Origin of the sequence: Wolbachia endosymbiont (group A) of Bibio marci (assembly GCF_947251645.1) — a bacterium.
Taxonomy (GTDB): Bacteria; Pseudomonadota; Alphaproteobacteria; order Rickettsiales; family Anaplasmataceae; genus Wolbachia.
The window spans coordinates 1267709-1325379 of sequence record NZ_OX366364.1; the positions used below are offsets into that span (position 1 = coordinate 1267709).

58 protein-coding genes, 2 tRNA genes and 5 pseudogenes (2 of these 65 running past the window's edge) are annotated in these 57671 nt (G+C 34.9%); 36 read left to right on the plus strand and 29 right to left on the minus strand.

Going from position 1 to position 57671, the window contains the following annotated elements:
* The 4 genes in view from nusA to ubiA are tightly spaced (at most 9 nt apart) and all read left to right on the plus strand, a layout consistent with a single transcriptional unit that may run on beyond the window.
* Nucleotides 1-1383, plus strand: the 3' portion of a protein-coding gene (nusA, locus tag OPR48_RS06780; protein WP_265025969.1) for a transcription termination factor NusA. The gene continues 180 nt to the left of window position 1, outside the view; the window shows 1383 of its 1563 coding nt (coding positions 181-1563); the start codon falls outside the window, past its left edge; its stop codon occupies nt 1381-1383.
* A gap of 9 nt (nt 1384-1392) precedes the next feature.
* Nucleotides 1393-3717, plus strand: coding sequence for a translation initiation factor IF-2 (infB, locus tag OPR48_RS06785; RefSeq protein ID WP_265025970.1), 2325 nt, complete (start codon nt 1393-1395; stop codon nt 3715-3717).
* A gap of 9 nt (nt 3718-3726) precedes the next feature.
* Nucleotides 3727-4134, plus strand: a complete 408-nt coding sequence (locus tag OPR48_RS06790) for a ribosome-binding factor A (protein ID WP_265025971.1) — start codon at nt 3727-3729, stop codon at nt 4132-4134.
* A gap of 3 nt (nt 4135-4137) precedes the next feature.
* On the plus strand, nt 4138-4995 hold the full coding sequence (gene ubiA, locus OPR48_RS06795; protein WP_265025972.1) for a 4-hydroxybenzoate octaprenyltransferase: 858 nt from the start codon (nt 4138-4140) through the stop codon (nt 4993-4995).
* Between the two features lie 598 nt (nt 4996-5593).
* Here the strand turns inward: ubiA and OPR48_RS07545 are convergent.
* Nucleotides 5594-5674 (minus strand): annotated as a pseudogene (locus OPR48_RS07545) (WPE palindromic element domain-containing protein); the annotation flags it as partial.
* 85 nt (nt 5675-5759) lie between these two features.
* Between OPR48_RS07545 and OPR48_RS06810 the strand changes: the two are divergent.
* Nucleotides 5760-6716, plus strand: a complete 957-nt coding sequence (locus tag OPR48_RS06810) for an IS5 family transposase (RefSeq protein ID WP_265025974.1) — start codon at nt 5760-5762, stop codon at nt 6714-6716.
* An 89-nt stretch (nt 6717-6805) separates the two neighbouring features.
* On the opposite strand, the gene murJ is transcribed toward OPR48_RS06810, so the two are convergent.
* Complete coding sequence (murJ, locus tag OPR48_RS06815) at nt 6806-8305, minus strand: murein biosynthesis integral membrane protein MurJ (RefSeq protein ID WP_265025975.1); 1500 nt, start codon at nt 8303-8305, stop codon at nt 6806-6808.
* A gap of 150 nt (nt 8306-8455) precedes the next feature.
* Here murJ and OPR48_RS06820 point away from each other — a divergent pair.
* The 7 genes from OPR48_RS06820 to OPR48_RS06850 all read left to right on the plus strand — a co-directional run bounded on the left by OPR48_RS06820 (nt 8456) and on the right by OPR48_RS06850 (nt 15161).
* Nucleotides 8456-8531: transfer RNA gene (locus tag OPR48_RS06820), tRNA-His, on the plus strand.
* 66 nt (nt 8532-8597) lie between these two features.
* Entirely contained in the window at nt 8598-9050 is a 453-nt protein-coding gene (locus OPR48_RS06825) for a hypothetical protein (protein ID WP_265025976.1), read from the plus strand.
* Nucleotides 9051-9160: 110 nt separating this feature from the next.
* Complete coding sequence (gene mnmG / locus OPR48_RS06830) at nt 9161-11095, plus strand: tRNA uridine-5-carboxymethylaminomethyl(34) synthesis enzyme MnmG (protein WP_265025977.1); 1935 nt, start codon at nt 9161-9163, stop codon at nt 11093-11095.
* Nucleotides 11096-11103: 8 nt separating this feature from the next.
* The gene (locus tag OPR48_RS06835; protein WP_265025978.1) at nt 11104-12924 is read left to right on the plus strand and encodes an aminopeptidase P family protein; all 1821 of its coding nucleotides are present in this window, start codon (nt 11104-11106) and stop codon (nt 12922-12924) included.
* A gap of 119 nt (nt 12925-13043) precedes the next feature.
* Complete coding sequence (locus tag OPR48_RS06840; RefSeq protein ID WP_265025979.1) at nt 13044-13409, plus strand: hypothetical protein; 366 nt, start codon at nt 13044-13046, stop codon at nt 13407-13409.
* A gap of 286 nt (nt 13410-13695) precedes the next feature.
* A complete protein-coding gene (locus OPR48_RS06845; protein WP_320109940.1) occupies nt 13696-14340 on the plus strand; it encodes an alpha/beta hydrolase in 645 nt (214 codons plus the stop codon).
* A gap of 5 nt (nt 14341-14345) precedes the next feature.
* A complete protein-coding gene (locus OPR48_RS06850) occupies nt 14346-15161 on the plus strand; it encodes an SDR family oxidoreductase (RefSeq protein WP_265025981.1) in 816 nt (271 codons plus the stop codon).
* 9 nt (nt 15162-15170) lie between these two features.
* On the opposite strand, the gene OPR48_RS06855 is transcribed toward OPR48_RS06850, so the two are convergent.
* From OPR48_RS06855 to OPR48_RS06880, 6 genes are all read right to left on the minus strand, one after another.
* Nucleotides 15171-16544 carry a hypothetical protein gene (locus OPR48_RS06855; protein WP_265025982.1) on the minus strand — a complete coding sequence of 458 codons (1374 nt, stop codon included), beginning with the start codon at nt 16542-16544 and terminating at the stop codon, nt 15171-15173.
* A gap of 120 nt (nt 16545-16664) precedes the next feature.
* Entirely contained in the window at nt 16665-20039 is a 3375-nt protein-coding gene (carB, locus tag OPR48_RS06860) for a carbamoyl-phosphate synthase large subunit (RefSeq protein WP_265025983.1), read from the minus strand.
* Nucleotides 20040-20204: 165 nt separating this feature from the next.
* Complete coding sequence (locus OPR48_RS06865) at nt 20205-20366, minus strand: hypothetical protein (RefSeq protein WP_265025984.1); 162 nt, start codon at nt 20364-20366, stop codon at nt 20205-20207.
* Nucleotides 20363-21319 (minus strand): IS5 family transposase, encoded by a 957-nt coding sequence (locus tag OPR48_RS06870; protein ID WP_265025985.1) that lies wholly within the window; start codon nt 21317-21319, stop codon nt 20363-20365. The genes OPR48_RS06865 and OPR48_RS06870 overlap by 4 nt, the downstream gene beginning before the upstream one ends.
* Nucleotides 21304-21426: a hypothetical protein gene (locus tag OPR48_RS06875; RefSeq protein ID WP_265025986.1), complete on the minus strand. Its 123-nt coding sequence runs from the start codon at nt 21424-21426 to the stop codon at nt 21304-21306. The genes OPR48_RS06870 and OPR48_RS06875 overlap by 16 nt, the downstream gene beginning before the upstream one ends.
* Nucleotides 21427-21458: 32 nt before the next feature.
* Nucleotides 21459-22415 carry an IS5 family transposase gene (locus OPR48_RS06880; protein WP_264735368.1) on the minus strand — a complete coding sequence of 319 codons (957 nt, stop codon included), beginning with the start codon at nt 22413-22415 and terminating at the stop codon, nt 21459-21461.
* A 152-nt stretch (nt 22416-22567) separates the two neighbouring features.
* Here OPR48_RS06880 and OPR48_RS06885 point away from each other — a divergent pair, with 152 nt between their 5' ends.
* Nucleotides 22568-22690 carry a hypothetical protein gene (locus tag OPR48_RS06885; RefSeq protein ID WP_265025987.1) on the plus strand — a complete coding sequence of 41 codons (123 nt, stop codon included), beginning with the start codon at nt 22568-22570 and terminating at the stop codon, nt 22688-22690.
* 142 nt (nt 22691-22832) lie between these two features.
* On the opposite strand, the gene OPR48_RS06890 is transcribed toward OPR48_RS06885, so the two are convergent.
* Nucleotides 22833-23012, minus strand: a complete 180-nt coding sequence (locus OPR48_RS06890) for a hypothetical protein (protein ID WP_265025988.1) — start codon at nt 23010-23012, stop codon at nt 22833-22835.
* A gap of 340 nt (nt 23013-23352) precedes the next feature.
* Here OPR48_RS06890 and OPR48_RS06895 point away from each other — a divergent pair, with 340 nt between their 5' ends.
* On the plus strand, nt 23353-23712 hold the full coding sequence (locus tag OPR48_RS06895; RefSeq protein WP_265025989.1) for a TrbC/VirB2 family protein: 360 nt from the start codon (nt 23353-23355) through the stop codon (nt 23710-23712).
* A gap of 5 nt (nt 23713-23717) precedes the next feature.
* On the opposite strand, the gene OPR48_RS06900 is transcribed toward OPR48_RS06895, so the two are convergent.
* Entirely contained in the window at nt 23718-24716 is a 999-nt protein-coding gene (locus OPR48_RS06900) for a pyruvate dehydrogenase complex E1 component subunit beta (protein WP_265025990.1), read from the minus strand.
* 248 nt (nt 24717-24964) lie between these two features.
* Here OPR48_RS06900 and OPR48_RS06905 point away from each other — a divergent pair, with 248 nt between their 5' ends.
* Nucleotides 24965-25087 carry a hypothetical protein gene (locus OPR48_RS06905; RefSeq protein WP_265025991.1) on the plus strand — a complete coding sequence of 41 codons (123 nt, stop codon included), beginning with the start codon at nt 24965-24967 and terminating at the stop codon, nt 25085-25087.
* 160 nt (nt 25088-25247) lie between these two features.
* Here the strand turns inward: OPR48_RS06905 and OPR48_RS07395 are convergent, their stop codons facing one another.
* The 3 genes from OPR48_RS07395 to OPR48_RS06910 form a co-directional block, all read right to left on the minus strand.
* Entirely contained in the window at nt 25248-25409 is a 162-nt protein-coding gene (locus tag OPR48_RS07395; protein ID WP_341818659.1) for a transposase DNA-binding-containing protein, read from the minus strand.
* A 40-nt stretch (nt 25410-25449) separates the two neighbouring features.
* A complete protein-coding gene (locus OPR48_RS07400) occupies nt 25450-25614 on the minus strand; it encodes a transposase (RefSeq protein ID WP_406830923.1) in 165 nt (54 codons plus the stop codon).
* 271 nt (nt 25615-25885) lie between these two features.
* A complete protein-coding gene (locus OPR48_RS06910) occupies nt 25886-26092 on the minus strand; it encodes a hypothetical protein (RefSeq protein ID WP_265025992.1) in 207 nt (68 codons plus the stop codon).
* 127 nt (nt 26093-26219) lie between these two features.
* Between OPR48_RS06910 and OPR48_RS06915 the strand changes: the two genes are divergently transcribed.
* Complete coding sequence (locus tag OPR48_RS06915; protein ID WP_265025994.1) at nt 26220-27191, plus strand: IS110 family RNA-guided transposase; 972 nt, start codon at nt 26220-26222, stop codon at nt 27189-27191.
* A 168-nt stretch (nt 27192-27359) separates the two neighbouring features.
* Here the strand turns inward: OPR48_RS06915 and OPR48_RS06920 are convergent, their stop codons facing one another.
* Entirely contained in the window at nt 27360-27527 is a 168-nt protein-coding gene (locus OPR48_RS06920) for a transposase (protein ID WP_265025995.1), read from the minus strand.
* A gap of 231 nt (nt 27528-27758) precedes the next feature.
* Here OPR48_RS06920 and cutA point away from each other — a divergent pair, with 231 nt between their 5' ends.
* From cutA to OPR48_RS06935, 3 genes are all read left to right on the plus strand, one after another.
* Entirely contained in the window at nt 27759-28094 is a 336-nt protein-coding gene (cutA, locus tag OPR48_RS06925; protein ID WP_265025996.1) for a divalent-cation tolerance protein CutA, read from the plus strand.
* Nucleotides 28085-28159, plus strand: a tRNA-Gln gene (locus OPR48_RS06930). Before cutA ends, OPR48_RS06930 begins: the two co-directional genes overlap by 10 nt.
* An 18-nt stretch (nt 28160-28177) precedes the next feature.
* A complete protein-coding gene (locus OPR48_RS06935) occupies nt 28178-28762 on the plus strand; it encodes a hypothetical protein (protein WP_265025997.1) in 585 nt (194 codons plus the stop codon).
* 15 nt (nt 28763-28777) lie between these two features.
* Here OPR48_RS06935 and OPR48_RS06940 read toward each other — a convergent pair whose 3' ends face one another.
* The 5 genes from OPR48_RS06940 to ispF form a co-directional block, all read right to left on the minus strand.
* Nucleotides 28778-29065, minus strand: coding sequence for a hypothetical protein (locus OPR48_RS06940; RefSeq protein WP_265025998.1), 288 nt, complete (start codon nt 29063-29065; stop codon nt 28778-28780).
* Between the two features lie 472 nt (nt 29066-29537).
* The gene (locus OPR48_RS06945; protein WP_265025999.1) at nt 29538-29810 is read right to left on the minus strand and encodes a hypothetical protein; all 273 of its coding nucleotides are present in this window, start codon (nt 29808-29810) and stop codon (nt 29538-29540) included.
* Nucleotides 29807-30763, minus strand: coding sequence for an IS5 family transposase (locus OPR48_RS06950; RefSeq protein ID WP_265026000.1), 957 nt, complete (start codon nt 30761-30763; stop codon nt 29807-29809). Before OPR48_RS06950 ends, OPR48_RS06945 begins: the two co-directional genes overlap by 4 nt.
* Nucleotides 30748-30966, minus strand: coding sequence for a hypothetical protein (locus OPR48_RS06955; protein ID WP_265026001.1), 219 nt, complete (start codon nt 30964-30966; stop codon nt 30748-30750). Before OPR48_RS06955 ends, OPR48_RS06950 begins: the two co-directional genes overlap by 16 nt.
* Nucleotides 30967-31433: 467 nt before the next feature.
* Nucleotides 31434-32762 carry a 2-C-methyl-D-erythritol 2,4-cyclodiphosphate synthase gene (gene ispF / locus OPR48_RS06960; protein WP_265026002.1) on the minus strand — a complete coding sequence of 443 codons (1329 nt, stop codon included), beginning with the start codon at nt 32760-32762 and terminating at the stop codon, nt 31434-31436.
* Between the two features lie 86 nt (nt 32763-32848).
* Between ispF and OPR48_RS06965 the strand changes: the two genes are divergently transcribed.
* From OPR48_RS06965 to OPR48_RS06995, 7 genes are all read left to right on the plus strand, one after another.
* Complete coding sequence (locus tag OPR48_RS06965; protein WP_265026003.1) at nt 32849-33745, plus strand: PGAP1-like alpha/beta domain-containing protein; 897 nt, start codon at nt 32849-32851, stop codon at nt 33743-33745.
* 49 nt (nt 33746-33794) lie between these two features.
* Nucleotides 33795-34859 (plus strand): AI-2E family transporter, encoded by a 1065-nt coding sequence (locus tag OPR48_RS06970; RefSeq protein ID WP_265026004.1) that lies wholly within the window; start codon nt 33795-33797, stop codon nt 34857-34859.
* A 129-nt stretch (nt 34860-34988) separates the two neighbouring features.
* On the plus strand, nt 34989-35624 hold the full coding sequence (locus OPR48_RS06975; RefSeq protein ID WP_265026005.1) for a DnaA ATPase domain-containing protein: 636 nt from the start codon (nt 34989-34991) through the stop codon (nt 35622-35624).
* Between the two features lie 365 nt (nt 35625-35989).
* A complete protein-coding gene (locus OPR48_RS06980) occupies nt 35990-36976 on the plus strand; it encodes a tyrosine recombinase (protein ID WP_265026006.1) in 987 nt (328 codons plus the stop codon).
* A gap of 55 nt (nt 36977-37031) precedes the next feature.
* Entirely contained in the window at nt 37032-37757 is a 726-nt protein-coding gene (locus tag OPR48_RS06985; RefSeq protein ID WP_265026007.1) for a lysophospholipid acyltransferase family protein, read from the plus strand.
* A 51-nt stretch (nt 37758-37808) separates the two neighbouring features.
* A complete protein-coding gene (gene rpsT / locus OPR48_RS06990) occupies nt 37809-38078 on the plus strand; it encodes a 30S ribosomal protein S20 (protein WP_012673338.1) in 270 nt (89 codons plus the stop codon).
* A gap of 80 nt (nt 38079-38158) precedes the next feature.
* On the plus strand, nt 38159-39409 hold the full coding sequence (locus tag OPR48_RS06995) for a citrate synthase (protein ID WP_265026008.1): 1251 nt from the start codon (nt 38159-38161) through the stop codon (nt 39407-39409).
* Between the two features lie 16 nt (nt 39410-39425).
* Here OPR48_RS06995 and OPR48_RS07000 read toward each other — a convergent pair whose 3' ends face one another.
* The 3 genes and pseudogenes from OPR48_RS07000 to OPR48_RS07010 all read right to left on the minus strand — a co-directional run bounded on the left by OPR48_RS07000 (nt 39426) and on the right by OPR48_RS07010 (nt 40316).
* On the minus strand, nt 39426-39560 hold the full coding sequence (locus OPR48_RS07000; protein WP_265026009.1) for a hypothetical protein: 135 nt from the start codon (nt 39558-39560) through the stop codon (nt 39426-39428).
* 132 nt (nt 39561-39692) lie between these two features.
* Nucleotides 39693-40178, minus strand: a pseudogene (locus OPR48_RS07005) (IS5 family transposase); the annotation flags it as partial.
* A 3-nt stretch (nt 40179-40181) separates the two neighbouring features.
* The gene (locus OPR48_RS07010) at nt 40182-40316 is read right to left on the minus strand and encodes a hypothetical protein (protein WP_265026010.1); all 135 of its coding nucleotides are present in this window, start codon (nt 40314-40316) and stop codon (nt 40182-40184) included.
* 127 nt (nt 40317-40443) lie between these two features.
* Here OPR48_RS07010 and OPR48_RS07015 point away from each other — a divergent pair, with 127 nt between their 5' ends.
* Complete coding sequence (locus OPR48_RS07015; RefSeq protein WP_265025994.1) at nt 40444-41415, plus strand: IS110 family RNA-guided transposase; 972 nt, start codon at nt 40444-40446, stop codon at nt 41413-41415.
* Between the two features lie 174 nt (nt 41416-41589).
* On the opposite strand, the pseudogene OPR48_RS07020 reads toward OPR48_RS07015, so the two are convergent.
* A pseudogene (locus tag OPR48_RS07020) lies at nt 41590-41811 on the minus strand (transposase); the annotation flags it as partial.
* Nucleotides 41812-41934: 123 nt separating this feature from the next.
* On the opposite strand from OPR48_RS07020, the pseudogene OPR48_RS07025 reads away from it, so the two are divergent.
* From OPR48_RS07025 to OPR48_RS07040, 3 genes and pseudogenes are all read left to right on the plus strand, one after another.
* A pseudogene (locus OPR48_RS07025) lies at nt 41935-42555 on the plus strand (IS5 family transposase); the annotation flags it as partial.
* A gap of 442 nt (nt 42556-42997) precedes the next feature.
* On the plus strand, nt 42998-43213 hold the full coding sequence (locus tag OPR48_RS07035; protein ID WP_265026011.1) for a hypothetical protein: 216 nt from the start codon (nt 42998-43000) through the stop codon (nt 43211-43213).
* Nucleotides 43214-43356: 143 nt separating this feature from the next.
* Entirely contained in the window at nt 43357-44529 is a 1173-nt protein-coding gene (locus OPR48_RS07040; RefSeq protein ID WP_265026012.1) for an NADH-quinone oxidoreductase subunit D, read from the plus strand.
* An 18-nt stretch (nt 44530-44547) separates the two neighbouring features.
* On the opposite strand, the gene recJ is transcribed toward OPR48_RS07040, so the two are convergent.
* Nucleotides 44548-46287: a single-stranded-DNA-specific exonuclease RecJ gene (recJ, locus tag OPR48_RS07045; protein WP_265026013.1), complete on the minus strand. Its 1740-nt coding sequence runs from the start codon at nt 46285-46287 to the stop codon at nt 44548-44550.
* A gap of 646 nt (nt 46288-46933) precedes the next feature.
* Between recJ and OPR48_RS07050 the strand changes: the two genes are divergently transcribed.
* A complete protein-coding gene (locus OPR48_RS07050; RefSeq protein WP_265026014.1) occupies nt 46934-48181 on the plus strand; it encodes an IscS subfamily cysteine desulfurase in 1248 nt (415 codons plus the stop codon).
* Nucleotides 48182-48252: 71 nt separating this feature from the next.
* On the opposite strand, the gene OPR48_RS07055 is transcribed toward OPR48_RS07050, so the two are convergent.
* The 5 genes and pseudogenes from OPR48_RS07055 to OPR48_RS07075 form a co-directional block, all read right to left on the minus strand.
* On the minus strand, nt 48253-49029 hold the full coding sequence (locus tag OPR48_RS07055; RefSeq protein WP_265026015.1) for an Rpn family recombination-promoting nuclease/putative transposase: 777 nt from the start codon (nt 49027-49029) through the stop codon (nt 48253-48255).
* On the minus strand, nt 49026-49472 hold the full coding sequence (locus OPR48_RS07060; RefSeq protein WP_265026016.1) for a group II intron maturase-specific domain-containing protein: 447 nt from the start codon (nt 49470-49472) through the stop codon (nt 49026-49028). The genes OPR48_RS07055 and OPR48_RS07060 overlap by 4 nt, the downstream gene beginning before the upstream one ends.
* A pseudogene (locus tag OPR48_RS07065) lies at nt 49469-50255 on the minus strand (IS5 family transposase). The gene OPR48_RS07060 and the pseudogene OPR48_RS07065 overlap by 4 nt, the downstream one beginning before the upstream one ends.
* Before the next feature lie 175 nt (nt 50256-50430).
* Nucleotides 50431-51387 carry an IS5 family transposase gene (locus OPR48_RS07070; RefSeq protein ID WP_265025790.1) on the minus strand — a complete coding sequence of 319 codons (957 nt, stop codon included), beginning with the start codon at nt 51385-51387 and terminating at the stop codon, nt 50431-50433.
* A complete protein-coding gene (locus OPR48_RS07075) occupies nt 51372-51656 on the minus strand; it encodes a hypothetical protein (protein WP_265026017.1) in 285 nt (94 codons plus the stop codon). Before OPR48_RS07075 ends, OPR48_RS07070 begins: the two co-directional genes overlap by 16 nt.
* Nucleotides 51657-52208: 552 nt before the next feature.
* On the opposite strand from OPR48_RS07075, the gene OPR48_RS07080 reads away from it, so the two are divergent.
* The 5 genes from OPR48_RS07080 to OPR48_RS07100 form a co-directional block, all read left to right on the plus strand.
* Entirely contained in the window at nt 52209-52730 is a 522-nt protein-coding gene (locus OPR48_RS07080; protein ID WP_265026018.1) for a cytochrome b, read from the plus strand.
* A 5-nt stretch (nt 52731-52735) separates the two neighbouring features.
* Nucleotides 52736-53764, plus strand: a complete 1029-nt coding sequence (locus OPR48_RS07085; RefSeq protein ID WP_265026019.1) for an NAD(P)H-dependent flavin oxidoreductase — start codon at nt 52736-52738, stop codon at nt 53762-53764.
* 113 nt (nt 53765-53877) lie between these two features.
* Nucleotides 53878-55128: a hypothetical protein gene (locus OPR48_RS07090; RefSeq protein WP_265026020.1), complete on the plus strand. Its 1251-nt coding sequence runs from the start codon at nt 53878-53880 to the stop codon at nt 55126-55128.
* Nucleotides 55129-55229: 101 nt separating this feature from the next.
* Nucleotides 55230-55604, plus strand: coding sequence for a hypothetical protein (locus OPR48_RS07095; protein WP_265026661.1), 375 nt, complete (start codon nt 55230-55232; stop codon nt 55602-55604).
* A 44-nt stretch (nt 55605-55648) separates the two neighbouring features.
* A protein-coding gene (locus tag OPR48_RS07100; RefSeq protein WP_265026021.1) for a VirB4 family type IV secretion/conjugal transfer ATPase crosses the window boundary here: on the plus strand, nt 55649-57671 show its 5' portion. The gene runs 332 nt beyond the window's last position; the window shows 2023 of its 2355 coding nt (coding positions 1-2023); the start codon lies at nt 55649-55651; the stop codon falls past the right edge of the window.

Consider the following 57671-nt stretch of genomic DNA (forward strand, 5'->3'; position numbering starts at 1 on the left):
AAAAGTAAAATTGTAGTTAATATAGATAGAAATACAGGCAAAGTTACTTCATACAGAAAACTAAAAGTTATTGATGACGAATCAAATGAAGAAGAGAACACTGAGTATGAATCAATTACGCTTACACAAGCTAAATTAATAAAAGGAGATGCAAAAATTGGAGATACTGTTAGTGAATTGCTCTCTCTTAACACTGATCTTGCTTCAGCAAGAATTGCCCAGCAGAAGATTGCTCAAATAATTAAAGATGAAGAGTCAAAAAAGCAATATGAGGAATTTAAAGATAAGGCGGGAGAAATAAGGTATGGTATTGTTAAACAAGTAGAATATTCAGATCTTATTATAGACATAAATGGCACTAGGGCATACCTTCCTTTGCGAAATTTGACCGGTGGTGAATCATTTCGTGAAGGCGATAAGGTTAAAGCTTACATACAGACTGTTAAGCGCTCTGATGATGGACGTCAAATTATTCTTTCTAGGACTCATGAAGGCTTTTTAGAGGCATTATTAAATCAAGAAATACCAGAAATTGCTGACAGGTTAGTAACAATTAAAGGTATAGCTAGAGACGCCGGCTCAAGGTCTAAGGTCGCTGTTTTCTCTCCTGACAAGAACATTGATCCAGTAGGTGCTTGTGTTGGAGTTAAGGGAGATAGAATAAAAACTATTATACACGAATTAAATGGTGAAAAAATTGACGTTATAAATTACTCCTCAGATTTGGGTCAATTTGTTATTAAAGCCATTACTCCTGCAGAAGTATCGAAGGTTATTATTGATGAAAATGAAAATTGCATAGAGTTAATAGTTGCTGAAGATCAATTGAGTTTAGCTATAGGAAAAAAGGGCCAGAATGTAAGATTAGCTTCAGAGCTTGTTGGATGGAAAATTGAGATATTAAGCACTCAGCAAGAATCAGAAAGGCGAAGTAAAGAACTTAGTCAATGTTCAGCTTTATTTGCTGAAGCTTTAAACTTAGAAGAGATTATGGGTCAGCTATTGGTAACAGAAGGTTTTTCAAGCGTAGAAGATATATCCAGCGCTTCAATTAAAGAGCTTGCTTCAATAGAGGGCTTTAATGAAGATATTGCAAACGAACTTCATAATAGAGCAAACAAGTACCTGAAAACAGAAAATGATAGAAAAATAGAAGAGCTAAAAAGTTTAGGTATGGAAGATGATGTAATCAATTTAACTTTATCAATAGACAATAAAATTGCTCTTAGTAAACATGATATTAAGACTTTAGAGGACATAGCAGATTTATCAAGTTATGAGTTTTGCAGCATGCTCTCTTCCTCAGCTGATAGCAAAGAAAATCTAAAAGATACAGTAGATTCAATAATCATAGAAGCACGTAAAAAGCTTGGATTAATATAATAAAATAATATGAATAATGAAGATATCAGTAATAAAAAATTAACGCTCCAAGGCTTAAGCAAGCTTAAATTAGACCTCAATTTAAACTCTTCAGCTAGCCCAAGTACTGGAGCTACAGTAGTAAAAAAAAGAAGAAAAAAATCTCATGATGCAGAAGAACATAATTTATTTGACGAGAGTAAATTATGTTCTTTAACAGAGAAAGAACAAATTTTCCGCATTAATGCTGTGCAGAATGCTGCTTTGCTGAAAGAAAGAAATCAGAGAGAAGAAAAAGAGAAAACAGCAAAAGAAGACAGCAATAAAGAGATTGACGAGAAAAATGAAGCGGACGCTTTATCTAAAGAAATAAATAAGAAAGTTTTAAGTGATACTCACTTAGTTGAACTAAGAGAAGATAATATTGACTATGAGGGCGACGATAAAAAGTCTTCTAAAGTCAACAAAGATATATATTCTAAGCATTCTAAACTGGTAATTGCACAGGCAATAGATGAAAAAACTGAACAACCCCCTGTATTTAAGCAAAGATTTGGTATAAGAGGTAGAAAGTCAAAGTTTACTAAGGGTAAAAATATATCAAGAGAAGTTATTGTACTAGACAAAATAACTATCAGGGAGTTATCTATTCGTATGGCAGAAGATAGCAAGAGTGTGCTAAAAATGTTCAAAGAAGAAGTTGGTGAGAGTTATAGAGTAGATGATCTGGTGGATCCAGATATAGCATGTGAAATAGTGAAAAAATTTAATCATACGGCCAAACGAGTGAGCGATGCCAACAAAGAAAAGGATTTATTTTTTATAGAAGGCAGAGAAAGCCTGCTTAAAAAACTTAAACCACCAATCGTCACTTTTATGGGCCACGTGGATCATGGTAAAACCTCATTGCTCGATGCATTTCGTGAATCTAATGTTGCAGAAAGAGAGTCAGGTGGCATAACTCAACACATAGGTGCTTATCAAATAACGACAAAAGATAAGCAAAAAATTACTTTCATTGATACACCAGGACATGAAGCGTTCACTGCGATGCGTGCATGTGGTGCCAATATTACTAATATAGTTGTAATAGTAGTTGCAGCTGACGATGGAATCATGAAACAAACAGTTGAAGCAATAAATCATGCAAAAGCAGCAAATGTTTCTATTATAGTTGCTATTAATAAAATTGATAAATCTGAGCCTGGTGATGTAGAAAAAATAATTAATAGTTTGCCTCAATATGATCTCATTCCTGAAGAGCTTGGTGGTGATGTTATAATTGTGCCAGTATCAGCAAAAAAGAAAACTAATTTAGATAAACTAGAAGAGGCAATTTTGTTAATCGCTGAATTAATGAAGCTAGAAGCAATAGAAGATTGTCGAGCACTTGGATGGGTAATAGAATCCAAAATAGATAAAGCAAAAGGAATATCAGCTACGTTGATAGTTGAGGAAGGAACGTTAAAGGTTGGTGATATATTGGTAGTTGGTACAACATACAGTAAAGTACGTAGTATGGTTAATCACCTTGGTCAAAGAGAAAAAGCAGCGCTACCCTCCGCTCCAATTGAAATTACTGGTCTAAATGGTGTGCCAAATACTGGAGATAAATTTGTTGTTGTAAATTCTGAAAAGCAGGCGCGTGAAATTGTTGAATACAGGCTAGAGTTGATCAAGAAAAAGAAAGAAGATTTGGGCGACAATAATTTAGATATATTCAGTCGTAATGACAGTAAAACAGAAGAACTATCTGTAGTTTTAAAGTGCGATGTAACTGGTTCTATTGAAGCAATATCAAGTTCAATTGATAAACTCGGTAAAGACCAAGTGAAATTAAATATCCTACACAAAGCAGTAGGAGGGATAACAGATTCAGATGTGCTGCTTGCAGAAGCATCAAGTGCAGTAATTTTAGCTTTTAATGTAAAAGTGGACTCAAAAATAAGGGATTTGGCAAAACAAAAAGGTATAGAAATACATACTTATAACATAATATACGAGCTCATTGACGACATGAGAATGTATTTAACTAAAATGTTAAAGCCTATTACACGAGAGGTTCGTGTTGGTTCTGCATCTGTAAGGCAAATATTTAATGTACCTAAAGCTGGTAATATCATTGGATGTTATGTAAGTGATGGAGTCATAAAAAAAGATTCCTTAATTAAGGTAGTGCGTGGTGGCAAATTGGTGCATGAAGGAAAGTTAAAAGCACTACGTAGATTTAAAGATGATGTTAAAGAAGTAGGTGTAAACTTTGAATGCGGAGTATCACTAGAGGGTAATATCGATATTAAAGTTGGAGATATTTTGGAAGCTTATCAATTAGTGCAAGAAGAAAGGGTGTTATAGTAGCTGGATATGAAAAAGGAAATTAGAAACCTAAAAATAGCATCGGTATTGCATAGAGCAATATCAAGAGTCCTAATGGAAGGTAAGGTGTTCAATAAAAATGTAGCAGTATCTGACGTAAAATTAAGTAAAGATTTGAAAAAAGCAGATGTATATATTGTGTTATCTTTATTGAATATCCAAGTAGCTGACTACTTAGATCCAGAAAAAAGTACGTGGTCACACACTGGAGATCCTTCTGAGAATAACTGTGATATTAACACTGTTGTTAATGAAATGAACCAATCTGCATGGTCAATACGTAAATCTATATTGTGTTATGTTGATTTGCGATTTATACCTGAGTTAGTTTTCAAGCCTGATTTAGCGTTCGATAATTTTGTCAATGTAAGCAAAATATTACATAATCACACTTAATTAATGCATTTCAATCGTTACTTTTCATTAATGAGATTGCACAGTTTAACAGGTTTGTGGCTTGTGCTATTTCCCAGTTTGAGCGGTATTCTTTTAGCCTCAACTTCTCTATCGTATCAGGCTCTTTTTCTCCTTGTTTTGTTTACTATAGGTGCATTTTTAATGAGACCTGCAGGGTGCATAATCAATGACATTTTCGATAGAGAAATAGATGCGCACGTTGAACGAACAAAATATAGGCCACTTGCAAGTGGTGCATTAAACATAAAGCAGGCTTTAGCTTTACTTTCACTGTTACTGTCTATTGCCCTGGTAATCTTATTATTAACTAATAAAACTACACTCATACTTGGAATAATCTCAATGTGTATGATAGCTACTTACCCTTTATTAAAGCGGTATGTTTGGTGGCCACAATTGTTCTTAGGGTTTACCTTCAATATGGGATCGCTCATGGGCTCAGCAGCAATAACAAACCAGATCAGTATAGAATCCTTGCTGTTTTATATAGGATGCGTCTTTTGGACGCTTGGTTATGACACCATATACGCTCATCAAGATAAAAAAGATGATGAAAAACTCAGAATGAAATCTACCGCATTATATTTTGGTGATACAACAAAATCTTGGTTGAAAAGATTTTACTTAATATCTTTTATGGCATGGCTATACGCTGGCATTTTATCATCATTAAATAACATTTTTTATATTGCTCTACTTGCTGTAGGGTTCATATTTCACCGCCAATACAAAAATTTCAATCCTGACGATCCCAGTCAATGCATGTCCATATTTAAAAATAATTCCTACGTAGGGTTGCTTCTCTTTTTTGGCATCCTTTTAGATAGAATTATCACCTAGGTCCCAAGAGTTTTGGCTCTAATGAAGTCAATAAACTCAGGTAGCCCGCAGAAACGAAAAAACTTGCTTGACACCCTCCGCCAGCCCCCTTATCATGAAACTGAAGCTATTGTATTTGCTTTCGCCAATCTGCAGATTAAAAGGTAAGGATTACTTAATGTATCGGCGTCTTATGTTCAATTTTTTGCAGTATATAGATACTGTATGTCTTTACAAAACTTCATCTACATCTAGATTTTTATCTAAATAAGCTGAACGCGCTTATAAAGCGTTACAAGACATCAAAAAATGCCAATACTCGACAGAGATAGTAAAAGACTAGCTAACTCGGGGATTCTTTGTCTTTTTTTCTGCTTGGTAAATTTCTTAAACATTTGCAGCGTAAGTTAGTTGCAATTAAAAGCAGCTGAATTTCGCTTGTCAAGCGTTTAAAACATAAAAAACGCCAATATTTTAAAGCGGATAATAACCACGGGGCTTCTTTTGCCTTTTTTTCCATTTGGTAAATTTCTTAAACATTTATAGCCAAACAACAACCGTCATCCCGCTGCTTGTTAGCGGGATCTAGAGATACCGTGACGGTATGACGTAGGACTGCTGTCATGCCAGTGCTTGACACTGGCATCCAGTCTTTATTATGCAGCCACTTGGTTAGAATTAAGTTTTCTGGATCCCAGTGGGCTTTGTTGCATAGCAACCGAAAAAATCTGGTGGCTACTGACAAAATTCATTATAAATAACCATTTAACTGTTGAAGAAAAAATATGCCACAGAAAATGAAAGTCAGTAACCAAAATGAATATAACAAATTTCTCCAGGAAAGAGGAAATATTTTTCATTATATCAATGAAGCCATAGAAAATTGGTATGAAAATAGTCCAAAAATGCAAGGCGGCAACTATATTTACAGTGATAAAGTTGTGATTTTGGTGCATATAATTGTCAATCTTTTTAGAATTGGTTTAAGACAAACGGTGGGGTTTATAAAAGGATATATGCAACAAATAGGAAGAGATTTAGCAGTTATCAGCTATTCACAAGCATCAAGAAGGTTTAAGAAACTTAATATTAAGATCAATGATTGCAGAATTGATAAAAATAATATGGAAGATATCGAAATTGCTATAGATAGTACAGGTATCAGCATTTACAACAATACCCCTGGTCACAGCAAGGAAAATAGCGCTAACAGAAAATATCGTGGCTATGAACAGACAAGAAAATTGCATGTAATGTTGAATATAAACAGCAAAAAAGCCATAGCTGTAAAATACAGTAACGGTGTCTACTCTGATCACTATGGAGCTTGCGATTTGCTTAAAGAAGTTAATTTTCAGCATGTCATAAAAGCACTATATGCAGATAGGGCATATGATAGGCACAAATTTTACAAATTGTGTCACGAATATGATGTAAAGGCAAAAATTCCACCAATAAACAATGCGGCAGAACATCCAGAAATAGATTATATGTCTGACAGAAATGCTGCTATTAGGTTAATAAAATTATACGGTGAAGATGGCGTGAAAGAATGGAAAAAAGAAGTAAATTATGGGAAAAGATCTTATATTGAAGGGTTTTTCTCAAGATTAAAGCAAATATTTGGATTCAGCTTTAGGAATAAATCCGAAGTAAATCGCGAAAAAGAATTGCTGATTAAGTGCTATTTGCTTAATCAATTTACTGAAATTGGTATGGCTAAATTTGAAATGGCTACATGATATTTATCGTAAATTACTACCAGTATAAGGTGCGATGCAACAAAGCCATCCCAGTGTCAAGCACTGGGATGACACCATTTGTTGTACCTTCAGATTACATTTATACATGTTTTTAAACTTCCTCTAAAAGTTAGGTAAAGAGTACCAAAATAAACAATAACACTCAAAGCTATTAAAGTCGTTAAATAAACAATACGAGCCAACATTTTATCAAAAAATAATCCTGCCGATAAGGAATTAGCAACATAAAGAACTATTGACATAACTACCGTTGCTACAAAAATTTTCATGACATTTAACAATAACGCTTGGCTAACCTTATACATTTTATTTATTGTTAAATAACTAATTAATAGAATGGAGTTTATCCAAGTGGAAACGGAAGTAGCAATAGCAATCCCCGTATGCTGATACTCGTTCATTAACAAAAGGTTTAGCACTACATTAATTCCAAGGCACATTAGCGAAAATATGGTTGGTATTTTCAGATTGCCTTTAGCAAAAAATGTAGGTAGCAATACTTTATTTATAATAAATGCAGGTAAAGAAAAAGAAAATGCTATTAACGTGGGAGCAGTTTGTTGCACTGCATAATGATCAAACCGGCCGTAAGAAAAAAGCGTAAGTAAAATTATGTCGGGAATAATGATAAAGGCAGCAGTTGTTGGCATAATTAACATTAATCCTATGTTGAGAGCCTTGTTCTGTATTTTGACTATATTTTCAGTATTATTCACCTGTTTTGAAATTAAAGGAAGAAGCACTGTACCAATTGCAGTACCGATTATTCCCTGCGGTAGTTGATTTAGTCTATCGGCATAATATATATAGGACACCGCATTTGGTATAAAACTTGCCATGATTGTATCAATCCATAAGCTTATTTGAGTTACACAATTGTTGATAATTGCAGGTATCACACGCTTAAAAAACAACCTTATTTCATTGCTTAATTCAAGGCTAAAAGAAAAAGCTGCCTTTAACTTGTATGCACTAAACAGTATCAGAAGTAACTGTAAAATCCCTCCTATAAGGACAGCTATAGAAAGGTTGTGCGCTGGAGTTTTTACGTAAGGCACAAATAAACTGATGATTAAACAGAGATTCAAAACAATTGGTGCAATAGCTGTTGAAGCAAAATGCTGCTTTACTTGCAGCATTCCACCAATAAGTGATGCAATTGAAACAAAGATTATGTAGGGCATCATAATTCTTGATAAAGTAACAGTAAGGGTAAACTTACTTTGGTCAAATCCAGGAGCAAAAATTTGAATCATATAAGGGGAGAAAGTTTGCATGATAAGGCAAAAAATTACTAAGATAATAAACGTAATGGATATTACACTACTTGCAAAATTAAATGCCTTCTTATTATCATGTGATTCTGCTGAGTATAACGGTATGAATGAGGTAGTGAACGCTCCTTCTGCAAAAAATGCTCGAAATAGATTGGCAAAACGAAACGAAGAAAAAAATATGTCTGCAAGAGAGTTCGCACCAATAACCGTAGCAATCAATACATCTCTTATTAACCCTGAGATCCTTGAAATAGCCGTAAAAAAACTAAATGTGAAAATACTTTTAAACATACCACTACTTCATTAGTGTCAATACAATTAACTATAATGGTAAAAGTATCAATGAAAATATTTATTGGCTAAACTTAAAACCCTCTGCAAAAGGAGAGTTAAATAATCAATTGACTATTTGCGCTCTTATGTTAGAAATTTTATATCTTGGCGGGCGTAGCTCAGTTGGTAGAGCGTCAGTTTGTGGTACTGAATGTCGCCAGTTCGATCCTGGTCGCTCGCCCCACTAAAATTTTCTGCTTGACGGAGATATGAACAAATGGTAACATATCAAATTAATTAGGGAGGGTGTATGAAAGAATTTTTAATAGCCTGTGGTATAGTATCAGTAATAGGAGCATTGACAGGTTTGGGATTGAGTTTTACAGCTTTGTCACCTTTGGTTATAGGTGGAATTATTGCCGCCATTCCTGCAATATTAGTTAGTGCACATGGTATATATGATAGTGTAAAAAAAGGAGAATTCTCCAAAAAAGATCTTTTCATGCTTGCTGGTGTCTGCGTTACAAGCGCTGCAATCGGAGTTGGCCTTGCTGCAGCCGCAACTGCTATTTTTCCTGGTGCAATGGTTGGAATGGGATCTGCAGCTTTAGCAGGTGCAACAATAGGAGTAATTGCGCCAATTATAGCGTCTCTTGCAATGGAAAATATTATAGTACCAATAGCTGAAAAAGTGAATGAGCACATTATATCACCTATAATTGAGCACTTTTCTTCGAAAGGGAAGGGGTATGAGCCAGTTTAAGCTAATCAAGTAAGGTTTCTGTTATTCCAGTGTGCAACATTGGAATAACAAGATTTGACATTAACCGCTGATAATCGGAATATTAGTAGGGTACGAATTACTTAAAAAGCATGCATAAATATGATGTAGTAGTAGTAGGTGGTGGTCATGCAGGGTGCGAAGCGGCTGCTGCGGCAGCTCGCCTTGGTGCAAACACGCTGCTTATAACTCATAAAATTTCAACTATAGGAGAAATGTCCTGCAATCCAGCAATCGGAGGAGTTGCAAAGGGTGTTGTAGTTAGGGAAGTTGACGCTCTTAATGGAATAATGGGAAGAGCAATCGATCAAGCAAGCATACACTCAGTCATTTTAAATAGCAGCAGAGGTGCAGCAGTATGGGGACCACGTGCACAGGCAGATCGAAAATTGTACAAGCAAGCAATACAGGAAATTATTCTAAATTATAACAATTTGACGGTAAAAGAAGAGTCAGTTGACGATTTTCTTATAGAGAGTAATAACAATGGAGAATTGTACATTAAAGCTGTAATAACAAGTTCTGGTGAAAGTATACTAACAGGTAAAGTTGTTTTAACTACGGGAACTTTCCTGCAAGGTGTAATTCATATAGGAGAGCAAACAACTCCTTCAGGGAGAATGGGAGATAAGTCTGCCGTAGAACTTGCAAATACGTTGAAGAAATATAATTTCAAATTAGGTAGACTGCGTACCGGAACTCCACCAAGGCTTGATCGTAATACTATAAACTGGTCAATATTGCAAGAACAAGTGGGTGATAATCCACCTGTGCCGTTTTCTTACTTAACAGAAAAAATTAACCAACCCCAGGTACCATGCTTTATTACCCATACTAATGAAAATACGCATAAAATAATTCGAGAGAATCTTCACAGGTCAACTTCCTCATATTTAGATGACATTGTTGCACCAAGATACTGCCCATCCATTGAAATTAAAGTTAATAAATTTGCAGAAAAAAATAGTCACCAAATATTTCTAGAGCCAGAAGGGCTTGACGATAACACTATATATCCAAATGGAATTTCAAATTCATTGCCTATTGAAGTGCAGCGTGAAATGATAAATAGTATCAAGGGACTTGAAAATGCAGAAATACTAAGGCCTGGGTATGCGGTTGAATATGACTATATTGACCCACGAGAGCTATTTCATACTCTTGAAACTAAGAAAGTCAAAGGTCTATATTTCGCCGGCCAAATTAATGGCACTACTGGATATGAAGAAGCAGCAGGGCAAGGAATTATCGCTGGAATTAACGCAGCACTTTCTGCATCTGAAAAAAAAGAAAGCTTTGTTCTCCATCGTACAGATTCGTATATCGGCGTAATGATAGACGATTTGGTCACCAAAGGGGTGATCGAGCCTTATAGATTATTTACCTCACGTGCAGAATATAGGCTAGCTATCAGGTCAGACAATGCAGATAGAAGATTAACACAAAAAGGTTATGATATTTCCCTTGTTTCGCATGAGAGATACTCTGTTTTACAGAATAAACTTGAATCCATTAAGCAGCTTGAAGAGAAGTTAGGGAGTCTAACGATTACTCCTGAGCAGCTTAGGTCTTATGGTATCAAAATATCTTATGATGGGATAAGAAAAACGGCACTAGATTTACTTAGCTACCCAAATATCGACTGGAATAAATTACAAGAAATATGGCCGGAGTTAAGCAGCGTCACGCGCTGGAATGGCAAAATGGGACACACCAAAGCGGATAATGCAACTAAGAATGAAATATGCGAAGCGGTTGAAATTGAAGCAAAATACAAACCTTATCTAATAAGGCAAGAAGCGGATATGAAGTTTTTACGAGAGGAAATTAACACTCAAATTCCAATCAACTTCAACTATTCACAAGTTAAAGGCTTGTCAAGTGAAGTAATAGAAAAGTTGCAGACGATAAAACCAGCAACAATTGGCATTGCAAAGCAAATACAAGGCATCACTCCCGCAGCGATAGTTAGCATATTAGTGTACCTTAGGAATAAGAAAACGAAAGTAGCTGCTAGTTTTGCGTGAGGTATTCCATGTCAAAAATCGAAGAATTTCGTTCTTTTATGCACGAAATAAACGTTGACGCATTTATGTTGCATACTAAAGATGAATATTTAAATGAGTATTCAGAGGAGCTAACTAAGTTATGTGGCTTCACAGGAACAAATGGGCTGCTCATTGTCACAAAAAACAACAAGTGCCAATTTTTTACAGATGGACGCTATATCACACAAGCTCACAATCAGCTCGATCGGGGCAATTTTCAAGTATATAATATACAAGAAGAGGATCCACGCGAATGGATAAAAGCAAACTTAACATCGACTGCCTCACTAGGTTATTATTTGCAATATTTTACCATAGAAGATATAAGAAAGTATGAGAATATCTGTAAATTAATACCCTGTTTAGCTGGAAAAAAAAGTGACTATCGAAAACAAGCAGTGGTTTTACATTCTATTAAATATGCTGGTGAAAGTAGTAAGGACAAATGCGAAAAAGTCGCTAAAAGCATAGATAAAGAAGCTGAAGCAGTGCTTTTAACTGATCCAAATTCAATTTCATGGTTATTAAATTTAAGAAATGAAAATGCTAAATATACTCCATGTATATTGGGCCGTGCTATATTGTATAAAAGCGGTAATGTTGATTTGTTTATTCAAGATAAAAAACATTCGACTATAGAAGCAAATTTAGATAACCATGTAAATATTTTTGATATTAGTGAGCTAGAAAATTCGCTGCACAAGCTAAATTCAATAGTTATAGATCCAAACACAACTCCAATGAGTATTATGAATGCAATAGATCCCTTGCATAACCATTATTTGAGTGAAAAATCAGCTTCGGTGTCATTCCAGCGCGTGACGCTGGAATCCAGAAAAAAAGAAAGTATGGATCCAAGTAGTCAAGCTACTCGGATGACAAGAAGTAATGAAAAAGGTCTAGTAGAAAACAAGCAGGTAGCTGAAAGAGAGGATCCTTGTCTAATTTATAAAGCAGTAAAAAACCAAACTGAAATAGCTGGGGCTATAAATGCACACATTAAAGATGGAGCAGCAGTTACAAATTTTCTATATTGGCTTGAAAATAATGTTGGCAATGGAATCACTGAGCTCAAAGCTGAAGAAAAGATTTTAGAGTACAGAAAAGAGCAGAATTTGTTTAAACAATTGAGCTTTCCAACAATTTCCGCATTTAATGAAAATGGTGCAATAATTCACTATCGTGCAAGCAGTAAGACGAATAAGGTAATTCAGAAAAATGGACTATATTTGATTGACTCTGGTGGCCAATACCTTAATGGCACAACCGATGTGACAAGAACTATAGTAGTTGGTAATCCGACCAATGAGCAAATAACCCACTATACAATAGTGTTGAAAGCTCACATTGCTGTAGCAAGTGTCATCTTTCCTTCTGGCGCTACTGGTGGAGAATTGGATATATTGGCACGTACGCATTTATGGAAATTTGGAATGGACTATATGCATGGTACAGGGCATGGAGTAGGAAGCTATTTATCAGTGCACGAAGGACCACAAGCAATATCAAAAAGTAATAAAGTAAAATTAGTACCAGGCATGATACTATCCAACGAACCTGGCTATTACATTCCGGGAGAGTATGGAATAAGAATTGAAAATCTGATGTATGTTGATAAACATGAAAAAGGTTTCTTAAACTTTAAACAACTGACCTCTATTCCATATGATAGAAGGCTAATAGATGTGCAAATGCTTACTAAAGATGAAATTGAATGGATAAATGGCTACCATCAATTTGTCTATGAAAACTTAGAAAATAGCGTTAAAGATAAGGAGTGGTTAAAGAAAGTATGTGACCCTTTATAAGCAAAGGAGCATTTTTTATTGTTTAAAAAGTATTAATGCAATTGTGATAGGTATTTTGTATTGTTTTTAATTTAAAAACGATATATAATAAAGAATACGTATTTTAAGGTAGGCATATTATGATAGACAAAGGACAAGAAGATGAATTTATGAAGCAGTATATGGATACTTGCAAAGAGCAAATAGAAAAATTAGCCAAGGATCCTGAATTGCTTAATCAGACTTTAAAACCATTTATGCAAATGTCTCAGCAGCTTATGGCTGGCGGTATGTTAGAAGGGGCTATGCCTGGCATGATACCTGATTTGGGCAGTATGGATGTTAACAAGATGATTGCTCAGATGAAGGAAGTGATTGACTACATAAGAGGTAACTATAAGGAACTAATGAAAGAGCGCAGCTCGCAGATTCAAGAGCTCGATGAGTCCAGTAAAAAGCTAAGAGGCTTAGTTAAAAAATTGATAGAAAAGATCGAAAGTAAATAAATAACATCTGGATTTCTGTCATTCTATGTACAACTTTCTAGTTGGGCTATAAGTCGAGATCAATTATTGATGTCATGCAAGTAGTGTGACTACTTGCATGACATTATTATACCAATTTCCGTAAATAAATAAGGTACATTGCTTAAGGCTGTAGCTATAGATAATAAGGCATTCCTTCTAGTTTGTTTTCTTATTTCTGAGATTTGGTATCAGCACGATTGCACATGGGTTTTTACAAATTTGAAAATTAGTGTTAGATAAAAATATAAATGCAAAAGGAAAAGAGATGATTAAACTTAAAGGCCCAGAAATTTGTGCAGGCGGAAATAAGAAAAATTTGATTGTTTTTTTACATGGTTGGGGCTCAAGTGGCGATAATTTCATTCACCTTGCTAAAGTTATGAGCAAGTTTTTACTGGGTTCATATTTTGCAGTACCCAATGCTCCGTTTGAAAGAGAAATAGGTGATGGTTATCAGTGGTTCAGCTTGGAAGATCGTAGTGAGGAAGCGCTATATAATGGAGTAAAAAATGCTACATCAATTGTAAATCATTTCATTGATACAAGATTAAAGGAGCTTAATTTAAAAGATACGCAACTTTCTTTAGTTGGATTTTCTCAAGGAGCAATGCTTGCAATACATACAGCTCTCACCCGCTCTCAATCCTGTGCATCAGTTGTTGCATACTCTGGTAGGTTTCTTTCACCTTCAAAAACTGTACCAGAGATCAAATCAAAACCTAACATATGTGTTATCCATGGTGATGCTGACGACGTGGTACCTTTTTCATCCCTCGACTTAGCGGTTAAAGCTCTGAAAGAAAATGGAGTAAATGTTGAAGGACACCCAATTCATGCATTAGGGCATATTATTAATGAAGAGGGAATAAAATTAGGTATAGAGTTTATCAAGAAAAATTTCAGCAACTAACTTCTATGCACTTGTTTTGCTTTGGTTATGGGTATGTAGCTAAATTTTTATCGAAAAAACTACTGAACTTAAGTTGGAAAGTCAGTGGCACATCAAGAAGTAAAAATATACAAAATGTAATCCTCTTTAATTATGAGAAAGTTAGTCAAGATCTGCTTAAAAGCGCAACGCACGTTTTAATTTCTATTCCTCCAGATGGTGATGATGTTGTGGAGAGATACGGTGATTGTCTGCAAAATATCAAATGGTTTGGTTATTTGTCTGCAACTAGCGTCTATGGTGATCACTCTGGTAATTGGGTGAATGAGGAATCTAAAACAAAACCTATAGAAATCAGAGGAGAAAAGCGCCTTAAATCTGAAAGGAAGTGGCTGAATAGCAGATTGCCTGTACATATTTTTCGTTTAGCTGGAATATACGGTCCTGGTAGGAATGTGTTAATTGACTTGCAGCTTGGCAAAGCAAGAAATGTGAAAAAGGAAGGGCATTTTTTTTCTCGTATTCACGTTGAAGATATATCGAATATTCTATTTTCTTCCATGCAAAACATAAAACCTGGTGAAATATACAATTGTGCAGATGATTTACCCACTACACAATCTGAAGTGATAATGTATGCAGCCAAACTTCTCAATGTTAGCCCTCCAGAGCCAATTGAGGTTTCTTCCTTACCAGATTATGCACAGAGTTTTTATTTAGGATCAAAAAAAGTAAGTAATGTTAAAATTAAAAAAGATCTTAATGTCTCTCTAATTTATCCTAACTACAAGGTGGGATTAAAGAGTTTGCACGTAAAAAAAACTGAAATCACATTAGAATGATAGATAGGCCTATTGCTTAGTTCTGTGATTGTGTCCGTTCAGACGAATGTTCTCTAGGGAAGATAGTGGAGTATTCGTTGCAGCATTTGGCTGTTCAATTACGCTAGTTGATTCTTTAGGTATACTATTTCTTTCAAAATTTCCATCTCGTATAGCTTCCCAAACACTTTTTCTTCCTAAAAGACAGCTTTCTCCTAAATTTTCCCCCTTATCTTCTAACTCGTTAAGCCTTGCTTCGCTCTCCTTATCAATCTTTACTTCTATTTCATTACTATTTTTCTTAGGATTTAGATGAATACTGATTTTTCCTGCTTCACTATCAAAAGATAATGTTACACCTTGCTTACAAACATCCAGATAATTTCTTTTTCCGTTGTAGCTTTCAACTCTTACTATACTTTTCCCAATTTGCAGTATACCAACTCTTAAGTTTAAACCTTCATTCTTTTCATTGCTTAGGATTTTTGCGACTTCAACAATACTATCTTGAGGATATTCTATATAAAAACATCCATTATCTATCTCTACTTCTAATTCATCCTTTTGGGTTTGCTTATTTTTGTTTACAATACTTTCATATGCTACATTTTTTAGATCGTTTTCAATTTCCTTACATTCCGCAAAGAGATCATTGACATAATCAAAATCAGAAGTTACATGTCCTAGCTCACCACCATCGAAAAGACCTCTTTCTACTTTCCCACCTTTTAACAATAAATCCCTAATGGTGTTTCTTATGATGTCTAAATTACCATCTTCCAGTGCTTCATTCGTGTTGTCATCATCTTGATCTTCATTGTTACAGGAAACATCCTGACCTCCAAATGCATGCGCTTTACTGCTAGGGCATAGGCCTTCATTCTTAATAACATCTATTATTGCTTCAAATATCAAATTTGTTACAGTTCTATAACGATCACCATAACATGAATTTAGTCTTATCCCTTTCCCTAAATATTCATTTGTTATGTATTGAGTAAGCCTTAAAGCACTTCCTTTGTTATTTTCTTCTTCCACCTTTTTCATCTTCTCACAAAATTTATCAATCAGCTTCTCTTCATTTTCAGTTAATGGTATTTCTAGATCCATTAAAAGTGAGCCATCTTCCGAAAAACAAGAATAATCTGAACTACAGCTCGAATTTGAGTTCCAATCACTTGATTCAGTACAAGGCATCTGATTACCATCAGCGGAACTATCATCTGAATCATGATCACTAGAGTTCTGTAGTCGATTATCACTTTCGTGTTCATCTGTTTTGTTTGACAAATCATTTTTGGCAAAGTTATACTCTTGATTAAGAGAGAACTTCGTCGGATCTTTTATATTACTTTCAAAAATTTGTTGATCTATTATTTGTTGCTTTTTTATCTCATAAGTCATGTTATATAACCATTACCCATACAAATACTATAATACATAGGCAAGTCAGTAAAGAAATTTAATTTACATTACTCTACCACGATTTTGAGATAGAGCAATGAATTATTTTAGTTTTGATATTTAAATGTTTTGTATCTGCTGTAATGATTTCACTTCCAATTTGCTATTCTTTACATATTGAATTGCAAGCACTAACGCTTTACTTCCAGAAGCTGTGGTGCTGTAAGCTATATTTTGCAAAATAGCAGTTCTGCGAATATTTTTGCTGTCTGAGACTGACTTTACACCTTTTGAGGTATTGATCACTAGATTTATTTTTCCATCTTTGAGCATATCAACGATGTGGGGTCTGCCTTCTCTCACTTTATTTACAGCTTTTGCAGCAATGCCGTTATTGTTCAGATACGAAGCTGTGCCTTTGGTGGCATATATTTCAAAACTCAGTTCTTTCAACATTCGTGCAACTGGCAATATATACTCTTTATCATCATCTTTTACTGAAACCAGAGCTGTTCCTTCTGTTGGTAACTTGTATCCTGCAGCCATATGCGCTTTTGCAAGTGCAGCTTTGAAAGATGAGTCAATTCCCATCACTTCTCCTGTTGATTTCATTTCAGGACCAAGTAAAGTATCAACTCCTGCAAAGCGGGTAAATGGAAAAACAGCAGCTTTAACTGCAAAATGATTGAAAGGCTTGTTTTCCTGATTCAATTTTTTACCCAAAATAACCTGAGTGGCAAGCTTTGCAACAGGAATGTTGATTACCTTGGAAATAAAAGGAACTGTGCGACTAGCCCTTAGATTCACTTCAAGTATGTATACATCACTAGACCTCTTGCATAATTCGATTTCTGAAGGCAATTTTGTCGTCAAAGCTTGTCTGCGCTCCTCAAATACATTCGAGTATTCTGTGGTGCTCATCTGCACTTTTCCTAAAAATTTCTCATCACAAACAGGTTCTGCAAGAGGTCTATTCTCTTGAACAGCAAACTGAATGTTTATCAGACCTTTCACTTTTAATGCTAATGCTATTCTCTCAGTTTGGAGCTCGATCTCTTTTATTACTTCGTCACTCAATGTATTTGTCGGTATTGAGCATGTTGAATCGCCAGAGTGGATACCAGCTTCTTCAATGTGCTCCATGACCGCTGCAATGAAAACTTTTTCCCCATCACATACAGCATCAATGTCAACCTCAACTGCATTGACTAAAAATTTATCAAGAAGCAGCGATCCGTGTTCAAAAATTTTGGTTTGATTCAAGACATACTCTTTAAAGCTCTGAGTATCGTGTCTAATCGACATAGACTGACCGCCGAGGACATATGATGGCCTGACTACTAGTGGAAACCCCACCTTTTCTGCATTGGTTAACGCTTCTTCTACTGAATGGCAGATAGAACTTTCAGGTTGTTTTAAATTAAGTTGCAAAGCAAGATTTTTAAACCTCATGCGATCTTCTGCAAGGTCAATAGAATCAAACGAAGTTCCCAAAATTTTGAAACCTCTCTCGTTAAGCACTTTGGCTAACTTTAAAGGTGTTTGACCACCTATTTGAACTATCATACCAACCAGTGTGCCATTTTCTTGCTCTTTACTTAGTATTTCAAGCACATCCTCTGCAATGAGTGGTGCAAAATATAAACGATCAGCGGTATCGTAGTCAGTTGAGACAGTTTCTGGATTACAGTTGATCATTATTGTTTCATACCCCATTTCTTTGGCGGCAGAAGCTGCATGTACGCATGCATAATCAAACTCAATACCTTGACCAATGCGATTTGGACCACTTCCTAAAATGACAACCTTTTCTCGGTCAGAAATATTCGCCTCACATTCCGTTTTATTTTCAACATCACCCTCATAGCAGCCATACATATAAGCAGTGCTCGATTCAAATTCAGCTGCACAGGTGTCTACACGTTTATAAACTTGTTTGATGCCAAATTTTTTTCTTATTTCTTCAATCTGTTCTATTTTTTTGTTACTTAATTTTGCCAATCTTGCATCTGAAAATCCCATTTTTTTCAGCTCTAACATTTCATATGCAGTCTCAGGAAGGCCGTTTTCCTTGATTTTTTGTTCAGCTAAGATGATTTGCTGTATATTTTGCAGAAACCATAAGTCATATCCTGTAATCGAATTTATTTCTTCTATGCTAATTCCGTGGCGCATTGCGTCAGCAGCAATCAGTAATCTGTTTGGCAGCAATTTTGCTAATTGAGATTTTACGTGATCAATATCAATGTTCTCAGGAAATACTTCATCAAGTCCTGTAAGATCAGTTTCAAGTGAACGGAAAGCTTTCTGTAGTGACTCATTAAAAGTGCGGCCTATAGACATTACTTCTCCCACTGATTTCATGGAAGTTGATAATTCACAATTCGTCCCCTTAAATTTTTCAAACTCAAATCGAGGAATTTTAGTGACGATATAATCAATCACTGGTTCGAATGCTGCTGGTATTATTGGAGCGCAGTCGTTACGTATTTCATCGAGCGAATAGCCAATAGCAAGTTTAGTTACAACTTTTGCAATAGGATAGCCTGTTGCTTTTGAGGCAAGTGCAGAAGAGCGAGAAACCCTTGGATTCATTTCAATTACAACGAGGCTTCCATCTTCTTTAGGATTCACTGCAAACTGAACATTTGCACCACCGGCACTAACGTCAATTTCCCTCAGCACTGCTATAGATGCATTTCTCATCTGTTGGTATTCTACGTCACGCAGAGTCAAAGCAGGAGCAACTGTGATACTATCCCCAGTGTGCACCCCCATTGGATCAACATTTTCTATTGAACACACTATTATACAGTTATCCTTGCAGTCACGGATAACTTCCATTTCATATTCTTTCCAGCCGATAATTGATTCATCTATCTGAACTTCATTTATTGGCGAAATTTTGAGAGCACTTTCTACGATATTGAAAAACTCCTCTTTATTATATGCTATGCCGCTACCTGCACCGCCAAGAGTGAATGATGAACGGATGATTGCTGGTAATCCAATGTAATCCAAAGCCTTTTTTATTTGTTCTTGATTTTTTATAATGACACTTTTGGGGTATTTTAGCCCTATTCTATCCATGGATTGGCGAAATAATTCCCTATCTTCTGCTTTTTTTATTGCTTCTCTATTTACTCCTATTAGTTCTACGTTGTATTTGTCTAACACTCCATCATCTGCAAGTTTTATTGCACAATTGAGCGCTGTTTGCCCGCCCATTGTTGGCAATATTGCGTCTGGCCTCTCCTTAATTATAATTTTCTCTATGATTTCAGGCAACACCGGCTCAATATACGTCGCATCAGAAAACTCAGGATCTGTCATTATAGTTGCGGGGTTGGAGTTAACTAAAATAACTTTATAACCTTCGCTTTTTAATACTTTACAGCTTTGCGTTCCGGAATAATCAAACTCACACGCCTGACCTATAACTATTGGGCCTGCTCCTATTACTAATATAGAGTCTATATCTGTGCGTTTTGGCATAATTACAATAACGGTCTTTATTCAAGTAATGTTACCAATCTTTCCTATAAATGTGAATTTTTATTAAACCTATTAGCTAACTACTTTTAGGCTTGACGCATAACTGTACGAACATTGCAATTTGCGTGGCAGATTCCAGTGCTTGACACACAGCTGTACAAACATTCATTTTTGAAGGTAAATTGCACAGCAAATGATGTCATTCAAGTAGCTGACACTGGTTCCTTTATGACGGCAGTGCCCAGAGGTGTCATCCCAGTGCCCAGACACTGGGATGGCTTTGTTGCATCGCACCTTATACTGGTAGTAATTTACGATAAATATCATGTAGCCATTTCAAATTTAGCCATACCAATTTCAGTAAATTGATTAAGCAAATAGCACTTAATCAGCAATTCTTTTTCGCGATTTACTTCGGATTTATTCCTAAAGCTGAATCCAAATATTTGCTTTAATCTTGAGAAAAACCCTTCAATATAAGATCTTTTCCCATAATTTACTTCTTTTTTCCATTCTTTCACGCCATCTTCACCGTATAATTTTATTAACCTAATAGCAGCATTTCTGTCAGACATATAATCTATTTCTGGATGTTCTGCCGCATTGTTTATTGGTGGAATTTTTGCCTTTATATCATATTCGTGACACAATTTGTAAAACTTGTGCCTATCATATGCCCTATCTGCATATAGTGCTTTTATGATATGCTGAAAATTAACTTCTTTAAGCAAATCGCAAGCTCCATAGTGATCAGAGTAGACACCGTTACTGTATTTTACAGCTATGGCTTTTTTGCTGTTTATATTCAACATTACATGCAATTTTCTTGTCTGTTCATAGCCACGATATTTTCTGTTAGCGCTATTTTCCTTGCTGTGACCAGGGGTATTGTTGTAAATGCTGATACCTGTACTATCTATAGCAATTTCGATGTCTTCCATATTATTTTTATCAATTCTGCAATCATTGATCTTAATATTAAGTTTCTTAAACCTTCTTGATGCTTGTGAATAGCTGATAACTGCTAAATCTCTTCCTATTTGTTGCATATATCCTTTTATAAACCCCACCGTTTGTCTTAAACCAATTCTAAAAAGATTGACAATTATATGCACCAAAATCACAACTTTATCACTGTAAATATAGTTGCCGCCTTGCATTTTTGGACTATTTTCATACCAATTTTCTATGACTTCATTGATATAATGAAAAATATTTCCTCTTTCCTGGAGAAATTTGTTATATTCATTTTGGTTACTGACTTTCATTTTCTGTGGCATATTTTTTCTTCAACAGTTAAATGGTTATTTATAATGAATTTTGTCAGTAGCCACCAGATTTTTTCGGTTGCTATGCAACAAAGCCATCCCAGTGGGCTTTGTTGCATAGCACCTTAAGCAGTGATGGTTTACGACAAATTTATGTAATGATTTCAAATTTAGCCATACCAATATCAGTGAATTTGTTGAGCAAATAGCACTTAATTAGTAATTCTTTTTCACGATTTACTTCAGATTTATTCCTAAAGCTAAATCCAAATACTTGCTTCAACCTTGAGAAAAATCCTTCTATGTAAGATCTCTTTCCATAAATTGCTTCCTTTTTCCACTCTTTTACACCATCTTGTCCATATAATTTTATTAACCTAATAGCAGCATTTCTGTCAGACATATAATCTATTTTTGAATGTTCTGCTGCATCCTTTTTTGGTAGAACTTTTGTCTTTATATCGTATTTCTTACACAATTTATAAAGTTTGTGCCTATCGTATGCCCTATCTGCATATAATGCTTTTATTTTGTGCTGAAAATTAACTTCTTCAAGCAAATCGCAAGCTCCATAGTGGTCAGAGTAGACGCCATTACTGTATCTTGCAGCTATAGCTTTTTTACTATTCACACTTAACATAACATGTAACTTTCTTACTTGCTCGTAGCTTCGGTACTTTCTATCTGCACTGTTTTCCTTACTGTGGCCAGGAGTGTTACTGTAAATGCTGATACTTGTGCTATCTATGATAATTTCAATATTTTCCATGTTGCTTTTATCAACCCTGCAATCATTTATCTTAATATTAAGTTTTTTAAACCTTCTTGATGCTTGTGAATAGCTGATAACTGCCAAATTTTTTCCTATTTGTTGCAGATATCCTTTTATAAACCCCACCGTTTGTCTTAAACCAATTCTAAAAAGATTGACAATTATATGCACCAAAATTACGACTTTATCACTGTAAATATAGTTGCCGCCCTGCATTTTTGGACTATTTTCATACCAATTTTCGATAGCTTCATCGATGTAACGAAAAATATTTCCCCTTTTTTCAAGGAATTTGTTATATTCGTTTTGGTTACTGACTTTCATTTTCTGTGGCATATTTTTTCTTCAACAGTTAAATGGTTATTTATAATGAATTTTGTCAGTAGCCACCAGATTTTTTCGGTTGCTATGCAACAAAGCCCACTGGGATCCAGCCTTCCTGCAATCTCATCGAAAACGTTGTAACCACTTTCTATGCTAGTTTGCTTGTGAGCAACCTGGATTCCAGTGGGCTTTGTTGCATCGCTACTTATGAAAGGCTAACTATAGTTAGGATTATAAGCAACTTATTGAAAATCTTGTTTTTTTGCAATCAATCTGATCAAATTTAAGAATAGTAATTTATTATTTATATTAATAAATTTAATTCTATTGAAAATAGCTAAAGCATTGAAATTCTTGAATTTTAGCCGGATTAGTGAGTGGTAGTGAAATTTCTTTTACTCAAATTTAGGTATTCACTGACCGTTCTTGTTATAAATACCAGAATAATAAGCTACTGATATTCTCTATCTTTTTTATCTTTAATCCATCATAGCTAGCGATGCAACAAAGCCATTCCAGTGTCAAGCACTGGAATGACACCCACTGGTGAGTCAAGCCAAAAACGTTTGTACAGCTATGTGTCAAGGCACTGGGATGACACCATGACAACCGTCATCCCGCTGCTTGTTAGCGGCTAAGAGATACCGCGGCGGTATGACGGTTCGCGGCAGCATGACGATAAGCTCGTCATCCCGCTACGTGTTAGCGGTATCTGCTGAGATACCGCGGTGGTATGACGTAGAAGCTATACTTTTATACTCACCAACTCAGCTGGATTCCAGCGTCAAGCACTGGAATAATATCGTTTACTATGTCTATATTACAATGTTTGTGCAGTTGTGTATCAACTACTTTTGTGGCACCGTTTGTTATTCAATCTTTATGCTAGTTTTACTAAAAATTATAGTATTTTAGATATAATTACAATATCTAAGTTTAAGGTATAGGGATGAACCCTACAATCAAGAGAATTTTCAATATTTTTCTTATAGTATTATTTATTTCTTTTTCTCATGTTGGGAGTGCTGCTGCTGACACTAATGCTGACACAACTGCTCAAGTAATATGTAATATTATTGGCTACGTTTGGGGAATAGGCGGACCGTTTATGACCGTAGTGATAATAGGTGCAGCTTTGCTTGCGATATTTGGTAGAATGCCATGGCCAGCTCTTTTTGCGCTAGGTGTATTTTGTGCTGTATTTTTCGGTGCTAAAGCTATTGTCACGAAAGTAATGGCTAGTATAAACACTACAGATGCTTCTTTTATGGAACGATGTGGAATAGGAGATATTACAAAAAAGAACTAATAGGGTTATTTTTTTCTAAAACAGACCTGATACACGGCTTCAACTATATCTTCCACTTGCGGTAATGCTTTTTTTTCCAGATTTGCAGCGTAAGGTAAGGGGATGTCCTTGCCAGTTACGCGTATAACTGGAGCATCAAGGTAGTCAAATCCTTGTTCCATGACAACGGCTGACAGCTCTGCTCCTATTCCTGCAAATGGCCATCCTTCTTCTACACTAACTAACCTATTAGTCTTCTGAATAGAGTTAATAACAGTTTGAGTGTCAAGTGGTCTTAAGGTTCTGAGGTCAATAACTTCAGCTTCTATGCCCTCATCAGAAAGTAAATCTGCTGCATTTAAGGCGTCCATTAATTTTAATGAGAAAGCAGTGATAGTTACATCCTTTCCCTCTCGTATAACAGCAGCTTTGCCTATCTCAAGTAGATAATCTTTATTTGACAGTTCAGAGTCAGAAACTTCATGTTCATGTCCGTAAGCTATTTCGTTTTCTAGAAATATTACCGGATTAGGGTCACGAATTGCAGCTTTAAGCAGACCTCTGCAATCGGAGGCAAAATAGGGTGCTATTACTTTTAACCCCGGTATATGCGAATACCAAGATGCAAAGCATTGAGAGTGTTGTGCAGCAACTCTTGCTGCAGCGCCATTTGGTCCACGAAATACTACAGGGCATCCAAGTTGTCCGCCTGACATATAATTTGTTTTTGCTGCGGAATTCACAATTTGGTCAATAGCCTGCATAGAAAAATTAAAAGTCATAAACTCGACTATTGGCTTTAATCCAGCAAATGCCGCTCCAACAGCAAGGCCAGCAAATCCATGTTCGGTAATAGGAGTATCAACTACTCTGTTTTCTCCAAACTCTTTCAGTAATCCTTTCGTTACTTTATAAGCACCATCATACTCTGCAACTTCTTCACCCATGATAAGCACATCAGGGTCGTTTTGCATCTCTTCTCTGATTGCTGTGCATAAAGCTTCTCTTACACTTAAGGTTGCCATTTATAAACTTTTGTAGACTTTAACTAAAGTAACTATATCAGAATTACTAGGAAGCGTACAAATTAAGTTTTACAAACATTATGTTGCTTGAATATCTACTTCTTTTAATTCAGTGATGGGTAAGGTCAGTGCTTCATTCTATAACGCAAAACCCATACTCACCAAACCCAATGCATTACTTGCAATTAAGTTTTCTAGATTCCAGTGTCAAGCACACAGCTGTACGAACATTTGTTTGCAAAGGCAGTATGTTAAGTGTTATAGCCGATTTTGCCTCAAACACAAAGGTGTCATCCCAGTGCCCTACTGCTAGATCTGTTCGAACTTTTCTTTATAATAGTTTTAATATAATACAAAACCAGCCATTTTAGCCCACTTTTACCATATTTAGATATGAACTTGTATCTTGAACTGAAAAAACAAACTGATTTCCTTTTATTCTCTCCATAGTTTCTTTATAGTGGGAAAAATAAATTTCCTTATCCTTAAGCTTTTCATTGCTTGTATGCACCCTTGGCTTCTTTCCATCTACTACAGCTTTGATTCAGATGCCTTACCCTCTATACAATAGCTTGTTTCAATAAGTCTCTTATTAAGCCTTATATCCCCCAAGTTAACGTGTTTTAACTCTCTTTCCAGCCATTTATCCCCTAAGCCATCAGTATATTGCACATTTGTACTTACTTCATTCATTTTGGTCCCAATTTTATTTAATATCTATCTTACTCACTTCTTATATTTGTGGGTAAAAGTGAGCTGGTAAATATGCTGGAAGGTACAACAAATGACAGCCAAAAGACTCTATTAATGACTTTGTTTTAGGAGTCTTATGAAATATAGCATTATCCATAACTATAGTTGTACCACGCTTTAACTGTGGCAGTAATATCTCACGCATTAAATACTTCTTTCTCCCGTGAAAGTTATTGGTGCAATGAACTTCTCATCCGCCTATTATACTTACTCTCTCTCGCTTTTTTCCAGAGCATATATTTTTTCTCCTTTTGGAGCTCGTCCATATTCTCGGTATAATCTATTATCAACTCCTGCTTCATCTATATATAAAATGCTAGAGTGGTCTATTTTTGAGATTTTATCGGTAAAGCGCTGCCTATCTTCTTGACTACGTTCTGTGACTTTTTTTTAAGGTTATTTTTAGCTGTTTTAACCTATACCAAATTGAATTTATTCCAAATCCTAGATTTTGTTTCATTTCTGCTAGCTGGGTGTTTTTTGACATATTCTTTGAGTACTTCTGGATCTATTTTTCGAATAAAACTTCCATTCTTATATGTTGAAATTAAGTCTTTATAAGTGTGACAAAGCAGTAATATAAAGATGTATAGAGAAGAGGAACCATTTCCTTTCTTGGTCATAGGGACCGTTGGAAAGCAAGGTTCTCTTCTCTTAAATTTATACTGAAAGTTCCGAACAACTGATTGAGCTTTTAGGCTCGTATATAAGACTGGAAAATGCAGTATATGTTATTATTATGGAGGAATTATGAATTCATCAAATATTATTGCTGGCATTGATGTTAGCAAAAGTAAATTAGATATCCACATTCACCCACTTGAGCATTATAAAATATTTGAAAACAATGTACAATCCATTGATGAAATGCTGGACTTTTTACGTTTGCATAATGTAACCAAAGTTGGTCTTGAGGCAACTGGTGGATACGAAAAATTATGTGCCTATACTTTACTAAGCAATGGTTTTGAGGTGTACGTCATTCAACCTAGATGGGTTAGAGACTATGCTAAAAGCCTTGGTATTACTACAAAAACTGATAAAATAGACTGCAGTATCATTTCACGTTATATCAATAATACAGATATGCGTGTTACTCCTTTAACAGTTGATAATGGTAATATTGATTGCTTGAAACAAAAATTATCTCGTAGAAACCAACTTGTAGAAATAGCAAAAATACAAAAAACCCAAATCCAACAGGTAACTGATACATCTATAATCAAACAAATAGAGGAGCTTCTCGCGATTTTACGTAATCAAATTAAAACTTTAGAAGATGAAATGATTACATTTATCGATCAAAACCAAGAGCTTAAAAGAAAATATATATCAATAACTAGCATACCAGGTGTAAGTAAAATCACAGCCATTACTTTGATTTGCTATTTGCCCGAACTTGGAACCCTTCAAGAAAAGCAAATATCTAGCCTTGCAGGACTTGCACCTTTTAATCGAGACAGTGGTTTCAGTAAAGGAAAGAGATGTATTCAGGGCGGTAGATCACAAGTTAGAACGGTTTTACACATGTGTATTCTCAGTGCACAAAAAGTTAATTCTTATATCAACCCTTTCTTTACTAGATTATATAATCAATATAAAAAGCCATATAAAATTGCTTCCACTGCTGCCATGAGAAAACTGCTTATTCTTGCTAACTCTTTGGTCAGAGACGATAGAGTCTTTACTGAGGAATATAGTCCTCAGTCTGTTTCTATCTAAGCTAATTTATGGCAGAGCTTGTGGATAAGTACGCTATACAAACTATAAGTACTTATCCACAGCTACACTAGATTAAGAATATTTAAATTAAGAGTCATAATATATTGATTTTTTATAAATCTACTAAATTGAAAATTTTTCGATATTTTTCATTTTTTTTATTGACTTTTAACACAACTGCTTTCCTGCCTCCAGGCTCTCATCGTTTCCTTTCTTTTTCAGCCATCTGTACAAGGTTGCAATTCCTATTTCTAGAAGATCTGCTACTTCAGATTTTGACTTCCCTCTTTCCACCAAAGAGATAGCTTTCTCCCTTAAGTCTACACTGTATGCCATTACTTACCTCATATTTCATTAATTCCATATTATACCTTTATCATTTGTTTTGGGAAATACTATAGTAGCGGAATGACGAATTTGTTGCTTATCGGATTGTAGGTAAATTTTTGGCTATAGGTTCCAGCATCACGCGCTGAAATGACAGGATTTCGAAGTAAATCTAATCTATTTTCTCTTGATGAATAAACCTGAGTGAAGTATAGTAGCAATGCGTTTATATAGATTCTAATGAATAGTTTAGTTTTGGTTTATACAACTTTTTCAAATTTTAAAGAAGCTAAAACTGTTTCTGAAGAATTGTTAAACGAGAAATTAATTGTATGTGTCAATATATTTCCCGAAGTGAATTCTCTGTATTTATGGGAAGGTAAAATTAGTAATAGTTGTGAAGTAGTAGCAATTATGAAGAGCAAAAATGATCAAGTTGATAAAATTGTAGAAAAAATCGAAGCAATGCATCCTTATGATCAGCCAGCTATTGCTGTGATGTCCATAGAAAAAGCAAATAAATCTTTTACTAATTGGGCTAATAGTGTTATTGATGTAAGTAGTATTGGGGTGTAGCCAAGTGGTAAGGCAGCGGTTTTTGATATCGCCACGCGAAGGTTCGAATCCTTCCACCCCAGCCATGTTGAAGTGGGTGTAAAATGATATCACTTTTCTATAGATTAAGATTATTAAATTATATATTAGGTAGTCTAAAAGATATAACTGTGAAACTGTTTCTCTTCACAATGTATCTTTATATATCCAGCATTATGCTCATGTTTCTCAGCAATGGTTTTTGGTATGCTGTAGAATTTGGCTCTTTCAAAAATGCGTTTTACCGTTTGTTTCAATATTGCAAATGGTATTATGAAAACAGGGAAGATCTCGGTTACGGAATTTCTATTCGAATATTAGTGGCGTTTCTTACTCCGCATTTTCTCTATAAGTTGTTCCTTAGCACAGGCTGGAAGTCCTTTTTAAAGGAAAAGATAGTGCAGATACTCAAGTTCATAATCACAAGAAGAAAAAAGGGTAGTGAGTTCAGTAACAGTAGTAAATCAAGTAGCAGTAGTTATAGTGATAAGAATAATTACAGCAATAACAGTGGTAACAATGAGCATCATGCTCAAGATGCAAAGCGGAAAGTAAACATGATAAAGCAGCTATTAGTCAAAGATATAGAGAAAACTATAGATAGGAGATTGCATGATATTTTTTTCGGTAAAAGGAGTAAACCTCATTGAGTATATAAAAAGGCTTTATCTAGTAAGGCTTTTTAAGATTGGCTGTATTTTGTTTTTTACGTATACCGGATCACAATCAGCCAATATACATGTGTGCACAAAATCTTGACTAAAGTCTGACAACCAAGAAATTGCTTTACGTTTTTCCACCAAGCTTTCTGTTTTTTTACAGTTACTTGCTGCATCAGTCATTGCCTGTGCTATCACTGATTTCCACAGTATACAGTACCGTTGTATATCATCTGACGTACTGTTTGCTTCGTAATGGTGAAAAAATTCTTTGAAATTGAAGTTGTTTGACATGATGATACCTCTTTGGATTGAAATTTGAAATGATTTGAGTTTATGTTGCCACAGCAGATTTCGCTAACAAGTAGCGGAATGACGAGTTACTATACCGCCGCGAACCGTCATACCGCCGCGGTATCTCTAGATCCCGCTAACAAGCAGCGGGATGACAGCAATCTACGTCATACTGCCGCGGTATCTCATCCGCTAGCACGTAGCGGGATGACGATTGTCAGGCCAGCGCCCCATAAGTGTTGAAAGTGCTATAAGTGGCATTATATAAGGTGGTTAACGGCATAAATTTCAATGGTAATAAAATAAATTAAAAAAGCGCCTTTTTGCCTGTGGTTAGAAGGTTTAAGCGAATTTTCGACGTGGTTTATCTGCTTTCCCAACAACGAAGGTTGATATCAAGAGGAGATTTACATACCATTAATCACCTTGTGTGATTGCACTTTCAACACTTATGGCCAGCGCCCCTATGATGTCATCCCAGTCTGGGATCCAGGAAACTTAATTGCAAGTAATGCATTGGGTTTGGTGAGTATGGGTTTTGCGTTATAGAATGAAACACTTTTGGTGAATTTGTAAAGAAAACTGGATCCCAGACTGGAATGACACCTTTGTGTTTGCATAGCTGTACGAACATTGTGATTTGAGAGCAATCTCCACAAGGGAGGATGTCATCCCAGTGCCCAGACACTGGGATGGCTTTGTTGCATCGCACCTTATACTGGTAGTAATTTACGATAAATATCATGTAGCCATTTCAAATTTAGCCATACCAATTTCAGTAAATTGATTAAGCAAATAGCACTTAATCAGCAATTCTTTTTCGCGATTTACTTCGGATTTATTCCTAAAGCTGAATCCAAATATTTGCTTTAATCTTGAGAAAAACCCTTCAATATAAGATCTTTTCCCATAATTTACTTCTTTTTTCCATTCTTTCACGCCATCTTCACCGTATAATTTTATTAACCTAATAGCAGCATTTCTGTCAGACATATAATCTATTTCTGGATGTTCTGCCGCATTGTTTATTGGTGGAATTTTTGCCTTTATATCATATTCGTGACACAATTTGTAAAACTTGTGCCTATCATATGCCCTATCTGCATATAGTGCTTTTATGATATGCTGAAAATTAACTTCTTTAAGCAAATCGCAAGCTCCATAGTGATTAGAGTAGACACCGTTACTGTATTTTACAGCTATGGCTTTTTTGCTGTTTATATTCAACATTACATGCAATTTTCTTGTCTGTTCATAGCCACGATATTTTCTGTTAGCGCTATTTTCCTTGCTGTGACCAGGGGTATTGTTGTAAATGCTGATACCTGTACTATCTATAGCAATTTCGATGTCTTCCATATTATTTTTATCAATTCTGCAATCATTGATCTTAATATTAAGTTTCTTAAACCTTCTTGATGCTTGTGAATAGCTGATAACTGCTAAATCTCTTCCTATTTGTTGCATATATCCTTTTATAAACCCCACCGTTTGTCTTAAACCAATTCTAAAAAGATTGACAATTATATGCACCAAAATCACAACTTTATCACTGTAAATATAGTTGCCGCCTTGCATTTTTGGACTATTTTCATACCAATTTTCTATGGCTTCATTGATATAATGAAAAATATTTCCTCTTTCCTGGAGAAATTTGTTATATTCATTTTGGTTACTGACTTTCATTTTCTGTGGCATATTTTTTCTTCAACAGTTAAATGGTTATTTATAATGAATTTTGTCAGTAGCCACCAGATTTTTTCGGTTGCTATGCAACAAAGCCCACTGGGATCCAGAAAAGTTTGCTTGTAAGCAAGCAAACTAGCATAGAAAGTGGTTACAACATTTTCGATGAGATTATATGGAAAACTGGATTCCAGTGTCAAGCACTGGAATGACACCTTCCTGCCCAGTTCATGTTGCTATAAATATTAAAAAATTTACCAAACGAAAAAAAAGGCAAAAGAAGCCCTGGTCATTGTCTATTTTCAGTATTGGCGTTTTTTAAGCCTTAAACGCTGCAATTTAGCTGCTTTTAAGTGCAACTAACCTTAGCTAAAATGTTTAAGAAATTTACTAAGCAGAAAAAAAGGCAAAGAAACCCCGTGGTAATTAGTGTTCACTCTCTAATCCTGCAAATTGGCGTACTATACTGTCTTAAACGACTTATAAGCGCGTTTCAGCTTATATAGGTAAAAACCTAGAAATGTTGTGAAGACATAAGGTGCTCATAGTGCAAAAAATTAAAAATAAGACGCCAATTACGTAATACTGTTGTCGTTTAATCTGCACAGATTGAAGATAACTGAATACCTTCAGTTTCATGATAAGGGGGCTGGCGAAGGGTGTCAAGTAAGTTTTTTCGTTTCTATTCCCAATAAAAGTTTGTATGCAATAACACAGAAGCATATGCTGCTATTCCTTCATTTCTTCCAATAGAACCTAATTTTTCTGCAGTGGTTGCTTTGATATTTACAAATTCATCATCAATTTCTAATGCTTTTGATATGAATTTCTTCATTTCTACTTTGTAAGGCGATATTTTAGGCTCCTCACAAACTATAGTAATATCTAAATTAGACACGCTGTACCCTTTTTCCTTTGCTTTTTTAGCAGCAAAGTCAAGAAAGTGAGATGAATTGCAATCTTTCCATTCAGAGGAACTAGGAGGGAAATGTTCTCCTATGTCGCCACATCCCAGTGCTCCGAGTATTGCATCAACGATTGCATGTATTGCAACATCACCATCGGAATGTGCTTCTATTGCCATGTTGTGCTCAATTTTCACACCGCAAATTTTTATAAAGCTCTCAGCACCATTTTGAACTTTAATGAACTTATGTATATCATAACCAGTTCCGACACGAAATTTTGGCTCTTCAAAAAGAAGCTTTGCCATATTGATATCCTCTTTTGTGGTTAACTTAAAATTGCTTTTCTCACCTTTAATAATTGCAACATGTTTTTTGTGCTCTACCATTAGTGATGAATCGTCAGTAAATTCTTTGTCTGATTGATGGCACGATAATAATTCTTTGAAATTAAAAATTTGAGGAGTTTGTATGGCTCTGAGTTTTCCTCTTGAAATCGTAGATTCAACGAAATTATTACCCACCAATGACATAGTATCTTCAACTTCTATTGCTGGAACTACTCCTGTATATTGATCATTAATCATGAATTGAGCCAAGTTATCTATCAGAACATTTGACACAAAAGGCCTACAAGCATCGTGTATAACTACAAAATCTGGGTTAATTTTTTGTAAGCTTTTAAGCCCTAGTTTAACTGAATTTTGCCTGTTTTCTCCTCCATATATTGGACTTAGTAATTTAGTATCTACACCTCCTGTCATCCAAGTAGCTTGACTACTTGGATCCATACTTTCTTTTTTTCTAGATTCCAGCGTCACGCGCTGGAAGGAGTGTACTGCTGATTTTTCACTTAAATAATGGTTGGATAAGAGATCCATTGCTTCCCTATAAAAACTTTCATGGTCTCTATTAATTGCTATTCTTATGTAATCTATATATTGGTTAGCCAGAAATCTTTTAATTGTATGAAATAAAACAGATTTACCTGCAAGTTCTGTATACTGCTTAGGAATTGTGTTACTGCATCTACTGCCTACTCCCGCTGCAACTATTAATGCTGCTATTTTGTATTTCTTAAGTCTGTTAGTGTGCATATTTATCATTTTCAGCGTAAGTGTATAGTAACAGGTTATTTACATTTTTAAAAAAAGAGTGTATTATATTAATTAAGATATAATACGATGCTAGAATGCACATTACTAAGTGTAATAAAGAAAATGAGATACACCTTATATTCTTTCATGGAATAGGGGATAACTATAAAAGTGCTCACAATTATGTACAAGGTTTAAATGGATCAAATAATAGCCATGCACATAAATATCCAAGAGCATTTCAGAACTACATAACTTATGCTGCAGTTAGCTTTTTATTCCTCGTGGCATCTGTATCAGCGCCCATTGCAATATTACTACTTATAAGCCCCATAACAGCTGGAGTAGTTGGTTTAGCAAGCTTAGCTGCTCTAACTTGCATTTTTTTATCCGTGGTGCTTATTTTTATTCCCTTTATAAATAGAGATCAAAGTTTGCTTAAGCCCTCGATAGAAAAAATCAATGAATTAATGGACAAGGGTGTGAGGCCTGAAAATATTATACTTTTTGGCCATTCCTTTGGAGGAGCAGTTGCATCGGCAGTTTTGAAACACTTTGCAGACAAAAACGTTAAACTTGGAGGTGTTATTTTTACTAGCACTTTCAGCTCTTTTCATACAGCAATAGGGCATTTTCCGATCCCTCAAGCAAAAATTTTAAGTATGTTGCCCTCATCCATTTTTAAAAAATTGCTAAAGGCTTTAGATCTAGATTTTGATCTAGTGAACGATATACGAAAGTTGCGAGATGAGGGAAAATTGAATATGCCAATAATAGTTATTAATAGCGAAGGAGATGACTTAATACCGCAACCTGCACAATTGGCACATGCAATAGAAAATGATAAATTGATATGTGAAAAATTTATCAAAACTGTTAATTTGCAAAAATCTAGAGACAGTTCACATAACGAAGTTTTATTCAGTCAAGAATTGGGTGAAAATTTTACTGATCTAATACTTAATAAAATTGATAAAACAATGAATAGATAGTATTTACAATAAACTGTATATTTTTCAGTAAATTAGTTATGCTAAACCCATGCAAAAACGCCATATAACTATTTGTTTTATACTGCTTTTTATAATAGGGATGTTATTCCTGATGCGTCCTATGATTTTTCCATGTTTAATATCTATTGTTATTGCATATTTGTTTAATCCGCTAGTAGTCAAGTTTGAAAAGTATAGAATACCGCGTTTATGTTCTGTAATTTTTATAATACTTGTTTTATTAATAGCTTTTATACTAGTTATAACATATGTTTTACCTAGTATATATGTTCAAATTACCTCAATATTAAATTTCTTAGTGAGTAAAGTGCCTTCATTAAAGCTTAAAGTAATCCCCTCTGTATTAGAATTTCTTAATATAAAAATCGAGGATAGCTTATTTGATCACTTATCTAAAAATCTAGCAGAAAATTACAGCGACTATGTATCTTATTTCATGAATGCTCTTGATATTGCTAGTAACTTTATAATCCAAGTGTTAAGTTCAAGCTTTAACACGGTATCATTAATGGTGATTACTCCTGTAGTGTTTTTCTATATATTACGTGATTGGCCTTTAATTATAGAAAAAGCTAATAAATTAATTCCTATTCCTTATAGAGAAAAAGTTGCAAATTATTTTTCCAAAGTGGATTTCATCATATCTAATTATTTAAAGGGGCAGGTAAATGTATGTATTGTCATGATGGTCTTTTATTCTGTGAGCCTGAGCATAATCGGATTGGAACACTCTATTGTTATTGGAATTTTATCAGGAATGTTAACGTTCATACCTTACGTAGGGCCATTATTATATACCATTATTGGGTTTTTGAGCGCTATTACTCAATTTAGTGGATGGTTTGAAAGTGCTGCTGTTTTGCTATTATTTGGTGTTGGACAATTAATAGATTCAAACATATTAGTTCCTTTATTAATAGGAAAAAAAGTTCATATACATCCAACTGTAATTATTCTGGGAATTACTATATGCGCTTCATATTTTGGATTTACAGGTATATTACTTTTTATTCCAATAATAGCAATGTTCAATGTATCAGTAGAATATGCAATCAATAAATATTTTAAAAGTGAGCTTTATAAAAACGGCTAACAGACCTTTTGCATAATCAATTTATGGTAAGAGGAGAAATGAGCGCAGAATACCTGAGATATTTGAGGAGCGTAAGTAAATTTCTGCGCAAAAATTACTACCAGAAAGAGGCTACGTAAGAGGTTTAACGTGCAATTAAATTTATTTAACAACAATCAAGCTGATTATAGTCGGCAAAATTACATCATCTTAGATGAAAATAAGCACGTGTATAATTCGGTAGTTAATGATTTATCTTGGAAATGTCTGATTCTTTTTGGACCTAAAAGCTCCGGTAAAACTCATCTTGCTCATATTTGGCAGTCAATAAACGATGCAATTTTTATCAATGTGAATAACTTTGTAAGCGAGATTAGGTATAGCGATGCTTTTATTTTAGAAGACGTACAAAACATTAAAGATGAAGCAATGTTATTACATTGTTACAATTACATGAAAGAAAGTGACAAGAGGCTGCTAATCACTTCTTCAATTTCACCAAAAAAGCTTAACTTCAAACTAAGAGATTTAAGCTCTCGAATATTGTCAACTATCAGCGTAAAAATTTTGCCTGCAAGCGAGGAATTATTAAGAATTATGCTAATAAAACGATTTTCAGATAAACAGTTAAAAATTGATTTAAAAGTGATTAATTATATTTTAGCAAGAATAGAACGTTCTTTCTATAGCATTGATAAAATTATAGAGAAGATAGATAATGAATCTATAGGGTCAAATGTGACCGTTCCTTTTATTAGCACTTTATTAAAAAAAGATGCCATTTGATTTCTTCTTTTGTAAAGGTATATATTAAAAATTTATTAACACCCATAACACTAACGTAATTGAAATCTCTATCTGTCCATGTTAGAATTATAATAAATGTTATGTTATAATAAATATAGATAGATACAGCTAAGAAGTATTCTATATTTATAGTAGAGCTCACTTTATAAGGTGTTTTTTATAGATTTAACGTTATAATTTAACTATGATAAGAGTAAGATTAAATTTAAGAAAAAGGTTAAAGCAAAAGTTTGTGATGTTCACTCTATTGATAAATGCTTTATTTGTCTCATATTTTCTCATAAGAAACACAGGGAACACTTCTAATCAAATTATAGCCAAAGAAATAAATATAGGAGCTGATAATGAAAAATAAACAGTCGCAAAATAAAAAAGAAAATCTTTACATAACATATTACATAGATGCTTTGGCTTCAGAGAGGTCCGCTACACAAAATACTCTGGAAAGTTATCGTTCGGATTTACACCAGTTTGAAGAATTTTTATTAGAAAGCAGCACTACCTTGGTTGGTGTAAACAAAACCAATATTAAAGATTATGTGAAATCTCTATGTACACAAAAAAAATATAAAAGTAGCTCTATATCAAGAAAAATATCCGCTATGAAAAATTTCTACAAGTGTCTATTTAATGACGGAATAATAGATTTTAATCCAGCGCCGGCTAATGATGCTGAATTAAAGAATCCAAAAGTTTCTCGTCCTTTGCCTAAGTATTTAAGTGTCGAAGAAATATTTTTGCTAATGGACACAGTGAGAAAATCAGCAAGCGAATCGAATAAAGAGATAAGCAGTAAAAGGCTATGTGCGATTTTAGATATCCTTTACTCTTCTGGAATGCGTGTTTCTGAACTAATTAATATGAAGTTATATGAAGTGTCACATTTAATAAACAGTAATAACAAAGAATGCTATATAATAATAAAAGGAAAAAGTGGTAGAGAGAGGCAAATTCTTTTTAATGAACAAGCATTGCAGAGCCTTAGAAATTATTTATCAGTTCGTGACAATCTGATCCCTAACGGAAAGGAATCCGATTGGCTATTCCCAGGTGATAAACCTAATAAACCAATTACAAGGCAGAGGGTCGGTCAATTAATGAAGGAGTTAGCAAGAAAATGCAATATTGATGAAAATAAGATCTCTCCACACGTGATTAGGCATTCTTTTGCTACCCATCTACTGGATAGCGGAGCAAATATTGTGTTGATACAGAAAGTTCTTGGCCATACTAACCTTTCTACAACACAAATATATACTCATATTGCTAACGAAAAGTTAAAGGACAAATTAGCTGATTCGCATCCTATTACTCAGATGATCAATAATTAAACTTATTGCTTTTAATTTGTAGTAAAGTTAAATTTAAATAAATTTATGTGAGTTTGTGATTTCAAGTTTATTGTTTAACTTCTTCCTTATATTATGGGAAGTATTCTATACTTTAATTACTCTCCCTGTAATTTTCTTTCCTGAGTGTGTAATAACCATTTTCCTCGTCTGCTCGGTGAGAGTTGTATTGTTCATGCTGCGTTTATTATGTGGCATTAAATATGAAGTAAGGGGAATGGAAAACATTCCTAAGCAACCTTTTATAATTGCATCCAAACACCAATCTCCATTTGAAACATTTATTTTTATACTACTATTTAGAAAAGCGGTTTTTATTTTAAAACGTGAATTGAAATGGGTTCCATTCATTGGTTTGCACCTCATAGCGCTGAAAATGATTTTTATTAACCGTTCAGATGGTATCAGTTCTATACGCCATATAATCAAACTAGCAAAAATGCGTATAAAAGAAAATAGAAGCATAATAATATTTCCTGAAGGTACAAGAACGACTATAAACCAAAATATAAAATATCAACCAGGTATTGCTGCTTTATATAGCGTATTATCTGTTCCTGTGTTACCGGTTGCTTTAAACACTGGTTTGTTTTGGCCAAAAAGCATACTTTCTCTGAGAAAGAATCCCGGAAAGGCAGTAATAGAAATATTGCCCCCAATATATCCTGGGTTAAACAAAAATGAATTCTTGCAAAGTTTAGAAAAAATTATTGAAGAGAGAAGCGGTAGATTAACCACAGAAAAAACTGATATTGCAAATTAATAAAAAAATTTTATAATTAAAAGAAAAGTACAGTATTTTAGGTATTAATATATGGCAAATCATAAAAGTGCTAAAAAAATGATAAAGGTAATAGCAAAGCGCACTTTAATAAATAAGATGCGGAAAAGTAAAACTCGCACCTCTATTAGAAAATTGGTTGATATAATCAAGTCTGGCGACAAAGAAAATGTTGTTCTGGCATTTCGGAATGCTGAATCTAATTTACACAAGTGTGTAAATAAAGGTGTTATTCATAGGAATACTGCTGCGCGTAAAATAAGTCGCTTAAATGCAAAAGTAAAAGCATTGATGACCGCTTAATACGGTTAATGTAAAGTTAACTGTATTAATATATACTCTTCAGTTTGTATATTCTGTATAAAATTTAAGTAGCTTAAGTGATGGATAAAAAAGTGCTATTAGAACTAAGTAATGGATTAAAAATCGAGCTACCTGTATTAAGTGGAACAATAGGTCCTGACGTGTTAAATATCAAGGATTTATATAAGACGACAGGATTATTCACTTATGATCCGGGGTTTGTTTCTACAGCTTCATGCTCTTCCACAGTTACATTCATTGATGGAGATGAAGGAGTTCTTAAATATAGGGGACATGATATAGCTGATTTGGCAGAGAATAATAGTTTTACTGCTGTGATTTATTTATTGCTCTATGGTGAATTACCCAGTTCAGAGCAACACAAAAAATTTCTTCTCAAAATACAAAAATTATCCAAAGTATCAGAGCAAGTTACAAATGTAATCAAAGCATTTCCAAAAACTGCTCACCCTATGTCGATTTTAATTGCATGTTTTGCAAGTTTGTCAGCATCTTACCATGAAAAGCATGGCAACAATATCAATGGTGAAGATCTAGATTTTGGAATTTCTGCAATAGCACAAGTTCCTGCAATTGTTGCAATGATTTATAGGCATATCAACAATCAGGAATTCATAAATGCTAACAATGAATTAAGTTACAGTGAAAATTTCTTAAAGATGATATTTGGCGATGCTGTTGATAATGATAAAAGCGCCCTTTTTGCAAAAGCTCTGGATAAAATATTTACTCTCCATGCTGATCATGAACAGAATGCTTCTACGGCGGCTGTCAGATTGGTGGGATCGGCTGGTTCTAATCTGTTTGCAAGCCTCTCTGCAGGAGTTGCTACACTTTGGGGACCAGCACATGGTGGAGCTAATGAGGCAGTTATAAATATGCTAAAAGAGATAGAGCAAAGTGGAGATATAGATAAATTCATCGAAAAAGCTAAAGATGATAAAGATCCATTTAAATTGATGGGATTTGGACATCGTGTTTATAAAAATTATGATCCGCGCGCGCGCATATTGAAAGACGCTTGCCATCAGGTTCTAAGTAAACTAGAACAAAATAATGAATTGCTCAAAATTGCAAAAAAACTTGAAGAAATAGCTTTAAAGGATGAATATTTTATTGTGCGTAAGTTATATCCAAATGTTGATTTTTACTCAGGTATAATAATGAATGCTATCGATATTCCCTCAAATATGTTCACGCCTATTTTTGCACTTGCAAGAACCACTGGTTGGGTTACTCAGTGGTATGAAATGATAAATGATAAAGAAACTAAGATCTGTAGACCAAGGCAACTCTATTTTGGTAAATAAATTTATTTTCACTTCATTAGACTTCTTGCATAACCCAAACTAAGTAGAAAAAAGGTGTCATCTGAGTAGCTGACACTGGAGTAATGCCCTCCTTTGTCATCCCAGTGCCTTGACTACTTGGATCCAGATTGGGCACTAAGTTGGTAAGCATAAAAGTATTATGTTAAAACACAGCGTTCTTGATGAGATTACGGCAAGGCTGGATTCCAGCGTCACGCGCTGGAATGACAAGGCTATAAGTTGCAAGCGAAACGTCATACCGCCACGGTATCTTAGAACCTGTTTAAAATCTCCTCAATAGAAGAGAAATGAAGGAAAGAACAACCATTTGTAAACTTGTGTTGAGTTTACGCTCACAATTTTTCCATAATCGTCTACATTTTTCCAACCAAGCAAAAGACCGCTCGACAACCCATCTTTTTGGCAATACAGCAAAGGTATGTAATTCGCTTCGTTTTACTGCCTCAACAGTTGCACCAATAGTTGCTTTTATTTGTGTTGCAAAATTTTCTCCTGTATAGCCAGCATCAACGAGTATATTTTTGACTTCAGAGAGGTTTTCTTTAGCATTTTCCACCATTTTCACAGCACTGCTACGATCAGTTGCTTCTGCCGTTGTTATATGAATTGCATGTGTTGTGTATCAACTGCGATATGACCCTGAAATCTTTTCACCTGCATCATAGCCCTTTCTTTCAGCAGTATCTGCGTTTTTGACGCTTTGAGCATCAATTATGCAGAAACTGGTTTTCTCTTTCCGACCACTGTTTTGTCACAACCAATTTTTTTTAACCAACAAGCTTGGCTCCTTTCCTTTCTTATATGTTGAAATTAAGTCTTTATAAGTGTGACAAAGCAGTAATATAAAGATGTATAGAGAAGAGGAACCGTTTCCTTTCTTGGTCATAGGGACCGTTGGAAAGCAAGGTTCTCTTCTCTTAAATTTATACTGAAAGTTCCGAACAACTGATTGAGCTTTTAGGCTCGTATATAAGACTGGAAAATGCAGTATATGTTATTATTATGGAGGAATTATGAATTCATCAAATATTATTGCTGGCATTGATGTTAGCAAAAGTAAATTAGATATCCACATTCACCCACTTGAGCATTATAAAATATTTGAAAACAATGTACAATCCATTGATGAAATGCTGGACTTTTTACGTTTGCATAATGTAACCAAAGTTGGTCTTGAGGCAACTGGTGGATACGAAAAATTATGTGCCTATACTTTACTAAGCAATGGTTTTGAGGTGTACGTCATTCAACCTAGATGGGTTAGAGACTATGCTAAAAGCCTTGGTATTACTACAAAAACTGATAAAATAGACTGCAGTATCATTTCACGTTATATCAATAATACAGATATGCGTGTTACTCCTTTAACAGTTGATAATGGTAATATTGATTGCTTGAAACAAAAATTATCTCGTAGAAACCAACTTGTAGAAATAGCAAAAATACAAAAAACCCAAATCCAACAGGTAACTGATACATCTATAATCAAACAAATAGAGGAGCTTCTCGCGATTTTACGTAATCAAATTAAAACTTTAGAAGATGAAATGATTACATTTATCGATCAAAACCAAGAGCTTAAAAGAAAATATATATCAATAACTAGCATACCAGGTGTAAGTAAAATCACAGCCATTACTTTGATTTGCTATTTGCCCGAACTTGGAACCCTTCAAGAAAAGCAAATATCTAGCCTTGCAGGACTTGCACCTTTTAATCGAGACAGTGGTTTCAGTAAAGGAAAGAGATGTATTCAGGGCGGTAGATCACAAGTTAGAACGGTTTTACACATGTGTATTCTCAGTGCACAAAAAGTTAATTCTTATATCAACCCTTTCTTTACTAGATTATATAATCAATATAAAAAGCCATATAAAATTGCTTCCACTGCTGCCATGAGAAAACTGCTTATTCTTGCTAACTCTTTGGTCAGAGACGATAGAGTCTTTACTGAGGAATATAGTCCTCAGTCTGTTTCTATCTAAGCTAATTTATGGCAGAGCTTGTGGATAAGTACGCTATACAAACTATAAGTACTTATCCACAGCTACACTAGATTAAGAATATTTAAATTAAGAGTCATAATATATTGATTTTTTATAAATCTACTAAATTGAAAATTTTTCGATATTTTTCATTGACTTTTAACACAACTGCTTTTTACTCCACATTTGAAAATAGTAATATATGTTTTCCCACCTTGGAAACTCTTTTGGCAACATTCTCCACTGACAACCACTTTTTAGCACGTATAACACTCCACAAAATACTTTGTATATATCAATTAATCTTGGTCTCGTTTTCTTTTTCCTACCTTCTAAAATTGGTTTGATTTTTTCAAATTGCTCACGACTTATGTCGCTTGGATACCTTTGACTCATTTATATACCTCATTATTTACCTGTTCCTGCTTTAGCTCATCTCTTTGAGATTTTAAACAGGTTCTTAGAGCTTATCCGCAAACGAAAAAATATAGTATATGAGTTTTAAAAATGGGGTTAGAAATGAGAAGAAAGTATCCTACAGATCTTAGTGAAAGAGAGTGGTCGCTAATAGAGAAACACTTTAGAGTATCATACAAGAAAGGAGGAAGGCCGCTAAAACATAGCAAAAGAGAAGTATTATCGGCAATTTTTTATGTACTACGTACAGGATGTCAATGGCGCTATTTACCGCACGCCATGGAAGAAAGTATATGAACAATTTAGGAGGTGGAAAAAGCAAGGAATTTTCGAAAAAATGAACTACGATATCACTAAATATAGTAGGTCAAAAATGGGAAGAAACGAGGAGCCAAGTGCTTGCATAGTAATCTGTAAAAACGACAGAAAAAGGGGGGTCAAAGGTTATGATGGGAGTAAAAAAGTAAAAGGTAGAAAAAGGCACATAATCTCAGGGTTTTATATTAGGCTGTTATGTGGGTGCTGCTAGTGAAAATGACAGAGATGGTAGCATTGGATAATATGAGGAAAAAATATACTAACGTTAAGAAAATGTGGTCTGATATGGGGTATCAAGGAAGAAATTTAAAGGAGTACATAGAAAAAGAGTACGGAATAGACATTGAAATTGTTAAAAGGCCTCCATGTAGGTTTTGGGTACACAAAGACACACCACCTGAACTACCAATGGCGTCAACTTAAGAGCCTTCATTAGCAAACCCTCCTATGGATTTTCTGAAAAGTTTTTGAGTATATTGTATTTTTAATTTGTAAAATAAGATTTTTTCCTTTCTGCACGTCTCGTCTAAAAAGGACACATTTTAAACTTTTTTGTTGAAATAAAATAGAAACAAAAGTGCTGTTTCTTGCACTCTTTGGATAATTTAATGATAAAAAATTTAGAGAGAAATTTTACACACAATCACTGATATTTTCCCTTAAGTTGACGCCATTGCCTGAACTACTACCAATGAGGGAACAGGGGTTTAAAGTACAGTCAAGAAGATGGGTTGTAGAAAGGACTTTTGCTTGAGGAATAGAAGGCTATCAAAGGAATATTTACAACATCCACTGAAAATTTCATACACCTGGCTATGAGTAGGGTTATGTTAAGGAGGGAATATGCTTGAGTTTACCAGTTTCCGGACAAGCTCTGAGAAGGATTCTATCCATAAGCAATAAAACGCCAATAACAGCACATCCAAATAGCGGGATCATAGAGCCAATCATTCCCCCTGCAATCAAGGGCGATAAATTAGAACAATACTTAAAAGCTATGGTATTAGCTATAAGCCCTGCGGACCCTATGGTTATTAATGCATACGATGCAAACTTTTTTTGATCAGGCATAATAATCCTCTTCATTGATGTAATCCTTCATTATTACATAATGTTGCAACCAATGTCAATTATATAACTGAGGGTTTTTAATTGACTTTCAACGTACTTCAGTCTATACAATTCTAATATCTTAAACTATCGGATATGCCCGATCTAAAGACAATGATGTTAAATTTTGGCCCTCAGCATCCGGCTGCACATGGAGTGTTGCGTCTTGTTTTGGAGATGGATGGTGAAGTAATCGAGAGGGCAGATCCCCATATTGGGCTTTTGCACCGCGGTACTGAAAAATTAATAGAACATAAAACGTACCTTCAAGCTTTGCCTTATTTTGATCGCCTTGATTATGTATCACCAATGTCACAAGAGCATGCATATTCACTGTGTGTGGAGAAATTGTTGCAATGCGAAATTCCAATTAGGGCAAAGTATTTACGTGTCTTGTTTTGTGAACTGACGAGAATACTAAATCATTTACTGAACGTTTCTTCTCAAGCGCTTGATGTTGGAGCAATGACCCCTCTTTTATGGCTCTTTGAAGAAAGAGAAAAAATACTGGAATTTTACGAAAGAGCTTCAGGTGCAAGGTTTCACGCAGCTTACATCAGGCCAGGTGGAATTGCAGCAGATGTTCCAGAAGGTTTGATTGAGGATATTGCAAAGTTTATAGAGCAATTTCCAAAGTATATAGACGATGTTGATGAACTTTTAACAGAAAATAGAATATGGAAGCAACGCACTGTAGGAATTAGTGAAATATCAGTAGCGCAAGCACTTGATTGGGGCTTTAGTGGCCCAATGTTGCGCGCTGCTGGGCTTGCTTGGGATTTGCGAAAAAGCCAGCCATATGAGATATATGATCAACTAGATTTTGATATACCGATCGGCCAAAATGGCGACTGTTATGACCGTTATCTAGTTAGAATGGCAGAGATCAGGCAGTCTGTTAGCTTAGTGAAGCAGTGTATAGAGAAAATGCCTGAAGGGCCAGTAAAAACTGAAGATAGAAAAATTTCTCCACCGCCAAGAGCGGAGATGAAAAAATCTATGGAAGCTCTCATCCACCATTTTAAACTTTATTCGGAAGGGTATCATGTACCAAAAGGTGAGGCTTACACAGCTGTTGAGGCACCAAAAGGCGAGTTTGGAGTGTATATAGTTTCAGATGGTACCAATAGACCTTACAGATGCCGAATAAGAGCACCTGGCTTTGCACATTTACAAGCCTTAGATTTTATGGCAAAAGGACACATGCTTGCCGACGTTGCAGCAATTATTGGCTCACTCGATATAGTTTTTGGTGAGATTGATAGGTAATTATTGTAAAATAGCAACTCAACTAATGGTCAATACATCTTCTATTAAAAATTGTACAAATTCATTGCCATTCCAGTAATTCATAGAGATTTTACCCAAAATAGCTTTAACATTACCCTGCATGATAGCAGAGCCAAGATGAGTATTTGCAGAACGAAATGCAATAGCTCTTACCATAATATTATCATCAGCAATAAAACATTTTATATGGTCAACTCCTATAACTTCAGGCTTTCTTATCTTTGCTCCTTGGATAATAAACCTTGGTTCAGGATTCCCAACTCCAAATGGTCCCAAGCGTTGCAATTGATTCCATAAAGATAAATTTATTGCTTTAGCAGTTACTATACTATCAGCTTTTAAAGTTTTCTCATTTATAGAGTTTGAAAATCTTTCAGTAAAAAAATCATGCAAATCATTTATTTTGTCTTCTTTAATTGAAAATCCTGCCGCCATACTATGGCCACCACCTTCAATAATCAAATTTATAAACTTTGCGGAAAGGACTGCAGCACCGATATCAACTCCCAAAATTGATCTACAGCTTGCTTTTCCTATTCCATTGTTTAAAGACATCACTATCGTTGGTAAGTGAAACTGCTCCTTTAGCCTTGATGCAATTATACCGATTATCCCCTGGTGCCAATTGCCACTTACCATTATAAAATTTACACCTAATTGGGCAAATTTTTCCGCTTGTGCTGTGGCTTCTAAGAGAGCCTCATTTTCTAACACTTTCCTTGCATTATTCAAATCTATTAATTTTAGCACGATTGAATGTGCCTCTTCTTCATCATCCGTAGAAAGTAGCCGTGCACCAAGCGATGCTTCTCCGATTCTTCCTCCAGCATTTATGCATGGCCCAATACTAAACCCTAACCGCGAAACACTTGGTTTTTCAAGAATTCCCAAAGCATCAAATAAAACACGCAAGCCAACGTTTTTTCTTGCTGACATCACTTTTAATCCTTGTGAGACAAATGCTCTATTTAGGCCGGTAATCTGCATAACATCACAGACAGTTCCCAGGGCAACCAAATCCAGCAGATCAAATAAATCTGGTTCTTTTTTGTTGGTAAAAAATCCTTGCTCACGTAGGCTTTTATTAAGAGCAACAATTAGCAGAAATGACACTCCAACTGCTGCTAAGTTATTATAAGGAGAGCTCTCATCAAGGCGGTTTGGGTTAACAACTGCTACGGCGCTTGGTAATTTTTCCGTACCAAGATGATGATCGACAACTATAATATCAAGACCAAAGACCTTTGCATCTTCTATTGGTTGATATGCAAGCGTACCACAATCAACGGAAATACATAAATCGATCCCGTTTTTTTTAAGTTGTAATAAAGCATCTGTGTTTAATCCATAGCCCTCATCAACACGATCTGGAATGTAGATTATAGAGTGTATACCGATTGCTCTTAGGTACCTGTTGATCAATGCTGACGACGTTGCACCATCAACATCATAGTCACCAAATATTGCAATGTTTTCATTATTTTTTATTGCCCGTATTATACGAGAAACAGCTTTATCCATATCAAGAAGGTGAAAGGGATCTGGTAATAGCAATCTGATTAGTGGATATAAGAAGTCGCTTGCATTTTCTATGTTAACACCACGAGTAACCAATATTCTTGCTAGTACTTCTGGCAACTCAAATCTCTGTATAAGAGTTAAGATTTCCCTTTGATCTGCTTCTTGTAACTTCCACAATGCATTTGTTATGCTGCGCTTTTCAATTTCAAGTAGCATATTCTTTGTAAATAAAACTACTTTACCAGAATTTTTAAGCTTGTTCTATAATTGTATTAGACTTCTGCATAACCTAAACTAAGCAGAAAAAAGGTGTCATCAAAGTAGCTTGACACTGGTTCCTTTATGACGGTGTCATGAAAGTAGCTGACACTGGAATGGCTTTGTTGCATCGCTACTTATGAAAGGCTAACTATAGTTAGGATTATAAGCAACCTATTGAAAATCTTGTTTTTTTGCAATCAATCTGATCAAATTTAAGAATAGTAATTTATTATTTACATTAATAAATTTAATTCTATTGAAAATAGCTAAAGCATTGAAATTCTTGAATTTTAGCCGGATTAGTGAGTGGTAGTGAAATTTCTTTTACTTAAATTTAGGTATTCACTGACCGTTCTTGTTATAAATACCAGAATAATAAGCTACTGATATTCTCCATCTTTTTTATCTTTAATCCATCATAGCTAGCGATGCAACAAAGCCATTCCAGCGTCAAGCTACTTGCATGACACCATCACAGAGTGAACCAGCGTCATACACACATCCCTTTGGTGACAACGTTTGTTGATGCAAGATTATATCTTGAAAAAATTAAGTTTTAATGCTATAAAATAATTGTAAATTTTGTCTCTGTGGTAGCTTTATGAATGTTGAAAGTAAAAAAATACATGATGCTAAAATAAAATTACCAATATTTCTTGATTATCAATCTACTACTAAAGTAGATCCCCGTGTTTTAGAGGTGATGATACCTTACTTTGGTGAGTTCAGTAATGCACACTCTCGCAGCCATTCATTTGGTTGGACTGCTGAAGAAGCAGTGGAAAAAGCAAGGAAACATATCGCTGATCTGGTGAATGCAGATAGCAAAGAAATTATCTTTACCTCAGGTGCAACTGAGTCAAATAATACGGCAATCAAGGGCGTTGCTCACTTTTATAAAAATAAAGGAAATCATATAATAACTGTCTGCACGGAGCATAAGTGTGTTCTGGATTCTTGTCGGCATCTGGAAAATGAAGGCTTTAAAGTTACATATTTGCCTGTTAAGCAAAACGGAATTATAGATTTATCAAAGCTTGAGGAAGCAATTACTGATAAAACAATCCTGGTTTCAGTGATGATGGTAAATAATGAAATCGGAGTAATTCAGCCTGTCAAAGAAGTTGGTGCAGTATGTAGAAAGCATAATATATTTTTCCACACAGATGCAGCTCAAAGCTTTGGAAAAGTTCCAATTGATGTTAATGAGATGTGCATTGATCTTATGAGTCTCTCTAGCCACAAAATTTATGGACCTATGGGAATAGGTGCATTATATGTCCGTAGAAAGAATCCTCGTGTTAGGCTGATACCACTAATTAGTGGTGGTGGACAAGAAAGAGGTATGCGTTCTGGAACAGTTCCAACACCTCTTGCAGTTGGTTTTGGTGAAGCGGCACGTATTGCTAGAGAAGAAATGAAAAAAGAAACAACTAGAGTGGAAGAATTAAGGGATATTTTGTATAACAAGATAAAAGAAGCGTTTCCTGATATCGTTTTAAATGGTGATTATGAAAATAGAATTCCTGGCAACCTAAACTTGAGCTTTTCCTATGTTGAGGGTGAGTCTCTCATCATGGCAATCAAGGATTTAGCAGTAAGTTCTGGTTCTGCGTGCACGTCTGCGTCTCTTGAGCCTTCCTATGTCGTACGGTCGCTAAATAATGGCCATGACCTTGAGCATTCATCAATTAGATTTGGCCTAGGCCGATTTACAACTAAAGAAGAAGTTTTGTACGCAGCAGATCTTGTTGCTAAAAATGTTGGCCGACTGAGAGAAATGAGCCCACTTTGGGAGATGGTACAAGAAGGAGTAGATTTGAACACCGTGAAATGGGACTCTCATTAAATGTATCCATTCAGCCAGTCCAACTGCAAATGCACTTTGAAATTACTCTGTAACCATTCACAGATTTTCACTTAATTCTGCAATTCTTTGATCTCACTCATGGAGAGGCCAGTAAACTTAACAATAGTGTTGACATCAACATTATTAGCCAGCATTGCTTTTGCGACTTCAATTTTTCCTTCCTCTTTACCGATTTTGATGCCTCTTTCTTCGCCAATTTGTATACCTTTCTCTTCAGCAAGGTCAAGTCTGTATTCAAGGATGGCTTCTTCCTTACGTAGATCCATTATTCTTTCTTCATACGCTATTAGATCTTTTTCATTCCAGCTAAACCTGTCTAAGTCATCGTAGGCTAACTTTATTATTGGTGCTTTTTCTGCTATTTTCCTTAAGTCTTCTTCCGTAGTTTCATCTGCATATTTGAAGAAAAACAACCAACGATCCACTATACTTTCTAGCTGTTCTTCCTTATTCTTTGGAAATTTTGGCAACTCAATAAATATAAAATAGAAATCTTTTAGATCATGCTCATTAGTGTCTTCATCTCGAATAGTATGCTTTGATTTGTACTCAGATTTATTAGGAAACAGTACACAATCTGCTATAGCAATAAAGATAATTTCCTTAAGGTTATGATACTGGTCACCTTTATCAGCTTGCCTTAAGTAAGCTTTAGCAGCATAGTATTGAGCACGTTTTTCAAAGCCTTTATCGCGAGCGAGCTGGTTAGGTAAGGAAGTAGTATTACTACTACTTCCTCCCTTAGAAACGCAGCATGCGGGTTTCCCCACACTACGCTTGAGCCCCTTATCTAAGTTCTTCTTCTCTCGAACCGGCTTGTCTTTCATGATTCCTCGGAAAACAGCATCTTTAGTGGTGACACTAACAGTAGAGAACCTTCTCTTGAGAAAGAGCTTGCTAACATTTTTGTTCGTTTCACTCTTTCATCAAAATACTTTTTCCATTTAAAGTCAAGTGGATTTGCATCCGCTCTGATTTTTACATGTTGTCTGATAGGTATATCAATCAGCCTAAGCAATCTTAAATACCTTATCTCTTTCGGTTTGTTCTTGCATATTGGTGCAGCAAAGACCCATTGGCGTTGATTCATTACCTTAAAGTAACGATTCTTTATCCAACGTAATCCTTTACGGGGATGTCTTTTCTTTGCCCATTTCCATAGAGCACACATAATTTCATGGTCTATTTTGTTGAAAGCTCTTTTCGCACACACATGGTGATAGTAATTTTCCCATCCTCTCAGAGCTTGTCCGGAAACTGGTAAACTCAAGCATATTCCCTCCTTAACATAACCCTACTCATAGCCAGGTATATGAAATTTTCAGTGGATGTTGTAAATATTCCTTTGATAGCCTTCTATTCCTCAAGCAAAAGTCCTTTCTACAACCCATCTTCTTGACTGTACTTTAAACCCCTGTTCCCTCATTGGTAGTAGTTCAGGTGGTGTGTCTTTGTGTACCCAAAACCTACATGGAGGCCTTTTAACAATTTCAATGTCTATTCCGTACTCTTTTTCTATGTACTCCTTTAAATTTCTTCCTTGATACCCCATATCAGACCACATTTTCTTAACGTTAGTATATTTTTTCCTCATATTATCCAATGCTACCATCTCTGTCATTTTCACTAGCAGCACCCACATAACAGCCTAATATAAAACCCTGAGATTATGTGCCTTTTTCTACCTTTTACTTTTTTACTCCCATCATAACCTTTGACCCCCCTTTTTCTGTCGTTTTTACAGATTACTATGCAAGCACTTGGCTCCTCGTTTCTTCCCATTTTTGACCTACTATATTTAGTGATATCGTAGTTCATTTTTTCGAAAATTCCTTGCTTTTTCCACCTCCTAAATTGTTCATATACTTTCTTCCATGGCGTGCGGTAAATAGCGCCATTGACATCCTGTACGTAGTACATAAAAAATTGCCGATAATACTTCTCTTTTGCTATGTTTTAGCGGCCTTCCTCCTTTCTTGTATGATACTCTAAAGTGTTTCTCTATTAGCGACCACTCTCTTTCACTAAGATCTGTAGGATACTTTCTTCTCATTTCTAACCCCATTTTTAAAACTCATATACTATACTTTTTTTCGTTTGCGGATAAGCTCTTAGCCGCTAACAAGTAGCGGGATGACGATTGTCAGGCTAGCTGTCATCCCAGTGCCCAGACACTGGGATGGCTTTGTTGCATCGCACCTTATACTGGTAGTAATTTACGATAAATATCATGTAGCCATTTCAAATTTAGCCATACCAATTTCAGTAAATTGATTAAGCAAATAGCACTTAATCAGCAATTCTTTTTCGCGATTTACTTCGGATTTATTCCTAAAGCTGAATCCAAATATTTGCTTTAATCTTGAGAAAAACCCTTCAATATAAGATCTTTTCCCATAATTTACTTCTTTTTTCCATTCTTTCACGCCATCTTCACCGTATAATTTTATTAACCTAATAGCAGCATTTCTGTCAGACATATAATCTATTTCTGGATGTTCTGCCGCATTGTTTATTGGTGGAATTTTTGCCTTTATATCATATTCGTGACACAATTTGTAAAACTTGTGCCTATCATATGCCCTATCTGCATATAGTGCTTTTATGATATGCTGAAAATTAACTTCTTTAAGCAAATCGCAAGCTCCATAGTGATCAGAGTAGACACCGTTACTGTATTTTACAGCTATAGCTTTTTTGCTGTTTATATTCAACATTACATGCAATTTTCTTGTCTGTTCATAGCCATGATATTTTCTGTTAGCGCTATTTTCCTTGCTGTGACCAGGGGTATTGTTGTAAATGCTGATACCTGTACTATCTATAGCAATTTCGATGTCTTCCATATTATTTTTATCAATTCTGCAATCATTGATCTTAATATTAAGTTTCTTAAACCTTCTTGATGCTTGTGAATAGCTGATAACTGCTAAATCTCTTCCTATTTGTTGCATATATCCTTTTATAAACCCCACCGTTTGTCTTAAACCAATTCTAAAAAGATTGACAATTATATGCACCAAAATCACAACTTTATCACTGTAAATATAGTTGCCGCCTTGCATTTTTGGACTATTTTCATACCAATTTTCTATGGCTTCATTGATATAATGAAAAATATTTCCTCTTTCCTGGAGAAATTTGTTATATTCATTTTGGTTACTGACTTTCATTTTCTGTGGCATATTTTTTCTTCAACAGTTAAATGGTTATTTATAATGAATTTTGTCAGTAGCCACCAGATTTTTTCGGTTGCTATGCAACAAAGCCCACTGGGATCCAGGAAAGTTTGCTTGTTTACAAGCAAACTAGCATAGAAAGTGGTTACAACGTTTTCGATGAGATTATATGGAAAACTGGATTCCAGTGTCAAGCACTGGAATGACATCACAGGGGCACTGGAATGACACCTCTCTTGGGCTCTTTTAGCTATAAACATTAAGAAATTTACCAAACGAAAAAAAGGCAAAAGAAGCCCTGGTCATTGTCTATTTTCAGTATTGGCGTTTTTTAAGTCTTAAACACTGCAATTTAGCTGCTTTTAAATGCAACTCACCTTTGTTTAAATGTTTAAGAAATTTACTAAGCAGAAAAAAAGGCAAAAGAAACCCCGTGGTAATTAGTGTTCACTCTCTAATCCTTCAAATTGGCGTACTATACTGTCTTAAACGACTTATAAGCGCGTTTCAGCTTATATGGGTAAAAACCCAGAAATATTGTGAAGACATAAGGTGCACATAGTGCAAAAAATTAAAAATAAGACGTCAACTACGTTGTTTTTTTACTGCTTAATCTGCACAGATGAAGATAACTGAATACCTTCAGTTTCATGATAAGGGGGCTGGCGAAATGTGTCAAGGAAGTTTTTCGTTTCTATCAGCTACCTAGATGACAGGATTGCTCTTGAATTTGTATAGCTACATTGTCGGTAAATCTAAATTGCTTTAATAATTTTGATTGAAAAATAGTTTTTCTATTATATAAATGCTACTTTAGGGTAATCAAAATGGAAAACGATAAATATAGCCTAGGTTTAAGAGTTATCCATTGGTTGATGGCTATTTTTATTATCGGTATGCTTTGCTCTGGACTTTATATGAAAAGCTTACCACTTAGCAATGAAATTAAGTTCAACATATACACTATTCATAAGGCTTGCGGTATCACTATTCTTGGATTAATCATAGTACGCATATTTTTTCGCGTCTTTACTTATGTTCCACCACTTCCAGCAAATTTTTCTCGGTTTGTAATCAATGCAAGTAAAACAGTACACTTTGGTTTATATTCTTTAATGGTGCTAATGCCACTATCTGGCTATGTCATGTCTTCTGCTTCTGGCAAAAAGATCAAGTATTTTTTTCATATCCCTTTGTTGATTAATCAAAACAAAGACCTAGCTAACACGGCTAATGAGCTACATTCGATGCTTGCATATTTTATGGTACTCTTTATAATCTTACATATACTTGGCGCTTTGAAGCACACATTTATAGATAAACAAAACATTTTTAAACGCATGATATAGGTTATATGTTAAGTAGCCTCTGGAAAAAAGGAACAGATTTTCTTGGCAGTGAGTTTGCGATAATGGGTGGTGCTATGAGCTGGGTTTCAGAGAGAAACTTGGTTTCAGCAATCTCAAACGCTGGTGGTTTTGGTGTAATTGCATGTGGTGCAATGTTTCCAGACTTACTGGAAAAGGAAATCATAGAGACACAAAAATTAACTAACAAGCCATTTGGTGTAAACCTAATTACTATGCACCCAAAGTTGAGTGAGTTGATAGATGTGTGTATTGAAACGAAAGTAAGCCACATAGTTCTTGCTGGCGGATTACCAACGAAGCCTAATATAGAAAAAATTAAGAGTGCAGGCATTGAAGTTATGTGCTTTGCACCAGCATTAAGCCTTGCGAAAAGGTTAGTAAAAATGGGAGTAGATGCGTTAATAATAGAAGGAATGGAAGCAGGTGGGCACATAGGGCCAGTTAGCACTTCTGTTCTTGCACAAGAGATATTACCTCATTTTAAAAATGAACAAATACCAGTGTTTGTCGCAGGTGGAATAGGCAGAGGTGAAATGATAGTTAATTACCTAGAAATGGGAGCAAGTGGCTGTCAAATAGGTACATTATTTGTCTGCACTAATGAATCAATTGCCCACAAAAATTTTAAGGAAGTGTTTATTAAATCAGCCGCACGTAATGCAATACCTTCTGTACAGATAAGTGCTGATTTTCCTGTAATTCCAGTAAGAGCTATAGCCAACAAAGCAAGCGATGACTTTATGAAGCGTCAAAAAGAAGTTATTGATGAATACCAAAAGGGACAGATCTCAAAAGAAGATGGGCAGCTTGAAATAGAAAAATTCTGGGCTGGAGCTTTAAGAAGGGCAGTGATTGAAGGAGATGTTGAAACGGGATCTTTAATGGCCGGTCAAAGTGTTGGCATGGTTGATAAGGAAAAGCCTGTAAAAGAAGTAGTGAATATGTTAGTTCAACAGGCAAACAATTATATTGAGAGCAAATCTGTAGAAGTAGAAAGCCCAGAAAGCAAATAGTTAAGCGACCTCACAATAAGCAAATTATCCATATATGGCATAATTGCCCAGTTTTAATGTAAAATTAACGCTAAAGAGGTATCTATACATTTTATTATGTATGGAGGAATGTTATGCTAAGTCCTTTAAAAAAATCTCAGAATAATACAGGAGATATTAACCAACAATTGCACAACACTATATACAAAAAGGTAACAAAAAAAGAGCACAAACATCCAAGCCCACAATCTGAAAAAGACAGAACTCTGAAAGAATGCATAGAGTTATTCAAGAAAGAGGCTGACCCTGAGGTATTAACTAAATTAGAAAAATCGCTGAGAGAACGAATTGAATTAGAAAAATCACCGAAAAAACAAGAGGAATATCAAAAACATTATAAGTATTATATCAAAAACTTTCTTCCTGTATTGAAAGATGAAGTAATAAAATCAGGAGCACTAGCTGTATCTACAGTATTTGGCAATGGAATAGAACAATCAAAAAGACCACAAACAAAAAGAGGAAAAATAGTAAAAACAATTTTGGATATTACTAACAGGAGCAGCAGTGTAAGCTCAATACCAAGTGCTGTTAAAGAAAATATTGAAGATCAAATGCAGCTAGGACATATTGAAGAGCAAAACAACACACAAGAAACACCCTTAAATGTAGCTGAGAAAAAAAGTGGTGATACTAAAATACTTGGCCAATTAGATATTCCGAAAGAGGTATCTAGAAAATATAGTAAAGTTATGGAGCAATTAAAGAAGAATATAAAAACTCCTAAGCTTGGTAACGGTAGTGGTTCAGATAGTGGAATAGACTCACCTGGACTGAGTGAAAAAAACTCGATATCACCAATAAATAGTAGAAAAAACAGTTTAACATCAATAGCAAGCACTTCATCTGAGGAAAGTTTAAACTCAACATTGAGCTCTGTTGAAGAAGATAATGGCTTACAACCAGAGGGTGGAGAAAAAACTGAGTTATTAGAATCAAATTTGGAATCACCAAAAGAAAACGAGACTCAAGTGCAGCCAGAGCAGACTGTAAAAAAAGAGCCAAAAATGCAAGAAAATGAAAACTCAGATGGTCAAGCAAATCCAGATCAAGTTAAGAAAGATATCCTACTTAAAAACCAACCCAATAACAGAAATCTTCACGTTGCATTTGTAGCAGGTTGTGCTCTCTCCACAATAGGGTGCATTGTTGCAGGAGCAATGACATCAGGATTGATAGGAGCAGGACTACTTGCTATGGCTGCAGTGTTTGCTATAGCAGCAGTAGCTGAATTGCATTCAAACTTCCTATCAAGTAAATTAATATCCATTAATGTGAGTCCTCTTGTTGATGATAAAGAGCTTACAGCATGTTCACAGCGGTAAAAATTAAATATGTGTTACTTGTAGTGGATAAGTGAATTCAGTTCTTGCCTATTGATATAAAAGTTGTTATATTTGAGGAATGTTTAAAAGGTGTTTAGTTGATGCGCATTCAATTGAATAAAGTTTTGGTTTTTATAGCCTTATTAAGTTTCATTTTTGCATCATATTCTAGCGAAGCAAGTTCGGTGAGTGATGAGTTAAAGGATGTACAAGAAACGGTAAAAAATTTTATTTCTTCATTTTCAATTAAAGATACTGTAGAAAATATGAGTCCTTCAACAATCATAGGGTTGTGTATAGCTGCGGTGATACTTGCAGTAGTGTTCAGAGGTCTAATCTTTTTTATGATAATGTTTGGTGTACTGGTCCTGATGTTCGGTAGTACAGAAAAGGCAACAGACTACTTAAAAGAAAAATTTAACTTTGCAAAAGATATAAAATTACAATCCGATAGCGAAAAAAAAGATAAAAATTAAGATAGTATTTTTATCTTTTTTAATTATCTTTATTGAATACGCATATGCAGCTAAAAGTACCAGCGATTAACTCTAAGTTTGAAAAAAAGAACAACTTAGCATTACTAGAAAGCATTGATTTAGATTTCATTCCGTATGCTTGTCATTACGATGAAGAAACCATACTAACAAAACAGGGAGAATTGTTAAAAATAATCAAGTTAGAAGATTATTCTTCTGTTGATAACTACAGCGACCTTAGAACTGAAATTAGAAAAAGCATATCAAAAAATATTAATAGCCTATATTTTACCGTTTGGATTCATACCGTTAGAAAGCGCAATAAGTTGAGCTTAAAATGGAATAAAACTGAAGACTTCTCTGATAAGCTACATTCAGCGCGGTTTGATAAACTTACTGATAGTAAATTACAGTATATAAATGAATTATATATTGTAATATTGTTTAGCGATTTTGGCAAGCATACTAATAATTCATTTTTTTTTAATAGAATAAAGAATAAGCATAAGCTGTCTTTACAAGGAAGCCACCAGGAGTTGCAAAAGATAACTGACTTAATTCACAGTGATTTAGGACCTTTTGGAGCTAAAAAACTGGGTCTAAGATTTAGTGAAGGTAAAATATATTCTGAAATGATAGAATTTCTCCACTATATTGTTACATTAACGCACAAAGATTATCCAATACATGAAGGGGACCTGTCGCAATATATTAGAAATTTTAAAATAGCTTTTGGTTTTAATACGTTTCAAACAATATTTGAAAGTCAACAGAAATTTGGCTCTATTTTCAGCATAAAGGAATACCGGGAAATCTCTTTAGGCAATATAGATAGATGCTTGCAGCTTGAATCTGAATTTATCATTACAGAAATAATGATATTTACTAGTAATAGTAAGGCAATAAAAGAATTTAACAAACAAATTAACATGCTGCAAATTAGTGAGGATAATACCTTACTTAAAAATTCAGGAATTGAAGAAATAATAGAGCTTGAAAAGACCTCTAGTATAGACTTTTGCCAACAGAAAATTATTTTTACAATATTTGCAGACGATAGGAATAAGTTAGCCGAAAATATTAGTGATTTATCTTCTATAATGTCATTAATTGGCTTCATGATATTTAGAACTGATTTACATATGGAAAGTCATTTTTGGGCACAACTTCCGGGCAATTTTACTTTTATTACACAACCGAAAAATATATTAGCAAAGTATGCTTGCAGTTTTGCTATGCTGCATGATTTTACGTCAGGTGCATTAAAAGGAGGAAGGTGGAAAGAAGCGGTAACAGTTTTTTTCTCAAGAAAAAGAAATCCTTACTTCTTTAATTTCCATGGAAAAAGAAGTAATGGCCATACTACGATACTTGGAGCTCCAAATTCAGGCAGAACTTCACTCATTAATTTCCTATTATCAGAATCAAGAAAGTTTAACCCAAGAACTGTCATATTGGATAACACTGGAAAGTCGATAATTTTTACTAAAGCAGTGAGTGGTAAATATTATATAATCGATCCAAAGTATAAGGACAAAAGCCTAAAATTTAATCCACTAAACATTGAAGATAGTGCTTCCAATCGCAATATGTTGGTTGAACTAATCAAAAGAATGGTAGCCGATACGAGCTTGGTGGACGTAGAAGAAAAGATAAGAAAAATTGTGAATTCTATATTTGCTATACCCAAGGAATCACGTTCTATTTCACAAATTTCTGAGGTGCTTTTGCTCTTGGGGGGTAAGGTAAGTAGATGGTGTGACGGTGGTGAGTTTGCTTACTTATTTCAAGATGGTGATGAATCAGATATTGACTGGGAAACAAAAATTATATCTCTCAACACCGCAAACCTTACAAAACAAAAGGAATGTATGTCCGTGATACTTTACTATTTTTTATATTCTTTTGAGGCAAAATGTGATGGCTCGCCTGCAATACTTGTTTTGGATGAAGCATGGGAGATAAGTAATGTTTTTCCTACAGAGAAAGAGTTTGATAACTGGATGCAAAGAATGACGGAACTAAATGTTGTGGTAATCTTAAGTACTGAAAATTTAAATCTCGCAT

Coding starts and splice junctions, on each gene's coding strand:
- infB (WP_265025970.1), top strand. CDS start 1,393: ATGAATAATGAAGATATCAGTAATAAAAAATTAACGCTCCAAGGCTTA.
- OPR48_RS06790 (WP_265025971.1), top strand. CDS start 3,727: ATGAAAAAGGAAATTAGAAACCTAAAAATAGCATCGGTATTGCATAGA.
- ubiA (WP_265025972.1), top strand. CDS start 4,138: ATGCATTTCAATCGTTACTTTTCATTAATGAGATTGCACAGTTTAACA.
- OPR48_RS06810 (WP_265025974.1), top strand. CDS start 5,760: ATGCCACAGAAAATGAAAGTCAGTAACCAAAATGAATATAACAAATTT.
- murJ (WP_265025975.1), bottom strand. CDS start 8,305: ATGTTTAAAAGTATTTTCACATTTAGTTTTTTTACGGCTATTTCAAGG.
- OPR48_RS06825 (WP_265025976.1), top strand. CDS start 8,598: ATGAAAGAATTTTTAATAGCCTGTGGTATAGTATCAGTAATAGGAGCA.
- mnmG (WP_265025977.1), top strand. CDS start 9,161: ATGCATAAATATGATGTAGTAGTAGTAGGTGGTGGTCATGCAGGGTGC.
- OPR48_RS06835 (WP_265025978.1), top strand. CDS start 11,104: ATGTCAAAAATCGAAGAATTTCGTTCTTTTATGCACGAAATAAACGTT.
- OPR48_RS06840 (WP_265025979.1), top strand. CDS start 13,044: ATGATAGACAAAGGACAAGAAGATGAATTTATGAAGCAGTATATGGAT.
- OPR48_RS06845 (WP_320109940.1), top strand. CDS start 13,696: ATGATTAAACTTAAAGGCCCAGAAATTTGTGCAGGCGGAAATAAGAAA.
- OPR48_RS06850 (WP_265025981.1), top strand. CDS start 14,346: ATGCACTTGTTTTGCTTTGGTTATGGGTATGTAGCTAAATTTTTATCG.
- OPR48_RS06855 (WP_265025982.1), bottom strand. CDS start 16,544: ATGACTTATGAGATAAAAAAGCAACAAATAATAGATCAACAAATTTTT.
- carB (WP_265025983.1), bottom strand. CDS start 20,039: ATGCCAAAACGCACAGATATAGACTCTATATTAGTAATAGGAGCAGGC.
- OPR48_RS06865 (WP_265025984.1), bottom strand. CDS start 20,366: ATGATATTTATCGTAAATTACTACCAGTATAAGGTGCGATGCAACAAA.
- OPR48_RS06870 (WP_265025985.1), bottom strand. CDS start 21,319: ATGCCACAGAAAATGAAAGTCAGTAACCAAAATGAATATAACAAATTT.
- OPR48_RS06875 (WP_265025986.1), bottom strand. CDS start 21,426: ATGCAACAAAGCCCACTGGGATGGCTTTGTTGCATAGCAACCGAAAAA.
- OPR48_RS06880 (WP_264735368.1), bottom strand. CDS start 22,415: ATGCCACAGAAAATGAAAGTCAGTAACCAAAACGAATATAACAAATTC.
- OPR48_RS06895 (WP_265025989.1), top strand. CDS start 23,353: ATGAACCCTACAATCAAGAGAATTTTCAATATTTTTCTTATAGTATTA.
- OPR48_RS06900 (WP_265025990.1), bottom strand. CDS start 24,716: ATGGCAACCTTAAGTGTAAGAGAAGCTTTATGCACAGCAATCAGAGAA.
- OPR48_RS06905 (WP_265025991.1), top strand. CDS start 24,965: ATGTTAAGTGTTATAGCCGATTTTGCCTCAAACACAAAGGTGTCATCC.
- OPR48_RS07395 (WP_341818659.1), bottom strand. CDS start 25,409: ATGAATGAAGTAAGTACAAATGTGCAATATACTGATGGCTTAGGGGAT.
- OPR48_RS07400 (WP_406830923.1), bottom strand. CDS start 25,614: ATGCGTGAGATATTACTGCCACAGTTAAAGCGTGGTACAACTATAGTT.
- OPR48_RS06910 (WP_265025992.1), bottom strand. CDS start 26,092: ATGACCAAGAAAGGAAATGGTTCCTCTTCTCTATACATCTTTATATTA.
- OPR48_RS06915 (WP_265025994.1), top strand. CDS start 26,220: ATGAATTCATCAAATATTATTGCTGGCATTGATGTTAGCAAAAGTAAA.
- OPR48_RS06920 (WP_265025995.1), bottom strand. CDS start 27,527: ATGGCATACAGTGTAGACTTAAGGGAGAAAGCTATCTCTTTGGTGGAA.
- cutA (WP_265025996.1), top strand. CDS start 27,759: ATGAATAGTTTAGTTTTGGTTTATACAACTTTTTCAAATTTTAAAGAA.
- OPR48_RS06935 (WP_265025997.1), top strand. CDS start 28,178: ATGATATCACTTTTCTATAGATTAAGATTATTAAATTATATATTAGGT.
- OPR48_RS06940 (WP_265025998.1), bottom strand. CDS start 29,065: ATGTCAAACAACTTCAATTTCAAAGAATTTTTTCACCATTACGAAGCA.
- OPR48_RS06945 (WP_265025999.1), bottom strand. CDS start 29,810: ATGATATTTATCGTAAATTACTACCAGTATAAGGTGCGATGCAACAAA.
- OPR48_RS06950 (WP_265026000.1), bottom strand. CDS start 30,763: ATGCCACAGAAAATGAAAGTCAGTAACCAAAATGAATATAACAAATTT.
- ispF (WP_265026002.1), bottom strand. CDS start 32,762: ATGATAAATATGCACACTAACAGACTTAAGAAATACAAAATAGCAGCA.
- OPR48_RS06965 (WP_265026003.1), top strand. CDS start 32,849: ATGCACATTACTAAGTGTAATAAAGAAAATGAGATACACCTTATATTC.
- OPR48_RS06970 (WP_265026004.1), top strand. CDS start 33,795: ATGCAAAAACGCCATATAACTATTTGTTTTATACTGCTTTTTATAATA.
- OPR48_RS06980 (WP_265026006.1), top strand. CDS start 35,990: ATGAAAAATAAACAGTCGCAAAATAAAAAAGAAAATCTTTACATAACA.
- rpsT (WP_012673338.1), top strand. CDS start 37,809: ATGGCAAATCATAAAAGTGCTAAAAAAATGATAAAGGTAATAGCAAAG.
- OPR48_RS06995 (WP_265026008.1), top strand. CDS start 38,159: ATGGATAAAAAAGTGCTATTAGAACTAAGTAATGGATTAAAAATCGAG.
- OPR48_RS07000 (WP_265026009.1), bottom strand. CDS start 39,560: ATGCTTACCAACTTAGTGCCCAATCTGGATCCAAGTAGTCAAGGCACT.
- OPR48_RS07010 (WP_265026010.1), bottom strand. CDS start 40,316: ATGACCAAGAAAGGAAACGGTTCCTCTTCTCTATACATCTTTATATTA.
- OPR48_RS07015 (WP_265025994.1), top strand. CDS start 40,444: ATGAATTCATCAAATATTATTGCTGGCATTGATGTTAGCAAAAGTAAA.
- OPR48_RS07040 (WP_265026012.1), top strand. CDS start 43,357: ATGCCCGATCTAAAGACAATGATGTTAAATTTTGGCCCTCAGCATCCG.
- recJ (WP_265026013.1), bottom strand. CDS start 46,287: ATGCTACTTGAAATTGAAAAGCGCAGCATAACAAATGCATTGTGGAAG.
- OPR48_RS07050 (WP_265026014.1), top strand. CDS start 46,934: ATGAATGTTGAAAGTAAAAAAATACATGATGCTAAAATAAAATTACCA.
- OPR48_RS07055 (WP_265026015.1), bottom strand. CDS start 49,029: ATGAAAGACAAGCCGGTTCGAGAGAAGAAGAACTTAGATAAGGGGCTC.
- OPR48_RS07070 (WP_265025790.1), bottom strand. CDS start 51,387: ATGCCACAGAAAATGAAAGTCAGTAACCAAAATGAATATAACAAATTT.
- OPR48_RS07080 (WP_265026018.1), top strand. CDS start 52,209: ATGGAAAACGATAAATATAGCCTAGGTTTAAGAGTTATCCATTGGTTG.
- OPR48_RS07085 (WP_265026019.1), top strand. CDS start 52,736: ATGTTAAGTAGCCTCTGGAAAAAAGGAACAGATTTTCTTGGCAGTGAG.
- OPR48_RS07090 (WP_265026020.1), top strand. CDS start 53,878: ATGCTAAGTCCTTTAAAAAAATCTCAGAATAATACAGGAGATATTAAC.
- OPR48_RS07095 (WP_265026661.1), top strand. CDS start 55,230: ATGCGCATTCAATTGAATAAAGTTTTGGTTTTTATAGCCTTATTAAGT.